The sequence below is a fragment of the Enterobacter sp. K510 genome, from assembly GCF_055804875.1.
In genome coordinates, this window is record NZ_JBNRLQ010000006.1 from 57,672 (window position 1) to 115,342 (window position 57,671).

The following is a 57,671-nucleotide window of genomic DNA, read 5'->3' on the forward strand; positions in this document are numbered from 1 at the left end:
CCTGCACATTTTGTTTTGCTGCAGAAGGCGGTTCTGTCCCGTCAAATTTAATAAAGGTGTTACTGCTGTATTCCGGGTACATGCGGATCCCTACATTATTGGCAACACCGGTGGTTCCCAGAACTTCATCGTCATAACCTGCGATGCGATCGCCGGAGAACTTGATGTTAATAAAAGAGATGCTGGTATCGCAGTTGCGTACGGTAATCTTAAAAGGCTGGCTATCACCCACTTTTTTATCCTCGCCAAATGAAGTTTGCGTCAGGTTCCTGAACGTCACAATGCCGTTAGTTACTGCGCCATTCACGTTAACGTTGCAACTGTCGGCGACGATTTTCCCGTTAAAGCTAATAGTACCGGTATCGGTCGCCTGAACTGGCGAAACGGAGGTAGTAAACAGCACGCCAGCAAGCAGTGGCAGAAAATATTTTTTATACATAACGTGTTCCTTACATATGTCTATAAAAAAATTTACATCACAAAAATGATAAACCGGGGAGTTAATATTTTAACCAACCATAAGAATGAGCTTATGAAGTGAAAAGATATCCATATACACCTCACGCTCATTCGATCTTATTTACTAATATTACCTTCACCTAAAAATTAACGCAACTACCAGGAATTTCCTGAAGCCAGCAAATATTTAAGACCCAGACCAGTAAGACTCATATTAAAAATGCTTTTGATTAGTCTTATACAAGATTTAATTAATTATTAAATTTTATTCCATATATTCACCAGAAAAATAGTAATGTCCCACTACACCCGGGATCAAAGAGTTAATACATGAAAGCTATGGTTGAATGAATATAACTCCCGTTTAATCGCTGGGATCGTGACGTCATAAGGAAGTGGCATACATTAGAAAATGGAAAGCATGACCGGGAGGGATAAGCAGGGAACAATCTTAAAAAAAACGCCCCAGAGCGACGTTAATCGACTCTGAGGCGGTGATACAGGCGGGTAACGCTTAGTTACCGCCGAACATATCCTTGATCCAGCCCGCTACGCCGTCGCTTTTTTCTTCCTGCTGCGGCGGTTGTTGCTGCTGTTGCTGCGGCTGCTGTTGCGGCTGCTGCGGCGCAGACTGATCGAACGGATTATTCGACTGCTGCAACGCCTGGCTCTGCTGGCACAGGCTGTCCGGGTTGGTGGTCCACACCGGGATGGTACGGGAACTTCCGCCAGCGCACATGAAGTTGCCTGCGTCATCAATGCCCATATCGACGATGTCTTCCGGCGCGGTCAGCTCCAGCGGGAACGGCGACTGGTTCGCCAGATAGCGCTGATAGATGGCCATCGCCCCGCTCGCCCCGTAGAGTTTGGTCGGCTGGTTATTGTCGCGGCCTACCCAGGTGATGGTCACTTCACGCCCGTCGATCCCGGCAAACCAGGTGTCGACGTTATTGTTGGTGGTGCCGGTTTTACCCGCCAGATGCAGACCCGGATATTTCGCGCCAAGCTGACGCCCGGTGCCGCGCTGGATCACCTGCTGCATGGTCCACAGCGTCATGTACGCCGCCTGCGCAGGCACCGCACGCTCTGCCTGCGGGAAGCTCTGGTACAGCACAGTACCGTCTTCGGCAATCACCGAACGCAGCGCGGAGAGCGTCGCGCGGTTACCGCCGCTGGCGATGGTCTGGAACGCCTGCGCCACTTCCACCGGCGTCAGGTTCAGCGCCCCCAACAGCATGGACGGCACCGGGTGCAGCTGATCTTTCGGCGCGCCCAGCTTCAACCAGGTATCGGTGACCGCCGGCAGGCCGAGCGCCATCCCGAGGTTAACCGTCGGTACGTTCATTGAACGGGTCAGCGCATCCACCAACAGCACCTGGCCGCTGAAGCGTTTGTCATCGTTCTGCGGCGACCACACCTGGCCATTTGGCTGGCGCAGGGAGATAGGCGCATCGGCGATCACCGTATTCAGACGGTACTGATTCGGCTGGCTCAGCGCGGTCAGATAGGTCGCCGGTTTTGCCAGCGAGCCAATGGAACGACGCGCCTGCATCGCACGGTTATAACCGGCGAACTGCGGCGTCGCGCCGCCGACCATGGCGCGGACTTCGCCGCTGAAGCGGTCGACCACCACCATCGCGGTTTCCAGATCGCTCAGCTTACGCTGCTTGATCAGCGCCGGAATACCCTCCACCGCCGCTTTCTCGGCGGCATCCTGCGCCACCGAGTCAAAGGTGGTGAAGATCTTCACGCCGGAGAGATCTTTCACTTTATCGCCCAGCTTCGCCTGCAACTCCTGACGCACCATCTGCATAAAGGCTGGCTGCGGGGAAATCACGCCGCCGCGCGGCTGCACGCCCAGCGGACGGGCGCTCAGCATGTCGTAAAGCTCCTGATCGATAACCTGCTGCTGTTGCAGCAGACGCAGGACCAGGTTACGACGCTCCAGCGCCAGTTTCGGGTTACGCCACGGGTTATAAATGGACGCGCCTTTTACCATGCCCACCAGCAGCGCCTGCTGGTCAAGGCTCAGCTCTTCCACCGGACGCCCGAAGTAGTACAGGCTCGCCAGCGGGAAGCCGCGGATCTCGTTGTCGCCGCTCTGACCGAGGTACACCTCGTTCATATAGAGCTCAAGGATACGGTCTTTGCTGTAGCGCGCATCCATGATCAGCGCCATATAAGCTTCGTTCGCTTTACGGCCATATGAGCGTTCGCTGGAGAGGAACAGGTTTTTCACCAGCTGCTGGGTGAGCGTACTGGCCCCCTGCACCGTGCGCCCTGCCGTCAGGTTCGCCAGCACCGCACGCCCGATGGAGTAGAAGCTGATACCGTCATGCTCATAGAAATGGCGGTCTTCGGTCGCCAGCAGGGTATCCACCAGCAGATCCGGGAAACCACTGCGCGGCACAAACAGGCGCTGCTCGCCGTTCGGCGAGGAGAGCATGGTGATCAGCCGCGGATCGAGACGGAAGAAACCGAACTGGCGGTTGTTCTCCATGTTCTCAATGGTTTCCAGACGGTCGCCGCTGAAGGTCAGACGCGCGCGCACCTGCCCCTCTTTACTGTCCGGGAAATCGAACGGACGGCGGATCATCTCGATGCTGTTAGCCTGCACGGTAAACTCGCCGGGGCGGGTCATCGCCGTCACCTTGCGGTACTGCGTGGCTTCCAGCAGCTTCACCATCTCGTTTTTGCTGACCGCCATGTCCGGCTCAAGGTTAACCATGCGGCCATACACGGCGGCAGGCAATTGCCAGACTTTGCCGTCAATGCGGCTGCGGATCTTCTGGTCGAGATACAGGCCGTATATCGCCAGCAGTACAAGAATAACAATGCCGATTTTTACCAGCAGCCAGAACCAGCCGCGTTTGCCGCGAGGTTTTTTGCCTTTGCCTTTACCTTTACTCCGGCGCGGCATCGGTTCGTCGTCCTCATCATCATAATCATCCGCGTCTTCATCTCTGAGTCGACGACGGCTTACTTTTTCTTTTACCGGACGCGCTGGTCGGCCTTTGCGTCCAATAGGTTCGCGGTCATTCCCCGCCATGTTTACTCTCCGCTACATTTTTCAGGCGCAAGGCCCGATCCTCATTGCTTCCGCAAAATGGCGGAAGAAGAAATCTCTCAAAGTTCATTGCACTCGTGCCGGATGGCGCTGACGCTTATCCGGCCTACAGGATGTGATTATGCCTGCGAATACTTTTTAGTACGCCGGGTGGGCGCTGCCGTTGCCGGGTCATCCGGCCAGACATGTTTGGGATAGCGCCCTTTCATCTCTTTCTGCACTTCACGGTACGCGCCCTGCCAGAACGCGCTGAGATCGCGCGTGATCTGTAAGGGACGGCGGGCGGGAGACAGCAGCTCCAGCACCAGCGGCACGCGCCCGTCGGCAATGGCGGGGGTGGTCGCCTCGCCAAACATCTCCTGCATCCGCACCGCCAGCACCGGGTCGTTATCCTCGTGATAACGAATGGCTATCCGGCTTTCCGTCGGCACAGTGTAATGCGACGGCAGCGCACTATCCAGCCGTTGACGCATCGGCCAGCTCAGCAAATTTTCCAGCGCCCGGCACACATCCAGCGCTTTCAGGGCGCGCAAGGAGTGAACGCCCTGCATGCCGGGAAGTAACCATAGCTCAAGCGTTGCCAAAAGCGAGTCATCATCCACGGCGGGCCATGCGGTTTCCGGCAGCCATTTCGCAGCGCAGTGCAGCCGGAGTCGCAGCTGCTCCGCTTCCGGCGTCCAGTTCAGCACCTGCAAGCCCTTCTCGCGGATGCCGTTGAGCATCGCCAGATGCAGCTCTTCTTCCGACGGTTTCGCCAGCGGCCTGACGTTTAATGTTAGCTGTCCAATCTGACTGCGGCGAAAGGCTTTCAGCGTGCCCTGCACGTCATCCCACTCCACGGTATCAGACTGGCGTAATAATTCCGGGTGCGCGGCGACCAGCGCATTAATGTCCAGCGCCAGCGCCTGCAAAATGCGCGCGTCCGGCGTATGGCTGCCCTGCAACAGCAAGGGCGCGATCAGCCACTCATGACGCCCCAGCGCATCGTCGCTGTCGAGCATCACGCCCATCCCGTTTGCCAGCTGATAGCGTCCTTCCTGCCCGCGACGGCGGGCGATACGGTCAGCAAAACCACAGGCCAGCAGACCGGGGAGCAGATCGCTGTCCTCCGCGCCTGCCCGCGCGTTGAGGCGTTTAATCAACTGCTGGCTGCGGCGCTGCCAGTGCGGCTGACTGCGTGAGAAGGCGACGCTTAAATCGGTATTCCCGCCACGCGGCGGCTCTTCAAGAATGGCGACCAGTTTCGCGGCGGTGGCGATCTTATCCGGCGTGTTCGCGGCGATAAGCATCGCCCCGTGACGCGGATCGGTGCCGAGCTGCGCGATTTTCTGCCCGTGCGGGGTGAGGCGATCGTCCGCCAGCACCTGGAGCTGCGTCAGTAATGTTCTTGCTGCGGCCAGATTCGCGGCGGGCGGCGCATCCAGAAAACACAGCTGCGCCGGATCCGGGCATCCCCATTGCAGCAACTCCAGCAGCAGATCGGAGAGATCGCTTTGCAGGATCTCCGCCTCGCTCTGCCCGGCGGCGCGTTCCGCCTGATCTTTTGCCAGCAGATGCACGCAGATCCCCGCCTCCAGTCGCCCGGCGCGGCCTGCGCGCTGGGTCATCGACGCCTGGCTGATACGCTGGGTCACCAGCCGCGTCAGCCCGGTACGGGGATCGAAACGCGCCACCCGCTCCTGGGCGCTGTCCACCACTAAGCGAATGCCTTCGATGGTCAGACTGGTTTCCGCAATGTTGGTCGCCAGCACCACTTTGCGCAGCCCCTCCGGTGCGGGAAGAATGGCTTTACGCTGTTCGGCCAGCGGCAGCGCGCCGTATAACGGACAGAGCTGGACATCCGCACCCACGCGCGAGGCGAGGTGTTCCTGCACGCGCTGGATCTCGCCGACGCCCGGCAGAAACAGCAGCAGCGAGCCGCGCTCCGCCCGCAGCAGTTCGGCGGTGGCAATGGCGATAGCTTCATCGGTACGCTGATGCGCGGGCAGCGGCTGGTAGCGCCGTTCCACCGGGAAAGCGCGGCCTTCGGACGCAATCACCGGCGCATCGGGCAGTAGCCCGCGCAGCCGTTCGTTATCCAGCGTCGCCGACATAATCAATAATTTGAGATCGTCCCGCAGCCCTTGTTGCACATCCAGCAGCAGCGCCAGCGCCAGATCTGCCTGTACGCTGCGCTCATGGAATTCATCGAGGATCACCAGCCCCACGCCGGTCAGTTCCGGATCCTGCTGGATCATGCGCGTGAGGATCCCCTCGGTCACCACTTCGAGACGGGTCTGCGGCCCGACGCAGGTTTCGGCGCGCATGCGGTAGCCGACGGTTTCACCGGGCTTTTCATTCAGGCTTTCCGCCAGCCGCTGCGCGACGTTACGGGCCGCCAGTCGGCGCGGTTCAAGGAGTAAAATGCGGCCTGCAATCTCGCCCTGTTGCAGAATTTGCAGCGGCAGCCAGGTGGATTTCCCGGCCCCGGTGGGCGCATTAAGCAGCACGCAGGAGGCGCTTTTCAGCGCGGTAAGCAATTCAGGCAGTACGGCGGCAACCGGCAAAGAGAACACGCAGGGCTCCAGTGGGTTAACTTTCATTTCATCGGCGTGCATTGTAGCATCGCCGTAAATCATTACCGAGTATCCCTTATGCCAGATACCAGACGGCTGTTTTTCGGCCTTGAACTGCCCGCTGACGTTCAGCAGCAGGTGATCCACTGGCGCGCCGCGCACTTTGCGCCGGACGCCGGTCGCCCGATCGCGGCGGCTAATCTGCACCTGACGCTGGCGTTTTTAGGTGATGTGAGCGCTGACAAACAGCGGGCGTTGTGCGAGCTGGCCGGGCGTATCCGCCAGACAGGCTTTACGCTGACGCTGGATGATGCCGGACAGTGGCTGCGCTCGCGGGTCGTCTGGCTCGGCACCCGTCAGCCGCCGCGGGGCCTGCTGCAACTGGCGAGTATGCTGCGCGCGCAGGCCGCCCGTAGCGGCTGTTACCAAAGCCCGCAGCCGTTTCACCCGCACGTTACGCTGCTGCGCGACGCCAGCCATGCGGTCACTATCCCGCCGCCGGGCTTTCGCTGGTCGTTTATGGTGAATGAATTTGTGCTGTATGAATCGCAGTTTATTAAGGGACGTACGCGTTACACGGCGCTCAGCCGCTGGACGCTCAGCCAAAAGGAATGACCTATGCAGTTTTCTCCGCCGCTTCAGTCCGCCACCCTGATCCAGCGTTATAAACGCTTTCTGGCGGATGTGGTGACGCCCACAGGTGAAACCCTGACCCTGCACTGCCCGAATACCGGCGCGATGACCGGCTGCGCGACGCCTGGCGACACCGTCTGGTATTCCACTTCAGAAAATACTAAACGCAAATATGCGCACACCTGGGAATTAACGCAAACGCAGTCTGACGCCTGGATATGCGTTAATACTATGCGCGCCAATATGTTAGTGAAAGAAGCATTAATGGCGGATCGCCTGCCCACGCTAACGGGCTATAGCGTATTGAAAAGTGAAGTGAAATATGGTTCTGAGCAGAGCCGCATCGATTTTATGTTACAGGCAGAAGACCGCCGCAACTGCTATATTGAAGTGAAATCAGTCACGCTTGCTGATAAGGCGCAGGGCTATTTCCCCGACGCGGTAACGCTGCGGGGGCAGAAGCATCTGCGTGAGTTGATGAGCGTGGCGGCCGCAGGGGATCGGGCAGTGCTGTTGTTTGCCGTGCTGCATTCAGCCATTGACCGATTTTCACCGGCTCGCCACATTGATCCTAAATACGCACAGCTTCTCAGTGAAGCGCAGCGGCAGGGGGTAGAAATTCTGATTTATAAAGCGGAACTTTCTGCCGAAATTATGAGTCTGACAATGCCGCTATCTGCCGAATTTTAAAGGTATAGTGGCTGAGTAAATAGTGTGCTGGCCTACGTGCGCAAATACGCTTTTCCTCACAGGGTTGTCAAGCGTAACGTTTAGATAATTGCTATCCTGAAAAGCATCTGCTATTTATAGCGGCCTGATTTTTCCCCCAACACGGGGATCGATAGTGCGTGTTAAGGAGAAACAACATGCAAGAAGGGCAAAACCGTAAAACATCGTCCCTGAGTATTCTCGCCATCGCTGGGGTGGAGCCATACCAGGAGAAGCCGGGCGAAGAGTATATGAACGAAGCCCAGCTCACGCATTTCAAACGCATTCTGGAAGCGTGGCGTAATCAACTTAGGGACGAAGTCGATCGCACTGTCACACATATGCAGGACGAAGCCGCTAACTTCCCTGATCCGGTAGACCGTGCCGCACAGGAAGAAGAGTTCAGCCTTGAACTGCGTAACCGTGACCGCGAACGTAAACTGATCAAAAAGATCGAGAAAACGCTTAAGAAAGTGGAAGACGAAGACTTCGGCTTCTGCGAGTCCTGCGGTGTTGAAATTGGCATTCGTCGCCTGGAAGCCCGTCCTACGGCTGACCTGTGCATCGACTGCAAAACACTGGCAGAAATCCGCGAAAAACAAATGGCGGGTTAACCTGCGGCGCTTTCGTAATGTTCTCTCAGGCGGGAGTCTCTCCCGCCCTCTTAGCTTTACCCAACCATGCCTGACGCTGATTATATCGGGCGCTTTGCGCCATCCCCTTCTGGTGAACTCCATTTCGGTTCGCTGATCGCCGCCCTTGGCAGCTATTTACAGGCGCGTGCCCATGCCGGTCGCTGGCTGGTACGTATCGAAGATATTGATCCCCCGCGTGAAGTCCCCGGCGCTGCTGACACTATTCTGCGCCAGCTCGAACACTATGGTTTGCACTGGGATGGCGAGGTGCTGTGGCAGTCCCGGCGTCATGACGCCTACCGCGATATTCTGCAACAGCTGCACCAACAAGAGCGCTGCTATTACTGCACCTGCACCAGGGCGCGCATTCAGAGCATTGGCGGCGTCTATGACGGCTACTGCCGCACCCGGGGCAATGGCCCGGAAAACGCTGCGCTGCGGCTTATTCAGCATCAGCCGGTGACCCGTTTTCACGATCGGCTGCGCGGCGAGATCGTCGCCGATGCGGCGCTGGCGCATGAAGATTTTATTATTCATCGCCGTGATGGGTTATTTGCATATAATCTGGCGGTGGTGGTGGACGATCATTTCCAGGGCGTGACGGAAATTGTGCGCGGCGCGGATTTGATTGAACCGACGGTCCGCCAGATTTCGCTCTATCAACAGCTTGGCTGGGCGGTGCCGGAGTATATCCACCTGCCGCTGGCGCTCAATGCCGCCGGCGATAAGCTGTCGAAGCAGAATCACGCTCCGGCGCTGCCGCAGGGGGACCCGCGCCCCATACTTATCAGCGCGTTAGCGTTTTTAAATCAGGATGTAACAGAAGAATGGCAGGATCTGTCCGTGGACGCCCTGCTACAACGAGCGGTGCAAAACTGGTCCCTGTCACGGGTGCCAGAGCAAGCCTGCGTGAATCCGGCATTCTCAAATGCCCCACGCTGAGCTATGATAAGCCGCAATTTTTTTGTCCAGAAGACTGACACAACCGAGGTGCACTATTTTTACCCGAGTCGCTAATTTTTGCCGCAAGGTGCTAAGCCGCGAGGAGAGCATGGCCGAAGACGTCGCCATCGCCGAACCAAAGATGACGGTTATCCCGCGTGAGCAGCACACGATTTCCCGCAAAGATATCAGTGAAAATGCCCTCAAGGTCCTCTATCGCCTGAATAAAGCCGGCTATGAGTCATACCTGGTCGGCGGCGGGGTGCGTGACCTGTTGCTGGGCAAAAAGCCAAAAGATTTCGACGTCACCACCAACGCCACGCCGGATCAGGTGCGTAAGCTGTTCCGCAACTGCCGTCTGGTCGGTCGTCGTTTCCGTCTTGCGCACGTGATGTTTGGCCCCGAGATTATCGAGGTCGCGACTTTCCGCGGGCATCATGAAGAGCAGGCTGCCGATCGCACCACCTCCCAGCGTGGCCAGAACGGCATGCTGCTGCGCGATAACATTTTCGGCTCCATCGAAGATGATGCGCAGCGCCGCGATTTCACCATCAACAGCCTCTATTACAGCGTCGCCGATTTTACCGTGCGCGATTATGTGGGCGGGATGCGCGATCTGGAAGACGGCGTGATCCGTCTGATCGGCAATCCGGAAACCCGCTATCGGGAAGATCCGGTGCGTATGCTGCGCGCGGTGCGCTTTGCCGCCAAACTGCATATGCGTATCAGCGACGAAACCGCCGAGCCGATCCCGCGCCTGGCGACGCTCATCAACGACGTGCCGCCGGCGCGCCTGTTTGAAGAGTCCCTCAAGCTGTTGCAGGCGGGCTACGGTTACGAAACCTATAAGCTGCTGCGCGAATACAGCCTGTTCCAGCCGCTGTTCCCGACCATTACCCGCTACTTTACCGAGAGCGGCGATACGCCGATGGAACGCATCATCGATCAGGTGCTGAAGAATACCGATAACCGCATTCATAACGATATGCGCGTCAATCCGGCCTTCCTGTTCGCCGCCATGCTGTGGTATCCGCAGCTGGAAACCGCGCAGCGCATCGCCCAGGAAAGCGGGCTGACCTATCACGACGCCTTTGCGCTGGCGATGAACGATGTGCTCGACGAAGCCTGCCGCACGCTGGCTATTCCGAAACGCATTACCACGCTGGTGCGCGATATCTGGCAGCTACAGCTGCGCATGTCCCGTCGTCAGGGTAAACGCGCCTGGAAGCTGATGGAGCATCCGAAATTCCGCGCCGCCTACGATTTGATGGCGCTGCGTGCAGAAGCGGAAAACAACCACGAACTGCAACGTCTGACGCAGTGGTGGGGTGAATTCCAGGTATCCGCGCCACCGGCGCAAAAAGGCATGCTCGACGTGCTGGACGACGAACCGCAGGAACGTCGCCGTCACCGCCGTCCGCGCAAACGCGCGCCGCGCCGCGAAGGCAGCGCATGACGCTGGCGTATATCGCTATCGGCAGCAATCTGGCCTCACCTCTTGAGCAGGTGAATGCGGCCATCACGGCGCTGGGAGAGATCCCGCAAAGCCAGATTGTTGCGCTTTCACAGTTTTACCGCACGCCGCCGCTTGGCCCGCAGGATCAACCCGATTACCTGAACGCCGCCGTCGCGCTTGAAACCACGCTTGATGCCGAAACCCTGCTCGATCATACCCAGCGTATTGAGCTGGCGCAGGGTCGGGTACGCAAAGCCGAGCGCTGGGGGCCGCGCACCCTCGATCTGGACATCATGCTGTTTGGCGATGAGGTGATTAACACGTCCCGCCTGACGGTTCCCCATTACGACATGCATAACCGTGGCTTTATGCTGTGGCCGCTGTTTGAAATCGCCCCGGAAGCGCTCTTCCCGGACGGCACGCCCCTCGCCTGCGTACTGACGCAGTGCGGCGCGCCAAAACCCGCCCTCTGGTAAATCTTCCCCCGCTTTCGCCTGGCGAAAGCCTGGCTAAAATCATTGTTCGCATCAATGTTACTGATAGAATGCCGGAAGTCTGAAGGCTCCATCAGGAAACGTTATGAAACCAACCACCATCTCCTCGCTACTGAAATGTAAAGAGGAAAAAAAGCGCTTCGCCACCATCACTGCCTATGATTTCAGCTTCGCCAAACTCTTTGCCGAAGAAGGGATCAACGTCATGCTGGTGGGTGATTCGTTAGGGATGACGGTACAAGGACATGATTCCACGCTGCCGGTAACGGTAGAAGATATTGCCTACCACACGCGCGCCGTTCGCCGTGGCGCGCCGCATTGCCTGCTGCTCGCCGACCTGCCGTTTATGGCGTACGCCACGCCTGAGCAGGCGTTTGCCAGTTCCGCAGAAGTGATGCGCGCCGGGGCCAACATGGTCAAAATTGAAGGTGGACGCTGGCTGGCGGAGACGGTAAAAATGTTGACCGACCGCGCGGTGCCGGTGTGCGGTCATCTGGGCTTAACCCCGCAGTCGGTGAATATTTTCGGCGGCTATAAAGTGCAGGGCCGGGGCGATGCCGCGCAAACCCTGTTTGACGATGCGCTGGCGTTGGAAGCCGCAGGCGCGCAGCTGCTGGTGCTGGAGTGCGTGCCGGTTGAACTGGCAAAACGCATTACCGACGCGCTGCGCATTCCGGTCATCGGTATTGGCGCGGGCAATGTTACCGACGGGCAGATCCTGGTGATGCACGACGCCTTTGGCATTACCGGCGGACATATTCCAAAATTTGCTAAAAACTTCCTCACAGGTACCGGCGATATGCGCGCTGCGGTGCGTCAGTACGTGGAAGAGGTGGAAGCGGGAGTTTATCCCGGCGAAGAGCACAGTTTCCATTAAGGAGTCTTATTGTGTTGATTATCGAAACCCTGCCGCTGCTGCGCCAGCATATCCGCCGTCTGCGTCAGGAAGGTAAACGCATTGCGCTGGTTCCCACTATGGGTAACCTGCACGACGGCCATATGAAGCTGGTGGATGAAGCGCGAAACGCCGCCGATGTGGTGGTGGCGAGCATTTTTGTCAATCCGATGCAGTTTGACCGGGCCGACGATCTGGCGCGTTATCCGCGTACCCTGCAGGACGACTGTGAAAAGCTGAACAAGCGTAAAGTGGACATTGTGTTCGCCCCTGCGCCGGATCAGATTTACCCGCAGGGCACGGAGTCGCAAACCTGGGTGGAAGTGCCGGGCCTGTCGGCGATGCTGGAAGGCGCAAGCCGTCCGGGACATTTCCGTGGCGTCGCCACCATCGTCAGCAAACTCTTTAACCTGGTGCAGCCGGATGTCGCCTGCTTCGGGGAAAAGGATTATCAGCAGCTGGCGGTGATCCGCAAAATGGTCGCTGACATGGGTTATGACATTGAGATCATCGGCGTGCCGACGGTACGCGCGAAAGATGGACTCGCGCTGAGTTCCCGCAACGGCTATCTCACCAGCGATCAGCGCAAAATCGCGCCGGGTCTGAGCAAGGTAATGAACGCGATGGCGGAAAAACTGCTCGCGGGCGATAACGACATCCATGAGATCGTTGCCGTGGCGGAGCAGGAGCTGAATAACAGCGGTTTTCGCGCCGATGATATTCAGATCCGGGATGCCGATACGCTGCTGGAGGTTTCCCCCGCCAGTAAACGTGCGGTGATCCTGATGGCCGCCTGGCTTGGTCAGGCCCGCCTGATCGATAATAAAGTCGTGGAATTACCTCGCTAGTGCAGGTAAAACCCCCTATCAAACACAGCAACGAAGGTTAACTTTATGATCCGCACTATGCTGCAAGGCAAGCTCCACCGCGTCAAAGTGACGCAGGCTGACCTGCATTACGAAGGCTCCTGCGCCATCGACCAGGATTTCCTTGAGGCGGCTGGTATTCTGGAATACGAAGCCATTGATATTTACAACGTGACTAACGGTAAGCGCTTTTCCACCTATGCGATTGCCGGTGAGCGCGGTTCACGCATCATTTCCGTGAATGGCGCTGCGGCGCACTGCGCGGATGTGGGCGACATTCTGATCATCGCCAGCTACGTCACCATGCCTGATGAGCAGGCGCGCAGCTGGCAGCCGAAAGTGGCCTATTTTGACGGCGACAACGAGATGAAACGCACCGCGAAAGCCGTGCCGGTGCAGGTTGCCTGAGTTAACCCTGTGGCCGGTTAACAATTAACCGCGCCATGGTCTCCAGAGGATCCGTTCTTAGAATATAGAGTCGTTTTAATAAGAACGGATTATCCCCCGGTTTTACCTTTCCCTTCACCGTCGTCACCGCCAGATGAAAGCCCGCGTCCTGGGCCGCTTTCACCGCCTTGCTGTCATAGCCGCCAAACGGGTAGGACAGATACAGGGCATGGGGATTAAACTGCGCCAGCGCGCGGCGGGAGCGCTCAAAATCGAACAGCACTACGTGGTAGCTGCGGCTCAGTAAAATGGGATGGCGGCTATTATCCACCCGGTGCAGAAAATGCGTGTGCGACTGGAAATCAAACACATCGCGGATCTGCTGCATTTCTGAAATGCTCATAAACTGTAGCGATTTCGGATCCCACTTTTCTGGCTTACGCTTGATGCGCGAGGTGATGGTAAAGGAGGTGGCTTTAAAACCGTACTGCTTAAGGATCGGGTACGCATAGCGGCTCACCGACTTCAGGCCATCATCAAAGGTGATCACTACGGCCCGCGCCGGCAGGTTCATCCGGTTGTGCACGTAGCCTTCCAGCTGATACATGGTCAGCGTGGTGTATCCCTGATCGCGCAGCCACGTCATCTGGTTACTGAAGGCGCGAACGGACGTAGTGGTGGAGGTATGGCGGAAACGGGTATTTTCCTCGTCACGCAGAATGTGGTGATAGGTCAGGATCGGCAGCCCTTCATCCTGCTGGGCGTCCAGCGCGCTGACGTACGCCAGCCGGTTGCCAATGCGGATCTGGTACCAGGTCTGGTTCAGACCGTCTTTCAGCTTGCCGATTACCGGATAGCGCAGGTTTTCCACCAGCATGCCAAAGGGCGCGCTGCCGGTGTTGGGGCCGTTATAGACCGGCGTGGGTTTCCAGGTGATCAGGTTCTGATTGCTGAGCGGCTTGTTCAGATCGCCGAGGCTGTCCTCGACCCGCTGTTTTCCCTGCACAGCTTCCAGATGCTGTTTATCAATAAAGCCGGTGCCAAACCCGAAGCGAAATTCGTAATAGTCGGCGGCTGTGGGCGCTACGGCGATGATCTGCCCGGCATACAGATGACCAACGGTAATGACTTCATTGCCCACCTGCGCCCAGACGGCGGCATCTTCGGTGGTTTGCATATAACGTTCGGTGGCGGTCGGCTGGCCCAACAGGCTGGCGGAAGCGCTGCCGGAGAGCACAAGCAGCAGAGTAAAAGCAAAACGGATCAGCATGGCTTAATTGTGGTGAGGAAATTCTGCGCGCATTGTAACAAAAGCATTCGTAATACCAATGGATTTTAGCACCCCCTCTCCGTTAAGAGAGGGGGAACCGGTTAGCTGCGCAGACCGCGCCCGCGCTGGATCAGATACCAGCACAAGGCATAAAACGCCACGATAAACACCACCAGCACGGCAATGGTAGTGATGAGCGGCACATCACTGATACCGAGGAAACCGAAGCGGAAACCGCTGATCATGTAGACGATCGGGTTTAAATGCGACAGCGCCTGCCAGAACGGCGGCAGTAGCGTCAGGGAGTAGAACACCCCGCCAAGGTAGGTCAGCGGCGTCAGCACAAAGGTCGGGATCAGGCTGATGTCATCAAAGGTCTTGGCGAATACGGCGTTAAGCAGTCCGGCGAGCGAGAACAGCACCGCCGTCAGCAGCAGCGTCAGCCCGACGAACAGCCAGGAGTGCACCTGGAAGGGCACGAAGAACAGCGAAATCGCCGTCACCAGCACGCCGACGCACAGCCCACGCGCCACGCCGCCGCCCACATAGCCGACAATAATCACATGCGTCGGCACCGGCGCGACCAGCAGTTCTTCAATATTGCGCTGGAACTTGGCGCTGAAGAACGACGAGGCGACGTTGGCGTAAGCATTGGTGATCACCGCCATCATGATCAGACCCGGCACGATAAACTGCATGTAGGTAAAGCCGTGCATTTCGCCGATGCGCGAGCCGATCAGGTTACCGAAGATGATGAAATAGAGCGTCATGGTGATGACCGGCGGCACCAGTGTCTGGATCCAGATACGCATAAAACGCTGAATTTCTTTATGCCAGATGCTTTTCAGCGCGACCCAATAAAGCTGCATCATGCCTGGTCTCCTGTTTTTTCATTTACCAGCGTGACAAACAGCTCTTCAAGACGGTTCGCTTTGTTACGCATACTTAACACCTGAATACCCTGCGCGCTCAGCTGGCTGAACACGCTGTTGATGCCCTGCTCGCGCAGCACTTCGACCTCCAGCGTCGAGGTGTCCACCAGACGATACTGATAGCCTTCCAGCTTCGGCAACGGGCTTTTCGTCGCCAGATCGAGAATAAAGGTTTCGGATTTGAGCTTCGCCAGCAGGGATTTCATGGAGGTGTTTTCCACCAGTTGCCCGTGCTGAATAATGCCGATATTACGGCACAGCATCTCCGCTTCTTCCAGATAGTGGGTGGTCAGAATGATGGTGGTGCCTTTGTCATTCAGATCCTTCAGAAAGCCCCACATGGAGCGACGCAGTTCGATGTCAACGCCCGCAGTCGGCTCGTCAAGGATCAGCAGTTTAGGTTCGTGCATCAGGGCGCGGGCAATCATCAGACGACGCTTCATGCCGCCCGAGAGCATACGCGCACGTTCGCCGCGTTTTTCCCACAGATCCAGCTGCTTTAAATATTTTTCGCTGCGTGCTAGCGCTTCGGCACGCTCAACGCCGTAATAACCGGCCTGGTTCACCACGATCTGCTGCACGGTTTCAAACGGGTTAAAGTTGAACTCCTGCGGTACCAGACCGAGCTGGCGTTTGGCGTTGACGACATCTTTTTCAAGGTCGTAACCAAAGACGCTGACCCGTCCGGAAGATTTATTTACCAGCGAACTGATAATACCGATGGTGGTTGACTTACCGGCGCCGTTTGGCCCGAGTAGCGCATAGAAATCCCCTGCTTCTACTTGTAAATCAATACCCCGCAGCGCCTGAACGCCGCCCGGGTAGGTTTTTTTAAGCTGCTCAAGCTCCAGTGCAATGGTCATGACTGCTTTCTTACCTTTTTTCTTACACTCTATGTGTGGTTTAAAAAAAAATGGAGTTGACCTATATTAGCTCAACGCTATTACTTGGTTACAGGTCGTTAACCTCAATGAAAGACATAGATACTCTCATTAGTAACAATGCACTATGGTCAAAAATGCTGGTCGAAGAGGATCCGGGATTTTTTGAGACATTAGCACAGGCACAGAAACCGCGCTTTTTATGGATTGGCTGTTCAGACAGCCGCGTTCCGGCTGAGCGCCTGACCGGTCTTGAACCCGGTGAGTTATTTGTTCACCGAAACGTTGCCAACCTGGTGATCCACACCGATCTGAACTGCCTGTCGGTCGTCCAGTACGCGGTGGATGTGCTGGAAGTTGAGCACATCATCATCTGCGGTCACTACGGCTGCGGCGGTGTGCAGGCGGCGGTGGAAAACCCGGAACTGGGCCTGATCAACAACTGGCTGCTGCACATCCGTGACATCTGGTTTAAACATAGCGCACTGCTTAACGAAATGCCGGAAGAGCGTCGTCTGGATACCCTGTGTGAGCTGAACGTGATGGAGCAGGTGTATAACCTGGGCCACTCAACCATCATGCAGTCAGCGTGGAAGCGCGGCCAGAACGTGACCATTCACGGCTGGGCGTACGGTATTCACGACGGTCTGCTGCGCGATCTGGAAGTAACCGCCACCAACCGCGACACGCTGGAATCGCGTTACCGCCAGGGGCTGTCCAACATTAGCCAGAAGCACATTAATCACAAATAAGATTCGTTATGTTTTTATGCCGGGTGGCGGCTTCGCCTTACCCGGCCTACGTAACGACGAACTGACATGTAGGCCCGGTAAGCGTAGCGCCACCGGGCTTTTTTACGCTTACTCGTCCTGCATCACCACTTTGCCGATGTACGGCAGATGACGATAGCGCTGGGCGTAATCAATGCCGTAACCCACCACGAACTCATCCGGGATCGAGAAACCGACAAATTCCACCGGCACCGTCACTTCACGGCGGGACGGTTTATCCAGCAGGGTACAAATCGCCAGGGATTTTGGCTCGCGCAGGCTCAGGATCTCGCGCACTTTCGACAGCGTGTTGCCGGAGTCGATAATGTCTTCGACAATCAGCACGTCTTTACCGCGGATATCTTCATCCAGGTCTTTGAGAATTTTTACGTCGCGCGTGGTGGACATGCCGCTGCCGTAGCTGGAGGCGGTCATAAAATCGACTTCATGAGGCACCTGCACTTCACGACACAGATCCGCCATAAACATAAACGAGCCGCGTAACAGGCCCACCAGCACCATCTCGCTGCCGCTGTCCTTATAGTGCTCAGTGATTTGACGACCCAGTTCGGTAATGCGCGCTTTGATCTCGGCTTCCGGGATCATCACTTCAACAGTATGTTTCATTTCTCTAACCGTATGATTTAAAAAACAATCACTCAATGCGGATAGCGTATCGTCCGGCATCAATTCATAAGCGCGTCAGTATACCAGTAAATGCCCCCGGCCGGGGGACGAGATAATAAAAGCCAGAATTGTGATGACTGTCACACTTGTTAAATCCTATAATTAATTGCTTCCAAAATATTAACAAAATGAGATGAGTGTCTTTTATGGCAGAAAATAAACCGCATCCGTCACGCACACTCGTGACGATCACCGCGCTGTTCGCCGCTTTCTGCGGACTATACCTGCTTATCGGGGGCGCATGGCTGGTCGCGATTGGCGGCTCCTGGTACTACCCTGTCGCCGGGCTGGTGATGCTCGCCGTCACCTGGCTGCTGTGGCGCAGCAAGCGCTCAGCGCTGTGGGTCTACGCCGCACTGTTACTGGGTACGATGATTTGGGGCGTAGGGGAAGTCGGCTTTGACTTCTGGGCCTTAACCCCACGCAGCGATATTCTGGTCTTCTTCGGTATCTGGCTGATCCTGCCGTTCGTCTGGCGTCGTCTGCTGGTACCTTCCCGCGGCGCAGTAGCGGCGCTGGTTGTGGCGCTGCTGGTTAGCGGCGCGATGCTGACCTGGGCAGGCTTTAACGATCCGCAGGAAGTGAACGGCACCCTGAGCGCCGACGCCACGCCGGCAGAGCCGATTTCCCAGGTGGCCGACGCCGACTGGCCAGCCTATGGCCGTAATCAGGAAGGCCAGCGTTACTCCCCGCTGAAGCAGATCAACGTCGATAACGTTAAAGATCTGAAAGAAGCCTGGGTGTTCCGCACCGGCGATCTGAAACAGCCTAACGATCCGGGTGAACTGACCAACGAAGTGACGCCGATTAAAGTCGGCAACATGCTGTATCTCTGCACCGCGCACCAGCGTCTGTTTGCGCTGGACGCAGCGACCGGTAAAGAGAAGTGGCACTTTGATCCGCAGCTGAATACTAATACCTCGTTCCAGCACGTTACCTGCCGTGGTGTTTCTTACCACGAAGCGCGCGCCGACAATGCCAGCCCGGAAGTGATCGCTGACTGTCCGCGCCGCATCATGTTGCCGGTGAACGATGGCCGTCTGTTCGCCATCAACGCCGATAACGGTAAGCTGTGCGAAACCTTTGCCAACAAAGGTATTCTGAACCTGCAAACCAACATGCCGGATACCACGCCGGGTCTGTACGAGCCGACTTCGCCGCCGATCATTACCGATAAAACTATCGTGATTGCCGGTTCCGTCACCGATAACTTCTCCACCCGCGAAACCTCCGGCGTGATCCGTGGTTTTGATGTGAACACCGGTAAACTGCTGTGGGCCTTCGATCCGGGCGCGAAAGATCCGAACGCTATCCCGTCTGACGAACACAGCTTCACCTTTAACTCGCCGAACTCCTGGGCCCCGGCGGCCTATGACGCCAAGCTGGATCTGGTTTATCTGCCGATGGGCGTGAGCACCCCGGATATCTGGGGCGGCAACCGTACGCCGGAGCAGGAGCGTTATGCCAGTTCCGTGCTGGCGCTGAATGCCACCACCGGTAAACTGGCCTGGAGCTATCAGACCGTTCACCACGATCTGTGGGATATGGATTTACCGGCCCAGCCGACGCTGGCGGATATTACCGTTAACGGTAAAACCGTACCGGTGATCTACGCGCCGGCGAAAACCGGTAACATCTTCGTGCTGGATCGTCGTAATGGCGAGCCGGTTGTCCCGGCACCGGAAAAACCGGTTCCGCAGGGCGCGGCGAAAGGCGATTACGTTACCAAAACCCAGCCGTTCTCTGAGCTGAGCTTCCGTCCGAAGAAAGATCTGACCGGTGCGGATATGTGGGGCGCGACCATGTTTGACCAGCTGGTCTGTCGCGTTATGTTCCATCAGCTGCGCTATGAAGGCATCTTCACCCCGCCGTCCGAGCAGGGCACGCTGGTGTTCCCGGGTAACCTCGGTATGTTCGAGTGGGGCGGTATTTCCGTCGATCCGAACCGTCAGGTGGCGATTGCTAACCCGATGGCGCTGCCGTTTGTTTCCAAACTGATGCCGCGCGGTCCGGGCAATCCGATGGAACAGCCGAAAGACGCGAAAGGCAGCGGTACCGAAGCCGGGATCCAGCCGCAGTACGGCGTGCCGTATGGCGTGACGCTGAACCCGTTCCTGTCGCCGTTTGGTCTGCCGTGTAAACAGCCTGCCTGGGGTTATATCTCCGCGCTGGATCTGAAAACCAACGACGTAGTGTGGAAAAAACGTATTGGTACGCCGCAGGACAGCCTGCCGTTCCCGATGCCGATCCCGGTGCCGTTCAATATGGGTATGCCGATGCTGGGCGGTCCGATTTCCACCGCCGGTAACGTGCTGTTTATCGCCGCTACCGCCGATAACTACCTGCGCGCTTACAACATGAGCAACGGTGAGAAACTGTGGCAGGGCCGTCTGCCGGCGGGTGGTCAGGCGACGCCGATGACCTATGAAGTGAATGGCAAGCAGTATGTGGTCATTTCCGCCGGTGGTCACGGTTCGTTTGGCACCAAAATGGGCGACTATATTGTTGCCTATGCGCTGCCGGATGAGGCGAAGTAAGCGTTAGCTGATTTTCCCCTCACCCTAACCCTCTCCCCATGGGAGAGGGGACTTCCCACCCTCTCCCTCAGGGAGAGGGCCGGGGTGAGGGTGAAACTATACCGTAAACCCAAGCATCATCCCGGTATCTTCATGCTCGAGCAGATGACAGTGCGCCATATAGGCCTGCGCTTTCGGAGCGTCATAGTCAAACTTCACCAGCACTTCGCTGCGCGCGCCAAATACGTTGACGATGTCTTTCCAGCCTGCGCGATGCGCCGCGGGCGGCTTGCCGTTCTCTGACAGAATACGGAACTGCGTGCCGTGGATATGGAACGGATGCAGCATCATGTCCCCTTCCCCGGAAATCACCCAGCGCTCGTACTGCCCTTTCGCCGCGGCAAAGGCCGGGGTGTTCATGTCGAAGGCTTTACCGTTGATCATATTGCCATGGCGGAAATCAACGCCCTGCCCGCCATGGTTCATGCCGCCGTGATCCATACTGCCGTGATCCATCCCGCCATGACTCATGTGCCCCGCCATGCCGGTCATCGCCTGATCGCCATATTTTTTCTGCAGCGCCTGCATTCCCATCATATCGAGCATTGGATCCATCGACAGCTGGAGCGTGCGCTGCGTCAGGCCATCCAGCGGCGGCAGCGATGGCATGGTCGCGAGGGTATCCGGCAGCTCGCCGGACGCCACAACGGTCAGCGGCTGAATATGCAGCACCGGCTGCGGCTTGTCGAAAGGCGCGACCGCCATGCCCATCTGACTCACCGGCAGGGTGATCAGGTCGAAGTCTTTCCCGTCGCGCGTCTCCACCAGCACTTCAAAACGCTCCCCCGGCAGCATCGGCAGTTCGGCAACTTTTACCGGCTCCGCCAGCAGGCCGCCATCACTGGCAATCACATAAAGCGGGCGCTTATCGCTGGTGGCGAAGTTGAGCGAACGGGCGTTGCAGCCGTTCAGCAGACGCAGACGCAGCCAGCCGCGTGGGGCGGCATGCCGGGGATAGATCGCGCCATTGGCGAGCAGCGTATCGCCAAACCAGCCGACGGCCGCGCTCATGATGTCCAGCTGATAGTCGATCTGCCCGTCGGCGTTAAAACGCTTGTCCTGTACGATCACCGGAACGTCATCAATACCCCACTGTTGCGGCAGACGCAGCATGCGGCTCTCGTCATCTTCGATCAGCACCAGCCCGGCCAGCCCCATCGCCACCTGATGACCGGTTTTTGCGTGCTGATGAGGATGGAACCAGCAGGTGGCCGCGCGCTGGCTGGGGGTAAAGCTGACGGTACGCTGGCCGCCGGGCTTGATAATGCCCTGCGGTCCGCCATCCACCTCGCCCGGCACTTCCAGGCCATGCCAGTGAACCGTCGTTTCTTCCGCCAGCCGGTTGTTGATCTCAATGGTCACCGCCTTACCCTGGCGCAGTTTGATCGCCGGACCAAGCAGATTGCCGTTGTAGCCCCAGGTGGCGGCGTTTTTCCCGGCGAAGGCGGTGGTGCCAGCCTGCGCCCGTAACTGAATGCGGCTCTGCGCGTCCGGCGTCAGCAGCGCCGGGATTGGCAGAGCTTGCGGCGCGGCGGCAAAGGCCGCTTTCGACCATCCCGATAGCACGCTCATCGCGCCCAGCGCAGCGGAGTATTTTATAAAATCACGACGTTGCATCTTTATTCCCTTTTTAAAGCCTGGCGAGCTTTTGAGCATAAACCCTGCCCTTGCGGTAAGGTCAAGCGAACCTCTAATAATAAAGATCGTCGCCCTGCCCCCAAGTATGCTAACGTTAAATTTCCTCGATGTTCCGGTAGAAATAATGAAGACGTTTTTCAGAACAATTACGTTCGCCAGCCTGCTGGCTGTATCAGCAAATAGTTATGCACTCAGTGAGTCAGAAGCCGAAGACATGGCCGATTTAACGGCGGTGTTTGTATTCCTGAAAAACGACTGTGGCTACCAGAATTTACCGAACGGTCAGATCCGTCGCGCGCTGGTCTTTTTCGCCCAGCAGAATCAGTGGGATCTGAGCAACTACGAGAGCTTTGACATGAAAGCGCTGGGGGAAGACAGCTACCGCGACCTCAGCGGCATTGGCATCGCCACGGATAAAAAATGCAAAGCGCTGGCGCGTGATTCCCTGAGCCTGCTTGCCTACGTGAAATAACCCTTCCTCTGCCCCTTCTGCGGGGCAGGGATTTATAGCCGTGCATCCCCGTCACTAGTTAGCTATCATGTTACGCCCGTTTTATATGGGTGTTAACGAAGGAGCGAGCAATGACTGATAGCAAACTGTGGCACGAAACGCTGCATGACCAGTTCGGGCAGTACTTCGCCGTGGACAAGGTGCTGTACCACGAAAAAACCGATCATCAGGATCTGATTATCTTTGAAAACGCCGCATTCGGGCGCGTAATGGCGCTGGATGGCGTGGTGCAAACCACCGAGCGGGATGAGTTCATTTATCATGAAATGATGACCCACGTACCGCTGCTGGCGCACGGTCATGCGAAGCATGTGCTGATCATCGGCGGCGGCGACGGCGCGATGCTGCGCGAGGTAAGCCGTCATAAGAGTATCGAAACCATCACCATGGTGGAGATCGACGCTGGCGTCGTGTCATTCTGCCGCCAGTATTTGCCGAATCATAATGCCGGTGCATATGACGATCCGCGCTTTACGCTGGTGATTGACGACGGCGTCAATTTTGTTAACCAGACCGCGCAAACCTTTGATGTGATCATCTCTGACTGCACCGATCCCATCGGGCCGGGCGAAAGTCTGTTTACCTCGGCATTTTACGAAGGCTGCAAGCGTTGCCTGAATCCTGGCGGTATTTTCGTCGCGCAAAACGGCGTGAGCTTTTTGCAGCAGGATGAAGCCATCGACAGCCACCGTAAACTCAGCCATTACTTTGACGATGTGAGTTTTTATCAGGCCGCCATTCCCACCTATTACGGTGGTGTGATGACCTTCGCCTGGGCGACGGACAACGGCGCGCTGCGTCATCTTTCTACCGGCATTATTCAGGCGCGTTTCCATAGCGCAAACCTGATGTGTCGTTATTACAATCCGGCAGTACACACGGCGGCGTTCGCGTTACCACAATATTTGCACGATGCACTGTTTGCGCAGTGATCCTAAGGGGGTGATAAAAATTGAAAAAGCTTAAACTACATGGCTTTAATAACCTGACCAAAAGCCTGAGTTTTTGTATTTACGATATCTGTTATGCCAATACGGCTGAAGAGCGCGATGGTTATATCGCCTATATCGATGAACTCTATAACGCCAATCGACTGACGGAGATCCTGACGGAAACCTGTTCGATTATTGGCGCGAATATCCTGAATATCGCCCGTCAGGATTATGAGCCGCAGGGCGCCAGCGTGACGATCCTCGTCAGCGAAGAGCCCGTTGAACCGCATCTGATCGACAACACTGAACATCCCGGCCCGCTGCCGGAAACCGTGGTAGCTCACCTCGACAAGAGCCATATCTGCGTTCACACCTACCCGGAAAGCCATCCGGAGGGCGGACTGTGCACCTTCCGCGCGGATATTGAAGTCTCGACCTGTGGGGTGATTTCACCGCTGAAAGCCCTGAATTATTTAATCCACCAGCTTGAGTCCGATATTGTGACCGTTGACTATCGCGTGCGCGGCTTTACCCGCGACGTGTCGGGTAAAAAACACTTTATCGATCATGAAATCAATTCGATTCAGAACTTCCTGTCCGATGACATGAAAGCGCTGTATGACATGGTGGATGTGAACGTTTATCAGGAAAATATCTTCCACACCAAGATGTTGCTGAAAGAATTCGACCTGAAACACTATATGTTCCACACCCGCCCGGAAGATCTCACCGCCGACGAGCGTAAAGTGATCACCGAAGCGCTGTGGAAAGAGATGCGCGAAATCTATTACGGCCGCAATATTCCCGCCGTGTAAGACTGGTTTACGGAGCAGGGACGCTCCGTAATGATTATTTCTGCTGCAGGAATTCGCGGTACGCTTTCACCACTTGCAGGAAATCCTCCACGCCGCACAGCGACAGGCTCTCCTCGTCGTAGTAATTCATCCCCTCTTCCATCTCGTCGCCGGAAAACTCCAGCTGGTTGGCGCGCACGATGATCTCTTCGCCGTCCATCCACAGGGTGTATTCGTGTCCGACGCGCTGCCACTGACGCTCGCTGCCTTTCACTGTCCGCGCCGCCGCTTCCACTTCATCAAGCAGGGCGAGGTTCTCTTTCACTTCTTCATTAAACCAGTGACCGACCACCTCGTGGCCCATCGACATGCGTACCTTCACCACGCCGGTGATATCACGCAAAAATTCGTAATCCATGATGCATTCCTCTGATCCAGCAATGGGGTAATTATCGCAGCAGCGGGAAAGAAAAACAGCGGGACGGGCGGAGGATATAGAAATAAAAAGGGTGAGCGCGGATCACCGCCCTCACCCTTGTTTTCTCACCAGTGGAGAATGCTCACTTACACGGCAGTCTGGAAGATCACCGCGTCAGCTTTTTCGGTGTACTGACCGAGTTTGTCGAAGTTCAGATAGCGATAGGTGTCTACTGCGGTCTTATCGACCTGCGCCATATAGGTCTGGTACTCCTCCGGCGTCGGCAGTTTGCCGAGCAGGGAAGAGACCGCCGCCAGCTCTGCGGACGCCAGGAACACGTTCGCGCCGGTGCCCAGACGGTTCGGGAAGTTACGCGTCGAAGTGGACACTACCGTTGAGCCGTCTGCCACACGCGCCTGGTTACCCATGCACAGTGAACAGCCCGGGATCTCAACGCGCGCGCCGCTCTTACCAAACACGCTGTAGTAGCCCTCTTCGGTGAGCTGCGCGGCATCCATACGGGTTGGCGGCGCGACCCACAGACGGGTCGGCAGCTGGCCTTTATGGTTGTCCAGCAGCTTACCGGCCGCGCGGAAGTGACCGATGTTGGTCATGCACGAACCGATAAACACTTCGTCAATCTTCTCACCCGCCACGTCAGACAGCAGACGCGCATCATCCGGATCGTTCGGTGCACACAGGATCGGCTCTTTGATATCTGCCAGATCGATGTCGATCACTGCCGCGTATTCGGCGTCAGCATCGGCTTCCATCAGCTGCGGATCCGCCAGCCATTTTTCCATGCCCTGAATACGACGCTCCAGCGTACGGCGGTCGCCGTAGCCTTCCGCAATCATCCACTTCAGCAGGACGATGTTGGAGGTCAGGTATTCTTCAATCGGCGCTTTATCAAGCTTGATAGTACAGCCCGCCGCAGAACGTTCCGCTGACGCATCCGCCAGTTCAAACGCCTGCTCCACTTTCAGCTCCGGCAGCCCTTCGATTTCCAGGATGCGACCAGAGAAGATGTTTTTCTTCCCTTTCTTCTCAACGGTCAGCAGACCCTGGCGAATGGCATACAGCGGGATGGCGTGCACCAGATCGCGCAAGGTGATACCCGGCTGCATCTGGCCTTTAAAGCGCACCAGCACCGATTCCGGCATATCCAGCGGCATCACGCCGGTCGCGGCGGCGAAGGCCACCAGACCAGAGCCTGCCGGGAAGGAGATGCCAATCGGGAAACGGGTATGGGAGTCACCGCCGGTACCCACGGTATCCGGCAGCAGCATACGGTTCAGCCATGAGTGGATGATGCCGTCGCCCGGACGCAGCGAGACGCCGCCGCGGTTCATAATAAAGTCCGGCAGTGTGTGGTGCGTGGTGACGTCCACTGGCTTCGGATAGGCCGCGGTGTGGCAGAAGGACTGCATCACCAGATCGGCAGAGAAGCCCAGACAGGCCAGGTCTTTCAGTTCATCACGGGTCATCGGCCCGGTGGTGTCCTGCGAGCCCACCGAGGTCATTTTCGGTTCGCAGTATTCGCCAGGACGCACGCCCTTCACGCCACAGGCGCGGCCCACCATTTTCTGCGCCAGTGAGAAACCTTTATCGCTCGCCGCCACCGGCTTGGCAATACGGAAGACTTCACTGTGCGGCAGACCCAGCGCTTCACGCGCTTTGGTGGTCAGGCCACGACCGATAATCAGCGGAATACGGCCACCGGCGCGCACTTCGTCGATCAGCACGTCGGTTTTCAGTTCAAAGTTCGCCAGCAGTTCGCCAGTTTCGTGGTTACGCACTTCGCCTTTGAACGGGTAGACGTCAATCACGTCGCCCATGTTCAGCGCGTTCACGTCCACTTCAATCGGCAGCGCGCCGGCATCTTCCATGGTGTTGAAGAAGATTGGCGCGATTTTGCCGCCCAGCACCAGACCGCCGCCGCGCTTGTTCGGCACGTTCGGAATGTCGTCGCCCATAAACCAGAGTACGGAGTTGGTGGCGGATTTACGGGATGAACCGGTACCGACCACGTCGCCCACGTAGGCCAGCGGGAAGCCTTTTTTGTTCAGCTCTTCGATCTGTTTGATCGGGCCAACGCTACCCGGCTGATCCGGCACAATGCCTTCACGGGCGTTTTTCAGCATCGCCAGCGCGTGCAGCGGAATATCCGGGCGCGACCAGGCATCCGGCGCCGGAGAGAGATCGTCGGTGTTGGTTTCGCCGGTCACTTTAAAGACGGTGACGGTAATTTTTTCAGCCAGCGGTGGACGGCTCAGGAACCATTCGGCCTCGGCCCAGGAGTGCATCACCTGCTGTGCGTAAGCGTTGCCCGCTTTGGCTTTCTCTTCCACGTCGTAGAAGTTGTCGAACATCAGCAGCGTGTGGGACAGCGCTTTGGCGGCACCCGGCGCCAGCTTAGCATCGTCCAGCGCGTCGATCAGCGGATGGATGTTGTAACCACCCTGCATGGTGCCCAGCAGTTCAATGGCTTTTTCCGGAGTGACCAGCGGAGAGGCGGTTTCGCCTTTGGCGACGGCTGCAAGGAAACCGGCTTTAACGTAGGCGGCTTCATCAACGCCCGGCGGGACACGGTTGGCTAACAGATCTAACAGGAATTCTTCTTCGCCCACTGGCGGGGACTTCAGCAGCTCGACCAGCGCAGCCATTTGCGTGGCATCTAAGGGTTTTGGTGCAATCCCTTCAGCGGCACGTTCAGCTACGTGCTTACGGTATTCTTCTAGCACGACGGTTCTCCTCGCTCTCATTGTCATAGTGCGGCCGGCAGTTTCTTCACGCTCCTGTGAGACAGCAGTTTGTAGGGTAAAAGCCCGGTACCGCGACGGGCAGCATAGCAGGATTTAAAGGGGGTGTTAATCTGTTTACAAAAAAGCAACATTAAAAATTAGCTGAATCGTTACGGGCGATACACCTCTCTTTCACAGGGCTTCTCCGGCAGACGAAAATACCTTTTTATCCCCCACGGCTGACTCTGCAAAAGGGCTTATCCCTACGCTTTGCAATGTTTACTAACACTCTTGTTGTCCGGTTATGGACGGGCCAGAGCGCGATGCCTGTTTTAATCAAAAAATAAACAATCAGCGCTTTATACTCGCGGGCATTTACCGCCATCTGGCCTGTGTTTAATCGCGTGTATCCCACCGGATACCGGGAGAACCTCATGAAGTTGCCATTCAAACCTCAACTCCTGATGCTGCTGTGCAGCGTCGGGATTTTAGCCGCCTCGGGCGTGCTGTATGTCAAAAGCAGGACGCCTGAAACACCGCCGCCTGCCGTTGTCGCCCAGCCGGTTAGGCCCGCCCCGCCGCCCGCTCCGCCGGTCGCCACCCCAACCTTTACCACGGCGCAAATCGATCAGTGGGTGGCACCAATCGCGCTCTACCCGGACGCGCTGCTTTCGCAGGTGCTGATGGCCGCCACCTACCCCGCGAACGTCGTGCAGGCGGCGCAGTGGTCGCAGGATAATCCCACGCTCCAGGGCGACGCGGCGATCCAGGCGGTGATTAACCAGCCCTGGGATCCGAGCGTCAGATCGCTGGTGGCCTTTCCGTCGCTGATGGCATTGATGGGGGAAAATCCGCAGTGGGTGCAAAGCCTCGGCGATGCCTTTCTGGCGCAGCCGAAAGAGGTAATGGATTCAGTGCAGAAGCTGCGCGCGCTGGCGCAGCAGACGGGCGCGCTCACCTCCACGCCGCAGCAGAAAGTCAGCACCGTACCGGCGAAAAGCAGTACCGCGCCGCAATCCGCGTCCGGCAGCACTACCGTGGTGAGTACGCCAGCCCCGACGGTGATCAAAATCGAACCCGCCGATCCGGAGGTGGTGTATGTCCCGAGCTATAACCCGACCGTAGTGTACGGCAGCTGGCCGACGCCCGCCTATCCGCCGGTGTATCTGCCGCCGCCTCCCGGCCAGCAGTTCACCGACAGCCTGGTGCGGGGCTTAGGTTTCAGCCTCGGCGTCGCCACCACTTATGCGCTGTTCAGCGATATTGACTGGGATGACGATGACGATCATTACCATCGAGGCTACGACCACAACGGCGATAACATCAATATCAACGTCAATAACTTCAACCGCATTTCCGGTGGCAGGCTGGTCACCCAAAATGACACTGTGGTGTGGCAGCACAATCCTGCCTTCCGTAATAACCTGCCCTCCCGCGATGCGCAGCGTCAGACGGCAGCAAAGCAGTTAAACCAGATCGCGCAGCGCAATAATTATCGCGGTTACGATACCCCCACCATCATCGCCCGTCGCGAGGCGGCAAAAACTCAGTTCAACCAGTCCACGGCGCAGCAGAAACGCGAGGCGATACAGGCCCGCCGGGACAATCCCACCGCGCAGCAGCAACAGCGCCGTGAAGCCATCAAAGCCCGCCACGATAACCCGACGCCGCAACAGCAACAGCGGCGGGAAAAGCTGCAACAGCGCCAGAGCGCTTCCCGTGCCACGGCGTTGAGTGGCAATGACAGCCGTTCCCCCTCCTGGCAGGCGCAGCGTCAGCGCGGCGAGCAGAGCCGCCAGCGTCTGAACCGCGAACAGCGCAGCTCGTTACGTGAACATGCGGCCGAACGCCGTGAACTTAACCGTCGTTAATCAGGCAGGGATCATGAAACTACAGAAAATTATCGCCGGATTGCTGCTGATGTTACCGGTGATGGGTCAGGCGCAGCAGGCGTTCAGCACGCCGGAGCAGGCCGCCAGTACGCTAGTCAGCGCCATCCAGGATCAAAATGACAGCGTGCTGACGCAACTGCTCGGCGATGACTGGCAGCAGATCCTGCCGCCGGACGGGGCAGATGCGCAAGCCGTGGCGCGTTTTCTGCGCGACTGGCAGATAAGCCATCAGATTGATGAGCAGAACGGCGTGGCGCACCTGAGCGTCGGGCGCGGTCAGTGGCAGCTCCCCATCCCGATGGTGAAAACCGCCGCGGGCTGGCAGTTTGATACCGCACGCGCCGCCGACGAAATCCTCACCCGTACCCTCGGGCGCAATGAGCTGTCAGCTATTAACGCGCTCCAGGCTTATTTGGACGCGCAGCGGGATTACTTCGCCCTTAACCACCATTATGCGCAGAAGCTTATCAGCAGCGAGGGTAAAAAAGATGGCCTCTACTGGCCGGTGTCACCGGGGGAAGCGCCCAGCCCGCTTGGCCCGGCGTTCAGCCCGACCGCGCCCGGCGAGGGTTATCACGGCTATCGTTTCCGGTTGCTGACGGGTAAGGGGCAAGGTAATGATGCGCCTGCCGCGCTGCTGGCGTGGCCGCTGGACTACGGCAAAACCGGCGTCGCCACCTTTGTGATTGACGGTCAGGATCGGGTATATCAGCGGGATTTCGGCGCGCAGACGGCACAGCAGATTGCGGGGATAACGCAGTTTACGCCGGACGAGCAGTGGCAACCAGTGCAGCCCTGAAGGTAAAACGCAGGCATAAAAAAAGCGGCTTTTAAGCCGCTTTAATGTCCGGTCCTGTTTGCCCGGCGGCGCAAGCTTGCCGGGCCTACGTCTTTTAAATTCGCAGGCCGGGTAAGGCGAAGCCGCCACCCGGCAACACAAACTCAGACGCTTACTTCTTTTTCGCTTTCGGGTTCGGCAGGTCGGTGATGCTACCTTCGAACACTTCAGCAGCCAGGCCCACGGACTCATGCAGAGTCGGGTGCGCATGGATAGTCAGCGCCAGATCTTCCGCGTCACAGCCCATTTCGATAGCCAGACCGATTTCGCCCAACAGCTCGCCGCCGTTGGTACCGACAATAGCGCCACCGATCACACGGTGAGTCTCTTTGTCGAAAATCAGTTTGGTCATACCGTCTGCGCAGTCGGACGCGATAGCACGGCCAGAAGCAGCCCACGGGAAGGTGGCGGTTTCGTAGCTGATGCCTTTCTCTTTCGCTTCTTTCTCGGTCAGACCAACCCAGGCAACTTCCGGCTCGGTGTACGCGATGGACGGGATCACTTTCGGATCGAAGTAGTGCTTCATGCCGGCGATAACTTCAGCGGCAACGTGACCTTCGTGAACGCCTTTGTGCGCCAGCATCGGCTGACCGACGATATCGCCGATAGCGAAGATGTGCGGTACGTTGGTACGCAGCTGTTTGTCGACACGGATAAAGCCACGGTCGTCCACTTCCACGCCAGCTTTGCCTGCGTCGAGGTTTTTACCGTTCGGCACACGGCCGATAGCCACCAGCACGGCGTCATAACGCTGCGCTTCAGCAGGGGCTTTTTTGCCTTCCATGGAAACGTAAATACCGTCTTCTTTAGCTTCAACGGCAGTCACTTTGGTTTCCAGCATCAGATTAAATTTCTTGCTGATGCGCTTGGTGAAGACTTTAACGATATCTTTGTCAGCCGCCGGGATCACCTGGTCGAACATTTCAACCACGTCGATCTCTGAACCCAGCGCATGGTATACGGTGCCCATTTCCAGACCAATGATACCGCCACCCATAACCAGCAGGCGCTTAGGTACTTCTTTCAGCTCCAGGGCGTCGGTGGAATCCCATACGCGCGGATCTTCATGCGGAATGAACGGCAGTTCGATCGGACGGGAACCCGCCGCGATGATCGCGTTGTCGAAGTTGATTACGGTTTTGCCGTTTTCGCCTTCCACTTCCAGGGTGTTAGCCCCGGTGAATTTACCCAGACCGTTCACCACTTTCACTTTACGGCCTTTTGCCATACCGGCCAGACCGCCAGTCAGTTGGGTGATGACTTTTTCTTTCCAGGTACGAATCTTGTCGATATCGGTTTTCGGTTCGCCGAAGACGATACCGTGCTCAGCCAGCGCTTTGGCTTCTTCGATAACTTTAGCAACGTGCAGCAGCGCTTTAGAAGGGATACAGCCGACGTTCAGACAAACACCGCCGAGGGTGTTGTAACGTTCAACAATGACGGTTTCCAGACCTAAATCAGCGCAACGGAAGGCAGCAGAGTAACCTGCCGGGCCTGCCCCAAGTACCACGACCTGAGTTTTGATTTCAGTACTCATCATGACCTCTTATTGATTTCCGGCAGTCCAGGGACGTATCGCCCTTCATCGCCGGGACGTTCTATCCGCCCGCATAGTACAAAATTGTTAACAATTTTGAAACAACAAACGGTAAACGAGTTGTCCTTTGTCCCAATAACCCCAATAACATAACGAGATTACCAGAAAAAAGCCGACCGTCAGGCCGGCTTTCTTATTTACATCACCAGACGGCGAATATCAGACAGCATGTTATTGATGATGGTGATGAAACGCGCACCATCAGCACCGTCGATCACGCGGTGGTCGAAGGACAGAGAGATCGGCATCATCAGACGCGGCACGAACTCTTTACCATTCCAGACCGGCTCCATCGCGGATTTGGACACACCGAGGATAGCCACTTCCGGCGCGTTAACGATCGGCGCGAAGTGCGTGGTACCCAGGCCACCGATGCTGGAGATGGTGAAGCAACCGCCCTGCATTTCGCCAGCCGTCAGCTTACCGTCACGTGCTTTTTTGGAGATCACGGTCAGTTCGCGGGACAGCTCGGTGATGCTCTTCTTGTTCACGTCTTTGAACACTGGAACCACCAGGCCATTCGGGGTATCAACGGCCACACCGATGTTGATGTATTTCTTCAGCGTCAGACGCTGTGCATCTTCAGACAGGGAGCTGTTGAAGCGAGGCATCTGCTCAAGTGCAGCGGCAACGGCTTTCATGATGAAGACAACCGGGGTGAATTTCACGTCCAGTTTGCGCTTCTCAGCTTCGGCGTTCTGCTGCTTACGGAACGCTTCCAGGTCAGTGATATCGGTTTTGTCGAAGTGCGTAACGTGCGGGATCATCACCCAGTTACGGCTCAGGTTAGCACCAGAGATTTTCTGGATACGGCCCAGTTCAACTTCTTCCACTTCACCGAACTTGCTGAAGTCCACTTTCGGCCATGGCAGCATGCCAGGCAGACCGCCGCCGGTGGCAGCAGCAGGTGCCGCTTCAGCGCGTTTCACCGCGTCTTTCACGTAAGCCTGAACGTCTTCGCGCAGGATACGGCCTTTACGACCCGTGCCTTTCACTTTCGCCAGGTTCACGCCGAATTCGCGCGCCAGGCGGCGGATCAGCGGCGTTGCGTGGACGTAAGCGTCATTTTCAGCAAACTCAGATTTGCCTTCCGCTTTCGCCGGTGCAGCGGCGGCCGGTGCTTTTGCCGCCGGTGCTGGTGCTGCATCCTGTTTGGCCGCAGCCGGAGCCGCAGCCGGGGCTGCGCCTTCCACTTCGAAGACCATGATCAGGGAGCCGGTAGACACTTTGTCGCCGGTGCTGATTTTGATTTCTTTCACGGTGCCCGCGAACGGTGCCGGAACTTCCATGGAGGCTTTGTCGCCTTCCACAGTGATCAGTGACTGCTCAGCGGCAACTTTGTCGCCCACTTTCACCATCACTTCGGTCACTTCAACTTCATCACCGCCGATGTCCGGTACGTTTACGTCTTTCGCGCCCGCCGCTGCTGCCGGAGCAGAAGCCGCTTCTTCTTTCACCTGCGGTTTCGCGTCGCTGGCAGCCGGAGCGGCGCCTTCCACTTCGAAGACCATGATCAAGGAGCCGGTGGACACTTTGTCGCCGGTGCTGATTTTAATTTCTTTCACGGTGCCCGCGAACGGTGCCGGGACTTCCATAGAGGCTTTGTCGCCTTCCACAGTGATCAGCGACTGCTCAGCAGCCACTTTGTCGCCGACTTTAACCATGATCTCGGTGACTTCAACTTCGTCGCCGCCGATATCCGGTACGTTGACGTCTTTGGCAGCCGCCGCAGCCGGTGCAGAGGCTGCTGCCGGTGCTGCTTCTTTCTTCTCTTCTGCTTTCGCAGGTGCTGCATCAGCAGCACCGTCAGCGGAATCGAAAATCATGATCAGTTTGCCAGTCTCGGTTTTGTCGCCAACAGAGACTTTGATCTCTTTAACAACGCCAGCCTGAGGTGACGGGACTTCCATAGAGGCTTTGTCGCCTTCTACGGTGATCAGCGACTGTTCAGCTTCAACTTTGTCGCCCACTTTGACCAGGATCTCGGTGATTTCAACTTCATCAGCCCCGATGTCCGGTACATTGATTTCGATAGCCATTCTTCTTTTACCTCTTACGCCAGACGCGGGTTAACTTTATCTGCATCGATGTTGAATTTGGTAATTGCTTCTGCAACTACTTTCTTGTCGATGTCGCCACGTTTAGCCAGTTCGCCCAGTGCTGCAACAACCACATAAGAAGCATCAACTTCGAAGTGGTGACGCAGGTTTTCACGGCTGTCAGAGCGACCGAAGCCATCAGTACCCAGTACGCGGTAATCGCTTGCCGGGATGAAGTTACGGATCTGCTCAGCGAACAGTTTCATATAGTCAGTTGATGCCACTGCCGGTGCGTCGCTCAGAACCTGTGCAACGTACGGTACGCGCGGCTCGTCGGTCGGGTGCAGCATGTTCCAGCGCTCACAATCCTGGCCATCGCGCGCCAGTTCGGTGAAGGAGGTCACGCTGAACACGTCAGAACCGATACCGTAGTCTTTCGCCAGGATCTGCGCTGCTTCACGTACGTGACGCAGGATAGAACCGGAGCCCAGCAGCTGAACTTTACCTTTCGCGCCTTCGACAGTTTCGAGTTTGTAGATACCTTTACGGATCCCTTCCTCGGCGCCTTCCGGCATCGCTGGCATATGGTAGTTTTCGTTCAGCGTGGTGATGTAGTAGTACACGTTCTCTTGCGCTTCACCGTACATACGATGCAGACCGTCATGCATGATGACAGCAACTTCGTAGGCGTAAGCCGGATCGTAAGAGATACAGTTCGGGATGGTCAGCGACTGAATGTGGCTGTGACCATCTTCGTGCTGCAGACCTTCGCCGTTCAGCGTAGTACGACCAGAAGTCCCGCCGATCAGGAAGCCACGTGCCTGCTGATCGCCTGCTGCCCAGCACAGGTCGCCGATACGCTGGAAACCGAACATGGAGTAGTAGATGTAGAACGGGATCATCGGCAGATCGTTGGTGCTGTAAGAGGTCGCAGCGGCCAGCCAGGAAGAACCTGCGCCCAGCTCGTTGATACCTTCCTGCAGGATCTGACCTTTCTCGTCTTCTTTGTAGTACGCAACCTGCTCACGGTCCTGCGGGGTGTACTGCTGGCCGTTCGGGCTGTAAATACCAATCTGACGGAACAGACCTTCCATACCGAAAGTACGCGCTTCGTCGGCGATGATCGGCACCAGGCGATCTTTGATCGACTTGTTCTTCAGCATCACGTTCAGGGCACGCACGAAGGCGATAGTGGTGGAGATCTCTTTGTTCTGTTCTTCCAGCAGCTGGTTGAAGTCAGCCAGGGTCGGCAGCTCAAGCTTCTCAGAGAATTTCGGCTGGCGAGACGGCAGATAACCGTTCAGCTTCTGACGCTGGGCGTGCAGATAAGTGTGCTCTTCAGAACCTTCCGGGAAGGTAATGTAGGACAGCTTCTCAACCTGCTCATCGGTCACCGGCACATTGAAACGATCACGGATGTAACGTACACCGTCCATGTTCATTTTCTTCACCTGGTGGGCGATGTTTTTACCTTCAGCGGTGTCGCCCATGCCGTAACCTTTGATGGTATGGGCCAGGATGACTGTTGCTTTGCCTTTGGTTTCCTGCGCTTTCTTGAATGCAGCGTAGACTTTCTTCGGATCGTGGCCACCGCGGTTCAGTGCCCAGATCTCATCGTCAGACCAGTCGGCAACCAGCGCGGCAGTTTCCGGGTATTTACCGAAGAAGTGCTCACGAACGTACGCGCCGTTTTTGGATTTGAAGGTCTGATAGTCGCCGTCAACGGTTTCGTTCATCAGCTGGATCAGTTTACCGCTGGTGTCTTTACGCAGCAGCTCATCCCAACGACCGCCCCACATCACCTTGATCACGTTCCAGCCAGCGCCTTCGAAGATGCCTTCCAGTTCGTTGATGATTTTGCCGTTACCGGTTACCGGGCCGTCCAGACGTTGCAGGTTACAGTTGATAACGAAGACCAGGTTATCCAGTTTTTCACGGGTCGCGATGGTGATCGCGCCTTTGGATTCCGGCTCATCCATCTCGCCGTCGCCAAGGAAGGCGTAAACGGTTTGCTGGGAAGTATCTTTCAGACCACGGTGTTCCAGATATTTCAGGAATTTAGCCTGGTAGATCGCACCAATCGGACCCAGACCCATAGAGACGGTCGGGAACTGCCAGAATTCCGGCATCAGTTTCGGGTGCGGGTAGGAAGACAGGCCATTGCCGTGTACTTCCTGACGGAAGTTGTTCATCTGCTCTTCAGTCAGACGACCTTCCAGGAATGCGCGAGCGTAAACGCCCGGAGAGATGTGGCCCTGGAAGTACACCAGATCGCCACCGTCTTTCTCGCTGCGTGCGCGGAAGAAGTGGTTGAAGCAAACTTCATACACAGTCGCAGAAGACTGGAAAGACGCCATGTGGCCGCCCAGCTCGAGGTCTTTTTTAGACGCACGCAGCACGGTCATGATGGCGTTCCAGCGGATAGCAGAACGAATGCGACGTTCCAGCTCCAGATTACCCGGGTATTCCGGCTCATCTTCAACGGCAATAGTATTTACATAGTTGCGAGCGTTTGAACCAGCTGCCACGTTAACGCCGCCTTTGCGGGCCTGAGACAGTAACTGGTCAATCAGATACTGAGCGCGCTCAACACCTTCTTCACGGATGACCGATTCGATCGCCTGTTGCCAGTCGCGAGTTTCGATCGGATCCACGTCATTGATTAAACGATCTGACATGGGTTTTTCCTTATCTATCTAATTTTCGTTGATTAATCTGGAACCTGTCCCATTGTATTTTCGGCAGAAAACACAATAAGACAGGTTCTGCGTTTAGTTGCCGCGCTCTAAATTATGGCGCTTAATCCTTTCTTTGCTGTAGGCGGCGCATTGAGCGTTCACGACGGCTCTGCTCACGGCTGCGGTCCAGCAATATTTCCTCAATAAACGCCAGATGCCGGTGAGACGCTTCACGCGCCTGCTCCGGCTCTCTGGCGATAATCGCCTCAAAAATTCTGGAGCGATGGTTGCTTACCAGCGGGAGCATTTCCCGGCGGGCATACAGCAATTCAAAATTCTGACGAACGTTCTGCGCCATCATTGGTTCCATGCAGCGTAGCAAATGCAGCAAAACCACATTGTGCGCCGCTTCGGTGACGGCAATCTGATACAGGACGACGGCATCGGCTTCGGCATCGAGATCCCCGGACTCCTGCGCGCGCTCGATCGCCTGATGCAGCTCGCGGATGCGCGCGCGATCGTCGTCGGTGCCACGCAAGGCCGCGTAATAGGCGGCAATGCCTTCCAGCGCGTGGCGCGTCTCGAGGAGGTCAAACTGGGATTCGGGGTGATCGGACAAAAGCTCTACCAGCGGATCGCTGAAGCTCTGCCACAGGTTACTCTGGACAAAGGTACCACCGCCCTGGCGACGCAGTAGCAGGCCCTTGGCTTCAAGGCGTTGGATCGCCTCGCGCAGCGAAGGACGGGAAACGTCGAACTGTTTAGCCAGCTCACGTTCCGGAGGAAGTTTTTCACCGGGGCGCAATGTCCCTTCAAGGATCAAAAACTCCAGTTGCTGCTCTATCACATCGGATAATTTAGGTTGGCGGATTTTACTGTAGGCCATTGTTCCCTGTCCTAAGCCGTTTTCCCGGAGTGCCATTTAACCGGAGTCAATTGGTCTGACCAATTTCATGTTCTTGACGCTAAAGTAACAAAGTATTCACCTTCTGTCCATACAGGTTTTGATTGAAATCAGGGAACCACGCACATTTTAACAACATTACAGAAATAACGTTTCAGAAATGTAACTTCGCACAAATGAACCTGCTACTCATAAAGAGGCATATTTAACTTATGTGAAACGCCTGACCGGTAAAGTGAACCGATTCAGTCGCACGAAAAACGAGTAAATACCCATTTCTGGAGTGGAATTATGCATTTGAGGTAATGAAGAGGAGGAATGGCTACTATTTACAATTGGTTTCTTTTTATTCAGTCGTCATGCGCCCCTAATAAAGCAGGTGCATTCGCATGCGCTTACCACTATTCTGATGCAGACGAAAGACTCAGCGCCATATTTAAGAAAGACCTTTCGTAAACATATAAATACAACAAATGGAATTTCATCCGTACACGCACACAACAGCGTACTAATAATAACCACACACGAGGTTTCATGATGGAAGGTCAACAGCACGGTGAACTGCTGAAGCGCGGGCTTAAAAACCGCCACATTCAGCTTATTGCGCTGGGTGGAGCTATCGGGACTGGCCTGTTTCTGGGCAGCGCGTCAGTCATCCAGTCCGCCGGGCCGGGAATTATTCTCGGCTATGCGATTGCAGGTTTTATCGCTTTTCTGATCATGCGCCAGTTGGGCGAGATGGTGGTTGAAGAGCCGGTAGCCGGTTCGTTCAGCCATTTTGCCTATAAATACTGGGGCGGTTTCGCGGGCTTCGCGTCCGGCTGGAACTACTGGGTGCTGTACGTACTGGTTGCCATGGCGGAACTGACCGCCGTCGGTAAATACATCCAGTTCTGGTGGCCGGAGATCCCGACCTGGGCGTCGGCCGCCGTGTTCTTCGTTTTAATCAACGCCATTAACCTCACCAACGTGAAAGTGTTTGGCGAGATGGAGTTCTGGTTTGCCATTATCAAAGTGATCGCGGTCGTGGCGATGATCCTGTTCGGCGGCTGGCTGCTGTTCAGCGACAGCGCCGGTCCACAGGCTACCGTGCGCAACCTCTGGGAACAGGGCGGATTCCTGCCTAACGGCTTTACCGGGCTGGTGATGATGATGGCGATCATCATGTTCTCCTTCGGCGGGCTGGAGCTGGTGGGCATTACCGCCGCCGAAGCCGATAACCCGCAGGTCAGCATCCCGAAAGCCACCAACCAGGTGATCTACCGCATTCTGATCTTCTATGTGGGCTCGCTGGCGGTGCTGCTGTCACTGCTGCCGTGGACGCGCGTGACCGCCGACACCAGCCCCTTCGTGTTGATCTTCCATGAGCTGGGCGACACCTTCGTGGCTAACGCCCTGAACATTGTAGTGCTGACCGCCGCGCTGTCGGTGTACAACAGCTGCGTGTACTGCAACAGCCGTATGCTGTTCGGTCTGGCGCAACAGGGCAACGCGCCGAAAGTGCTGGCGAAAGTGGATAAACGCGGCGTGCCGGTGGGCACCATTCTCATCTCTGCGCTCTTTACCGCGCTGTGCGTGCTGATCAACTACCTGGCACCGGGCGAAGCCTTCGGCCTGCTGATGGCGCTGGTGGTTTCGGCGCTGGTGATCAACTGGGCGATGATAAGCCTGGCGCACATGAAGTTCCGCCGCGCAAAGGATCTACAGGGTGTGAAAACCCGCTTCCCTGCCCTGTTCTATCCGCTGGGTAACTGGATCTGCCTGCTCTTTATGGCGGCAGTGCTGGTGATTATGGCGATGACCCCGGGCATGGCGATCTCCGTCTGGCTGATCCCGGTGTGGATGCTCATCCTTGCCGTCGGTTACTTCTTCAAACAGAAGAACCTGAAAACCGCAAAAGCGCATTAATCTTGTTGCTTTCCCCCCTCTCCTTCGGGCGAGGGGGACCCGCCCCTGTTACCTGGTTCACACTTTCCCCTGCATAGCCATTTTGTCCATCTCTTTAACTTAAACCTGCTACGCAAAAAAGTCATAGCGTGCGAATAATTCTCTCCATATCTCAACGGGAGAATTGTCGATGGACAACGCTAAACTGTCAGTCAAAGAAAAGATCGGCTACGGAATGGGAGACGCCGGATGTAATATTATCTTTGGCGCTATCATGTTGTTTGTGAATTATTTCTATACGGACATATTTGGTCTGGCTCCGGCGCTGGTGGGCGTATTACTGCTTTCCATCCGCGTAATTGACGCCGTAACCGACCCGATTATGGGCGCGCTGGCAGACAGAACGAAGAGCAAATATGGGCGATTTCGTCCATGGCTGTTATGGATTGCGGTGCCTTACGCGGTGTTCAGCGTGCTGATGTTTACCACGCCGGACTGGACCTATAACAGCAAGGTTATCTATGCGTTTGTCACCTATTTTCTGCTGTCGCTGACCTATACCGCCATCAACATTCCTTACTGCTCGCTGGGCAGCGTGATCACCAACGATCCCAAAGAGCGCGTTGCCTGTCAGTCTTACCGTTTTGTGATGGTGGGGATCGCCACCCTGCTGCTGTCGCTGACGCTGCTGCCGATGGCGGAGTGGTTTGGCGGCGAAGATAAAGCCAAAGGCTACCAGATGGCGATGACGGTGCTGGCGTTTATCGGCATGTGCATGTTCCTCTACTGCTTTGCGACGGTGCGCGAGCGCGTCAAACCCGCCGTCCCGACCAATGACGATCTGAAAAAAGACTTCAAAGACGTCTGGAAAAACGACCAGTGGGTTCGCATTCTGCTGCTGACGCTGTGTAACGTCTGCCCCGGCTTCATCCGCATGGCGGCCACCATGTACTACGTCACCTGGGTCATGGGACAAAGCACCCATTTCGCCACCCTGTTTATCAGCCTCGGCGTGGTGGGCATGATGATTGGCAGTATGCTGGCGAAAGTGCTGACCGACCGCTGGTGTAAATTGCAGGTCTTCTTCTGGACCAACATTGTGCTGGCGATTTTCTCCGGCGGCTTTTACTTCCTGGATCCGCAGGCGACGACGCTTATCGTGGTGCTCTATTTCCTGCTTAACGTTATTCATCAAATCCCCTCCCCGCTGCACTGGTCGCTGATGGCGGACGTGGATGACTACGGCGAGTGGAAAACCGGTAAACGCATCACCGGCATCAGCTTCTCCGGCAACCTGTTCTTCCTGAAAGTGGGTCTGGCGGTTGCCGGGGCGATGGTAGGCTTCCTGCTCTCCTGGTATGGTTACGACGCGGGCGCGAAAGCGCAAAGCGCAAGCGCCATTAACGGTATCGTACTGCTGTTCAGCGTCATTCCGGGCGTGGGCTATTTGATCACCGCGGGCGTGGTACGCCTGTTGAAAGTCGACCGTGAAACCATGAAACAGATCCAGAGCGATCTGGAGAAACGTCGCACTAATTATCGCGAGCTGAATGAGACTGCTTCCCATCAGCCGGTTAAACCATAAGGAAAGCCTGATGAACCCGTGGCCCAATCCCTTTATCGAACAACGCGCCGATCCCTTTATTCTGCGCCACGACAACGCCTACTATTTTGTCGCCTCGGTGCCGGAATACGATCGGCTGGAGATCCGCCGCGCCGCCACTATCGAAGGATTGCGCGAGGCGCCTGCAAGCGTGGTCTGGCGTAAACCCGCCAGCGGCCCGATGAGCCAGCTTATCTGGGCGCCGGAGCTGCATCATCTTAACGGCAAGTGGTATCTCTATTTTGCCGCCACGCACACCCACGATCTGGATGCGCTGAATATGTTCCAGCACCGTATGTTTGTGCTGGAGTGCGCCGACGCCGATCCGCTGACCGGTCGCTGGACGGAAAAAGGGCAGATCAAAACACAGTTCGACTCTTTCTGCCTGGATGCCACTACCTTTAAGCATCAGGGTAAACAGTGGTACCTGTGGGCGCAAAAAGATCCGGCCATTGAAGGCAACTCAAACTTGTACCTGGCAGAGCTGGAAAATCCCTGGACGATTAAGGGTCAGCCGGTGATGTTAAGCAAACCCGAATTTGACTGGGAGTGCCGGGGCTTTAAGGTCAATGAAGGTCCGGCGGTGCTGTTCCATGGCGATCGGTTATTTATCAGCTATTCCGCCAGCGCCACCGATGAAAATTACTGCCTGGGCCTGCTGTGGATCGCTATTGACGCCGACCCGCAGCAGCCGGAAAACTGGCATAAATCCCCGCAGCCGGTCTTTGTGACCAGCTATGAGAATCGCCAGTACGGGCCGGGTCATAACAGCTTTACGCAAACGCCGGACGGCCAGGACGTGCTGGTTTACCACGCCCGCAACTACACCGAGATCGAAGGCGATCCGCTGTACGATCCGAACCGTCATACGCGGCTGAAAGTGATCCACTGGAAAGAGGACGGGATGCCGGACTTTGGGGTGCCACCGGCGGATAACAATTAAGAAGATTGCCCGGCGGCGCTTCGCTTGCCGGGCCTACATATGCTTGTAAGCGCAGGATCTGTAGGCCGGATAAGCGCAGGATCTTGTAGGCCGGGTAAGCGCAGCGCCACCCGGCATCGTCTCAAAAGTTACACCAGCGTCCCGTAAATCGTCAGCAGCGCCACCACAACCACCACCACAAAGGACGTTTTCTTCGCCATTGAAACCGCCACTTTTGGCGTCTCGACGCGGTCCAGATGCGGCTCACGCGCCAGCGAATACTGCGCCAGCCGCGTCAACACCTGATACTGCGACGTATGACGATCGTAAAGTGAGGCAAACCAGGCCGGAAGCGCCTTTTCACCGTGACCAATCAGCGCATACACCACGCCCACCAGCCGTACCGGGATCCAGTCCAGCACATGCAGAATGGCATCAATCCCGGACTGATGGCGCTGCGGCGGCGTCATATAACGCGCCAGCCACGACTGCCAGGCGCGTAAAAACGCATAGCCTACCAGCGTCACCGGTCCCCATGTCCCGCCGACGATAAACCAGAACAGCGGCGCGAGGTAAAAGCGGAAGTTAATCCACAACAGCGCATTTTGCAGCTCGCGTAAAAACTCACGCTCATCGCAGTCCGGCGGCACGCCGTGGATCATCGTCAGTTCACTGGCCATTGCGCCGCGCGCATGGGCATCATCCCGCGCTGCGGCCTTCAGGTAAGCGTGATAGTGCAGCCGTACTTTGCCCGCGCCGATACATAACAGCCCAAGCAGGATCCACACCACCAGCAGCGGCACGTTGTAAAACAGGCCATAAAGCGCGCGTAACACGAGAAAGGTCGCCAGCATCGCCAGCGCGGTCATACCCAGCGTATGGAACATCGAAAAATGGCGGATGCGGCGGAACAGCACTTCAAGGCGGTGATCGAGCTGCCAGTGCTCGCCGAGTTTAAACAGGCGCTCGGCAATCAGAACTAACAGCATAGTAAACAACGTCATGTCATCTCCTTATCTGACGAGGGGGTGACCAGAGCACGAAATGTCGCCCAGTCAAAAGCCGGGCCGGGATCGGTTTTACGCTCAGGTGCGATATCGCTGTGCCCGGTTATATTGTCAGCAATTGCCGGATAAAGCCCGATCAATGTTTGCGTCACCGCGGCTAACTGCTGATATTGCGCCGGGGTGTAGGGCGTGGTGTCCGTTCCCTCAAGCTCTATGCCGATGGAAAAATCATTGCACCGCTGGCGGCCCGCATAACAAGACACACCCGCATGCCAGGCGCGTTTATCGAAAGGAACGTACTGCACGATTTCGCCATCGCGACGGATCAGGCAATGCGCTGATACGCGCAGATGGGCAATCTCAGCGAAGAAGGGATCGGCTTGCGGATCCAGCGTACCGGTGAACAGCGCATCAATCCACGGCCCGCCAAATTGTCCGGGCGGCAGGCTTATATTATGCACAACCAGTAACGAGGGGGTCTCATCGTCCGGGCGGCAGTCATGGTGCGGCGAAGGCACATGGCGCGCATCCACCAACCAGCCCTTGTTTAACAGCATGCAGGATCTCCTAAGATATGGTGCTGATACACGGTTCAGAGTAGCATGTTTCAATCTTTTGATTCGTTACCCTTTTTGGAGTTTATCATGCCGCCTCGCCGCTATAACCCCGACCATCGACGTGACGCGCTTTTAGAACGTATTAACCTCGACATTCCTGCCGCTGTGGCGCGCGCGCTGCAGGAAGATCTCGGTGGAGAGGTTGATGCGAACAATGATATTACCGCCCAATTATTGCCCGCAGACGACCGCGCACACGCCGTGGTGATCACCCGCGAAGACGGCATTTTCTGCGGTAAACGCTGGGTGGAAGAAGTCTTTATTCAGTTGGCTGGCGACGCTGTCGCCCTGACGTGGCATGTCGCCGACGGCGATGCCATCACCGCGAATCAAACGCTGTTTGAGCTGGACGGCCCGTCCCGCGTGCTGCTGACCGGCGAGCGCACGGCGCTTAACTTTGTGCAAACGCTCTCCGGCGTCGCCAGCGTGGTCAGCCGCTACGTCGCGCTGCTGGCGGGCACCAAAACGCAGCTGCTGGATACGCGCAAAACCCTGCCGGGGCTGCGTACCGCGCTGAAATATGCCGTGCTGTGCGGCGGCGGGGCGAACCATCGCCTCGGGCTGTCGGATGCCTTCCTGATCAAAGAGAACCACATTATCGCCGCGGGCAGCGTCCGTCAGGCAGTGGAAAAAGCCTTCTGGCTGCACCCCGACGTGCCGGTGGAGGTGGAAGTGGAAACCCTGGATGAGCTGGATGATGCGCTGAAAGCCGGGGCCGACATCATCATGCTCGACAACTTCGACACTGACCAAATGCGCGAAGCGGTGAAGCGCGCCAGCGGCCAGGCGCGGCTGGAAGTGTCCGGCAACGTCACCGCAGAAACGATCCGCGAATTTGCCGACACCGGCGTGGATTACATTTCCGTGGGCGCGCTGACCAAGCATGTGCAGGCGCTGGATCTGTCGATGCGTTTCCGCTGATAGCGTGCGTTGCCCGGCGGGAGGCGTCGGGCAATTTTTCGTAGCCGCTCGCAATAATCGTGCTGAATATTGCAACACGCGTAAAATCTTCTGAAGCCGCCTTCGCGGATACGTTTTATCCCCTCGCACCGCCCCGCCATAAATGCCAGAGTCGCTCCAGGTCAACAAGGAGCACATTATGGACACGCAAAAAGGATTTACCTTAATTGAGTTGATGGTGGTTATCGGCATTATTTCGATCCTCAGCGCCATCAGCATACCCGCCTACCAGAATTACCTGCGCAAAGCGGCGCTGACGGACATGCTGCAAACCTTCATCCCCTACCGGACAGCAATCGAACTGTGCGCCCTCGATCATGGCGGCGTGTCGGCCTGCGATGCGGGCAGTAACGGCATTCCGTCGCCTACCACCACCCGCTATGTCTCCGCCATGAGCGTAGTGAAAGGCGTCGTGGCGCTTACCGGACAGGAAAGCCTGACCGGGCTTGGCGTTACCCTCACGCCGCAGTGGAATAACAGCAATGGCATGACGGGCTGGGATCGGCTGTGCACGGTGCAGGACGATGGCGCGCTGAAACAGGCCTGTGAAGAGGTGTTTCGCTTCAGCGGTCAACAGGAGGCGAAATGAAACAGGAACAGTTGATCGCGTTATGTCAGCGTCATAACGCCCTGCTGCTGGAGAGTAACGATCGGCGCATCGCTATCGCGGTTATAAACGAACCGTCTGACGATCTGATGGCTGCGCTGCGCTTTGCTACCCAAAAGCGTATCGACATTGAGTGCTGGACGGCGGAGGAGATGGAAAAACACCGGCAGCGTCTCTCTGCGCCGCAGCTATCTGTTGTGACGCAGGACAGCGCCACCACGACGGCGTTTCTCGATCATACCCTGCAACAGGCGCTGACGCTGCGGGCATCGGATATCCACTTTGAGCCGGGCGAGGCTGATTTTCGAATTCGTCTGCGGGTGGACGGCGTACTGCACACCTTGCCGCCGGTGGCGCCAGCCATGGCGAAAACCCTGGTGGCGCGTCTTAAGGTACTGGGCAATCTGGACATTGCCGAGCGCCGCCTGCCGCAGGACGGGCAGTTTACCGTAACGCTCAACGGTAAAGCCATTTCGTTTCGCATTGCCACCCTGCCCTGCCGCTACGGTGAAAAAGTTGTTCTGCGTCTGCTGCATCAGGTCAATCAGACGCTGGAGCTGACGCAACTGGGCATGCTGCCGGAACAGCTGGCGCAGTTTCAGACCGCGCTCAGCAAACCCCAGGGCCTGCTGCTGGTGACCGGGCCTACCGGCAGCGGTAAAACGGTGACGCTCTACAGCGCCTTACAGTCGCGTAACAGCGATGAGGTGAATATTTGCAGCGTGGAAGATCCTGTTGAAATCCCGCTGGCGGGACTTAATCAGACGCAAATCAATCCACGTGCGGGCCTGAGCTTTCAGAGCGTACTGCGCGCGCTGCTGCGTCAGGATCCGGATATCGTCATGGTCGGTGAGATCCGCGATGGCGAAACGGCGGAAATCGCCATCAAAGCCTCGCAGACCGGGCATCTGGTGCTGTCGACGCTGCACACCAACTCCACCAGCGAAACCCTGACGCGCATCCAGCAAATGGGCGTTGCGCCATGGATGCTCGCCTCGGCGCTTTCGCTGGTGGTGGCGCAACGGCTGGTGCGCAAACTCTGCCCGCACTGCCGGTCAAAAATCCAGAGCGACACGCTGATCCCGCCAGCGCTGTGGTCGCGCCCGTTACCACGATGGCAATCCACCGGCTGCGAGCAGTGCTATCACGGTTTTTACGGCAGGATCGCGCTGTTTGAGGTGCTGCCGGTAAACAAGCCGCTGCGGCATGCCATCGCCGCGGGGGATACGGCCAGCGACATTCATCGCAAAGCGCGGCAGGCCGGAATGACCACGCTGTTCGAGAGCGGCTGTCTGGCCGTCGAGCGCGGACTGACCACGCAGGAAGAGCTGCTGCGCGTACTGGGTATTCCCCATGCCGACTAATACCCTGTGGCAGTGGCGCGGGCTGGATCAGGCGGGACATCCACGCGAGGGGCTGCTGTGGGGTGAGGACCGGGTCAGCGTGGCGATGGCCTTACAGCACCGCGCTGTGCACCTCTTACAGCTTAAACGCTGTCCGGTGCATGCGCGCGCCTGGCGGGGAACGCACAGCGAGGAGGTGATCCGCCAGCTGGCGACCCTGTTGCAGGCGGGGCTGCCGTTGCCGGATGGGTTACGGCTTTTAGCCGGACAGCATCCGCGCGCCCAGTGGCAGGCGCTGCTGCAACACCTGGCGGAGGAGCTGGAACAGGGCACGCCGTTTTCGGCGGCGATCCAGCAGTGGCCGCAGGCCTTTCCACCGCTGTATATTGCCCTGATCCACACCGGTGAACTGACGGGTAAACTCGATACTTGTTGTTTTGAGCTGGCGGCCCGGCAAAAGGCGCAGCGGCTGCTGGCGGCGAAGGTTAAAAAGGCACTGCGCTATCCGCTGATCGTGTTATCGCTGGCGGTGCTGATTGTGCTGGCAATGGTTTACCTGGTGCTGCCGGAGTTCGCCGCCATCTACCGCACCTTTAACGCGCCGCTGCCAGCGTTAACGCGCGGCGTGATGGCGCTGGCGGACGGTATACACCAGTGGGGCGCGGCGGTGCTGGTACTGTTTATCGCGCTGATTCTTACCCTGTATAAGCTGCGTAAAAAGCCGCGCTGGTTGCGCTATCGTCAGCGCCTGTTGCTGCGGTGTCCGGTGGTGGGCGCACTCCTGCGCGGGCAAAAGCTCAGCCAGATTTTTACCGTGCTGATGCTTACGCAAAACGCCGGTATCGCCTTTTTGCAGGGGCTGGAGAGTGTGGAAAATACGCTGCCCTGCCCGTACTGGCGTGACCTGCTGCATCAGGCGCATCATGAGATCACCCAGGGAGCACCGATCTGGCAGGCGCTGAAGAACAGCGGCGAATTTACCCCGCTCTGCGTACAGCTGGTCAGAACCGGCGAGGCGTCAGGGGCGCTGGATACCATGCTCGGAGATCTGGCTCGCTATCACAGCGAAAAGACGCAGCAGCTGGCAGATAACCTGGCCGCACTGCTGGAGCCGATCATGCTGATCGTCACGGGATTAATTATTGGTACGCTGGTGGTGGCCATGTATCTGCCGGTGTTTCATCTGGGGGATGCAATGAGCGGAATGGGATAGATAAGGCTGGCGCAGCGAACCGCGCCAGCAAAGGCATCAGAGACTGTTGAACACGCGGTTCTCTTGCTCCGCCACGCGAATGAAAGTGGTACGCTTGGTCAGCTCTTTCAGACGGGACGCGCCCACATAGGTGCAGGCAGAACGCAGGCCGCCGAGGATATCGCGCGCCGTGTTTTCAACCGGGCCACGCAGCGGCAGCTTCACGGTTTTACCTTCGGCTGCACGGTAACCCGCTACGCCGCCGACATGACGATTCATCGCGGATTCAGAGCTCATGCCGTAGAACAGCATGAATTTCTCACCGTCTTCTTCCACAACGGTGCCGCCGCTTTCATCGTGACCCGCCAGCATACCGCCGAGCATCACGAAATCTGCGCCGCCGCCGAAAGCTTTCGCCACATCGCCCGGTACGGTGCAGCCGCCATCGCTGACGATTTGCCCGCCCAGACCGTGCGCCGCATCGGCACATTCGATCACCGCGGAAAGCTGCGGGTAGCCAACGCCGGTTTTCACTCGGGTGGTACACACGGAGCCGGGGCCAATGCCCACTTTGACGATATCCGCGCCGCAAAGGATCAGCTCTTCACACATTTCGCCGGTCACCACATTGCCCGCGCAGATGGTTTTATTCGGCCAGGCTTCGCGCGCTTTGGTCACAAACTGCGAGAAGTGTTCGGAGTAACCATTTGCCACGTCAATGCAAATAAAGTTCAGCGCCGGATTCAGGGCAAGGATCTGGCGGGTTTTGTCGAAATCCGCATCAGAGGTGCCGGTGGACACCATCACGTGTTTTAACACCGCGTCGGATTCACGCGCAACGAACGCCTGCCAGTCGGCTACGGAATAGTGTTTATGTACTGCCGTCAGGATGTCGAATGAAGCCAGTGCTTTTGCCATCGCGAAGGTGCCGACGGTATCCATATTGGCGGCAATAATCGGCACCCCTGACCAGGCCATACCTGAATGCTTAAAGGTGAATTCGCGTCCCAGTTCAACGTCGGAACGGCTTTTGAGGGTAGAACGTTTAGGGCGGATAAGGACGTCTTTGAAACCTAACTTCAAATCTTCTTCGATACGCATGTAGGGGTCCTGGGGTTAATGGCGATAAAAGCATACTGTCAAACACACAACTCCAGTGACGCTATCATACGCACTAAATAGGTCTGCGCAAGACTGCGAAATTCTCTTTTTTTACGCTACAATCCTATAAATTTACCTGGAAAACGGCTCAGTTTCGCCGCATCTGACGCCCCGTTTTCTGTACGAATTATAACCGATTGATTTACGAAACAAATAAATTGACCGGTCGTCGTCTGGCTGACCATTTTGGGATTTTGTTTTATGGGGTATACGGTCGCCTTAACCGGGGGTATTGGCAGTGGCAAAACCACTGTCGCAAACGCTTTCTCCCGCTGTGGGGTTAACGTAGTAGACGCTGATGTTATCGCCCGCCAGGTGGTGGAACCGGGTACGCCCGCGCTGGCTGCCATCGGCGAGCACTTCGGCGATACGGTGATTAACGCAGACGGGACGTTAAATCGTCGCGTGCTGCGCGAACGCATTTTTTCCTCCCCGGCAGAAAAAGCCTGGCTTAACGCCTTACTGCATCCGTTAATTCACCAGGAAACCCAGCGCCAGATTGCCCAGGCGACATCTCCTTATGTCTTATGGGTCGTTCCGTTACTGGTGGAAAACCAGTTACATACCAAAGCCGATCGGGTGCTGGTGGTGGACGTCTCGCCTGAAATACAACTCTCTCGCACCATGCAGCGCGATGGCGTAACACGCGAACATGCCGAACATATACTCGCCGCGCAAGCGACGCGGGAAGCTCGCCTGGCCATCGCTGACGATGTTATTGACAATAATGGCGCACCAGATGCCGTGGCATCGGATGTTGCCCGCCTGCATGCCGCGTACCTTAGCTACGCCGCCCGGGCCGTTTCACAGGAAAAAGCGTAATGCACACCCATGTCCTCTTTGAACATCCGCTTAATGAAAAAATGCGCACCTGGTTGCGCATTGAATTTTTGATCCAGCAGCTGTCATGCCGTTTACCCATTGCTGATTCCACCGACGCGCTGCATTTTTTCCGTAATATCGGCGACCTGCTGGATGTGTTCGAACGCGGGGAAGTACGCACAGAATTGTTAAAAGAGCTGGAGCGCCAGCAGCGTAAACTTAAAGCCTGGGTCGAAGTGCCGGGCGTGGATCAGGAGCGGATCGCCGCCCTCAGCGATCAGCTCAGACAGTGCAGCACGACGCTGATGTCGGCCCCGCGCATCGGCCAGTTATTGCGTGAAGATAAACTCATTGGCCTGGTTCGCCAGCGTCTGAGCATTCCCGGCGGCTGCTGTAGCTTTGATTTGCCGACGCTGCACCTGTGGCTGCATTTACCCCAGGCGCAACGGGATGAGCAGGTCAGCGTCTGGCTTAACAGCCTGCAGCCCCTGACCCAGACGTTAACCCTGATCCTCGAATTAGTGCGTAATTCCGCGCCGTTCCGTAAGCAGACCAGCCTGCATGGTTTTTACCAGGATAACGGCGAGGATGCCGATTTACTGCGTCTGCAACTTGCGCTGTCGGATGCGCTCTATCCGCAAATTTCCGGCCATAAAAGCCGCTTCGCCATTCGCTTCCTGCCGCTGGACAGTGAAAATGGCGTGATCCCTGAGCGTCTGGATTTTGAACTGGCCTGCTGTTAAGGAACTGATATGTCTGAAGTTATGATCGTAAACTGCCCGACCTGCGGGAAAAAAGTTGTCTGGGGCGACGTCAGCCCGTTTCGCCCGTTTTGCTCTAAACGCTGCCAGCTGATCGATCTCGGCGAGTGGGCGGCGGAAGAAAAGCGCATCCCGAGTTCCGGCGAGCTTAATGACAGCGACGACTGGAGCGAAGAGAAGCCCTAAAGTTCCTGGTGTAACCGGGTGACGATAGGCGCGTTCGCGGGCGGGAAATCGTCCGCATTCAGCGCCTGCTGCGCTATCCAGCCACCCGGCTGACCTTCCCTGCCCCAGGGTTCGCCCTCCCAGCTTTCCACCAGATAGAACCACAGTGTGATATGCAGTTCCGGGTAGCTGTACTCCAGCCGCTCGTACAGCTGCGCGCTGGTGACGACAATCCCCACTTCTTCTTCCAGCTCGCGCACCAGCGCCTGCTCCGGGGTTTCACCCGCTTCGATTTTGCCGCCGGGAAACTCTTTTTTGTTTGCCATATGCGCGTCGGCAGCGCGCTGGGTAATAAAGATTTCGCCCTGCGCATTGCGGATGATGCCGGCAGAAATATGCAGTACTTTCATTCATTTCGCTCCATAAAAAAGGCGCAGATATCTGCGCCTTTTGTGGTGGTCATGACAGGATCAATTCAGACGGCCATGACACTGTTTGAATTTCTTACCGGAACCGCACGGGCAGGGATCGTTACGACCCACTTTGCGTTCGCCGGTCTGTGCGGCCAGCGCTTCTGCGGCTTGTGCTTCGTCGGTCTGGTGGCTGAGCTGTTGCATCTGCGCCAGACGTTCAGCTTCCTGACGACGCTGCTGCTCCATCTCTTCCACTTCTTCCGGTTCGCGCACCTGCACCTTGCTCAGGGTGCTGATCACTTCGTACTTCAGGGATTCGAGCATCGCCGCGAACATGGCGAAGGATTCACGCTTGTACTCCTGCTTCGGATCTTTCTGCGCATAACCGCGCAGGTGAATACCCTGACGCAGATAATCCATGGCCGCAAGGTGCTCTTTCCACAGGGAATCCAGCGTTTGCAGCATCACGCCTTTTTCGAAGTGGCGCATCATCTCCGCGCCTACGATCTCTTCTTTGCGTTTATAGACTTCCACCGCCTGGCTCAGAATACGTTCACGCAGGGTTTCTTCGTGCAGCTCTGGCTCTTTATCCAGCCACTCAGCAATCGGCAGTTCCAGATCGAAATCATTTTTCAGACGTTCCTGCAGGCCAGGGATATCCCACATTTCTTCCAGCGACTGCGGCGGAATGTGCGCATCAATGGTCGCCTTAAAGACATCTTCACGGATGCTGTTGATGGTTTCGCTTACGTCGGACACGTCCAGCAATTCGTTACGCTGGGTATAAATCGCACGGCGCTGATCGTTCGCCACATCATCATATTCCAGCAGTTGCTTACGAATATCGAAGTTACGGCTTTCCACTTTGCGCTGGGCGTTAGCAATGGCTTTGGTCACCCACGGGTGTTCGATAGCTTCGCCTGGCTTCATACCCAGTTTACGCATCATGCCCGACACACGGTCAGAGGCAAAAATACGCATCAGGGCATCTTCCATCGACAGGTAGAAGCGTGAAGAACCCGCATCGCCCTGACGGCCAGAACGGCCACGCAGCTGGTTATCGATACGACGGGATTCGTGACGTTCGGTACCGATGATGTGCAGACCGCCGGACGCCAGCACGGCATCGTGACGCGCCTGCCAGTCGGCTTTAATCTGCGCGATCTGCTCCGGGGTTGGATCTTCAAGTTCAGCAAGCTCTGCCTGCCAGCTACCGCCCAGCACGATATCCGTACCACGACCCGCCATGTTGGTGGCGATGGTCACAGCTGACGGATAACCCGCCTGTGCGACGATGGCCGCTTCGTTGGCGTGGAACTTGGCGTTCAGCACGTTGTGCTTGATACCCGCTTTTTCCAGTTCCTGAGACACCACTTCTGATTTCTCAATGGAGATAGTACCCACCAGCACCGGCTGGCCTTTGGCGGTACGCTCTTTAATATCTTCGATAATGGCCTGAATTTTTTCCGCTTCGGTCATGTAGACCAGATCCGGCATATCTTTACGGATCATCGGACGGTTGGTCGGCACCACCACCGTATCCAGCTTATAGATAGAGCTGAATTCAAAGGCTTCGGTGTCCGCGGTACCGGTCATACCGGCCAGTTTTTCATACAGGCGGAAATAGTTCTGGAAGGTGATGGACGCCAGCGTCTGGTTCTCGTTCTGGATTTGCACGCCTTCTTTGGCTTCAACCGCCTGGTGCAGACCATCAGACCAGCGACGGCCCTGCATGGTACGACCGGTGTGCTCATCAACGATGATGACTTCGCCGTCTTTCACGATGTAGTCAACGTCACGGGTAAAGAGCACGTGCGCACGCAGCGCAGCGGTAACGTGGTGCATCAGCATGATGTTGGCCGGAGAGTACAGTGACTCGCCCTCTTCCATAATGCCTTCTTTGACCAGCAGCTCTTCCACCAGCACCAGACCACGCTCGGTGATGTTCACCTGGCGGGATTTTTCGTCCACCGAGAAGTGACCTTCACCCTGGAAGGTGTCGGAGTCTTCTTTTTCCTGACGGATCAGGTTAGGAATGATTTTGTTGACGCGCATGTACATTTCGGAGCTGTCTTCAGCCGGGCCGGAAATGATCAGCGGCGTACGGGCTTCATCGATAAGGATGGAGTCCACCTCATCCACCAGCGCGTAGTGAAGTTTACGCTGCACGCGCTCTTCAGGGCTGAAGGCCATGTTATCGCGCAGGTAGTCAAAGCCGTATTCGTTGTTGGTGCCGTAGGTGATGTCAGCGGCATAAGCTTCGCGCTTCGCCGGAGCGGGCATATTGGGCAGGTTGATGCCTACCGTCAGGCCGAGGAACTCAAACAGCGGACGGTTGTTTTCGGCGTCACGCTGCGCCAGATAGTCGTTGACGGTAACCACGTGCACACCTTTACCGCTCAGGGCGTTCAGGTAAGCGGGCAGGGTTGCGGTCAGAGTTTTACCTTCACCGGTACGCATCTCGGCGATGCAACGTTCGTTCAGCACCATGCCGCCCAGCAGCTGCACGTCAAAGTGACGCATACCGAATACGCGTTTACTGGCTTCACGGACCACCGCAAAGGCTTCCGGGATCAGACTTTCAACGGTTTCGCCCTTTTCCAGACGCGCTCGGAATTCACCGGTTTTCGCTTTCAGCTCATCGTCGGTGAGCTTTTCCATTGCCGGTTCCATGCTGTTAATGACGCCCACCACTTTACGCATACGGCGCAGGGTACGGTCGTTACGACTACCAAAAACTTTTGTTAATAATTTGATTAGCATAATAAAAATCTCAAACGCCCCGCTTCGCGGAGTCTAATAAAAAAGGAAAAAACCAGAAAAGATCAGCTGAGGCGTTGAGGTCCGGCGCGGATCCCCTGCACCTGGCTCAGCCAGGCAGAGACGTTAAACGCCTTCGGGGAGAACGATGAAGCAGTGATGTACTGACGAACGATGACCGGAGGTTTTCTCTCCAGCGTCAGTAAGGCATTGAGCGTATCCAGCAGCGCGCGGTGGTGCGCTTCGCCAGGCAATGGCGCTTCCGCGACAGACAGCGTCTGCGGCGCCATAGCAAAAGAGAGATGGCGGATAACCGTGCGGATCGCGTGCTGATGCCAGTAATCCACCGTAAAACTGGGGCGGCGGTTTGCTTCCAGCAGCGCAAGGCTGGTGAAGTTAACCGGGGTGATGCGATCGTGATTACTGGCAGCGGTTCTGGCGGGTTGCGCGGCGTCAGCGTTGTTATTGAGCGTGGGGAGGCCGAGACTCGCCGCGACCATCCCTAACAAGAGATGCGGCCAGAAGTAGCGTCTGCCAAATTGTCGCCAGCGCGTCAGTAATCCGCTCACTTACCTCACCTGAATGATGCAAACCTGCACAGGTTTATTTGTGTATTCGTTTTTGTGCGCCCAAATATTACCACTAATGGCGTGACAGGACAGCAGTAATGAAGGCGTGGAAGAGGTAAAACTGCTTAAGAAAACACCGAACGCACCAGGAAAAATGCTGAAAACCGTAAGAGGAGTAACGGGCGGGCAGAAGAAGCGGAATACCGTGATTTAAAAACAAAAACGGCTGACACCCCTGACCGGAGAGAGTGCCAGGTTTGCCAGCCGAATTTTAATAATGGTATGGACTGTTACGCCAGAACCATTGTCGGTGCTTTGAACGCCAGCGGCATTTCTGCCTCGTCCTGGAACGTCACATATTCCCAGGCTTCCTGTTTTGCCAGGACTGCCTGCAACAGTTTGTTGTTCAGTGCGTGACCGGATTTGTACGCGGTAAATGCGCCGATGATATTGTGACCACACATAAACAGGTCGCCAATCGCATCCAGCATTTTGTGACGTACGAATTCGTCTTCAAAACGCAGACCGTCTTCGTTCAGTACGCGATAATCGTCAACGACGATGGCACAATCGAAACTACCGCCCAGGCACAAACCACGGGATTGCAGATATTCGATATCACGCATGAAGCCGAAAGTACGCGCACGGCTGATCTGACGCATGAACGCATCGGCAGAGAAGTTCATTGCATAGCGCTGGTTGCTGGAGTCAATCGCAGGATGGTTGAAGTCGATGGTAAAGTCCAACGAGAAACCATTGTACGGTTTGAATTCAGCCCATTTATCGCCATCTTCAACGCGAACTGTCTCTTTAATGCGAACGAATTTCTTCGCGCAGTTAAGCTCTTCGATACCGGCATCAAGCAGCAGGTAAACGAACGGCGCGGCACTACCGTCCATGATCGGGATTTCTGGCGCATCGACTTCAATCATGATGTTGTCGATACCCAGACCCGCCAGAGCGGCGTTAAGGTGCTCTACGGTAGAAATTCGTACGTCATGCTCATTGACCAGGCAAGTACAGAGCATGGTATCACGCACAGATTTGGCATCAGCCGGGAAATCTACCGGTGGATTCAAGTCGGTGCGACGATAGATGACCCCGGTGTTTGCCGGCGCAGGGCGTAGCGTCAGTGTGACTTTCTTGCCGGTATGTAAACCGACGCCAGTCGCCTGAACGATACGTTTAAGAGTCCTTTGTTTGATCATCGTATTATCTCGCCTAATTACCTATCCAACCAGATTGTACTACACAACCGGTGGGCCAGTTTAGCACAAAGAGCGGAGATGCCCAACTTCCAGCCAATTCTTAATCAGCCTGTTTACGCAAAAATGCCGGGATATCCAGATAATCCGGCTCTTTGGTGGTCTGCGGCGTGTTGTCGTTAACCACTTTTGCTGCCGGTTTTTGTTCCTGCGTCAGCGGCGCCATACCGTGCTGCTGGTAACGATCCAGAGCCGGTTGCTGCGTCTGCTTGTTGGTCACCAGCGTGATTTCCGGACGTTTGTCCATGCCGATACCGGTCGCCACCACAGTCACGCGCAGTTCGTCGTTCATTTCCGGATCCAGCGACGTACCAATTACCACGGTCGCGTTATCGGAAGCGAAGGCACGAATGGTGTTACCCACGGTTTCGAACTCATCCAGACGCAGGTCGAAGCCAGCGGTGATGTTAACCAGCACGCCGCGCGCACCGGACAGATCGATATCTTCCAGCAGCGGGCTGGAGATCGCCATTTCTGCCGCTTCTTCCGCACGGTCTTCACCGCTGGCCACGCCGGAGCCCATCATCGCATAGCCCATTTCGGACATTACGGTGCGCACGTCAGCAAAGTCGACGTTCATCAGGCCCGGACGGGTGATCAGTTCAGCGATACCCTGCACTGCGCCTTTTAACACGTCATTCGCCGCGCCAAACGCATCCAGCAGGGAGATACCGCGTCCCAGCACTTTCAGCAGTTTGTCGTTAGGAATGGTGATCAGCGAATCCACATGCTTGGACAGCTCAGTGATACCCTGCTCCGCAAACGCCATACGCTTCTTACCTTCGAAATTGAAAGGCTTGGTCACGACAGCAACGGTCAGAATACCTAAATCTTTTGCTACTTCAGCGACGACTGGCGCTGCACCGGTACCGGTACCGCCGCCCATGCCCGCTGCGATAAACACCATGTCTGCGCCATCCAGCGCCGCACGCAGTGCTTCACGATCTTCTTCTGCCGCATTGCGACCGACTTCCGGGTTAGCGCCTGCTCCCAGACCTTTGGTAATGCCGCCGCCAATCTGAATGGTTTGTCCCACCGCAGTTTTACGCAACGCCTGAGCGTCAGTATTCACCGCGAAGAATTCCACACCTTCGATGCGTTCGCGCACCATGTGTTCGACGGCGTTACCGCCGCCACCACCGACGCCGATGACTTTAATCACCGCGTCGTTGGTCAGTTCCATAGGTTCAAACATAATTTCTCTCCGTTTTGTGCCTGTCGCCTGAGACCGCTAATATTCTCCGGTCTCTGAAAAATTAAAACTCTTTTCGCAGCCAGCTGTTGAGTCGTTTGATCCACGAGCCGACTGACACACGTTTTTCCACTTCTGCTTCACCACTCAAATGGGACTCTTTCCCGTAGTGAAGCAACCCAACCGCCGTGGAATAATACGGCTCCTGGGCGTAATCCGTAAGTCCGGTAATATTGAGCGGCGCACCAATACGCACCTGCGTATGGAACACTCGCTGTGCGCAGGCGGCTAAGCCTTCAATCTGCGCGGCACCGCCTGTTAACACAATCCCCGCCGCCAGATGATGTTTCACACCCTGCTGACGAAGCTGCTCCTGCAACTGTAAAATCTCTTCGTTTACCAGATTGAGCAGTTCGGTATACCGCGGCTCAATCACTTCCGCCAGCGTCTGACGCTGGAGGCTGCGCGGCGGACGACCGCCCACGCTCGGCACTTCTACGCTCTCGTCTTTACCGACGATGGAGCCGAGTGCGCAGCCATGGCGCACTTTGATGGCTTCGGCATCGCTCGGCGGCGTACCGAAGGCATAGGCGATATCGCTGGTGACGACGTTCCCCGCATAAGGGATCACTTTTGTGTGACGTAACGCCCCACCGGTATAGACGGCAATATCCATTGTACCACCGCCGACGTCTACAACGCAGACACCCAGCTCACGTTCGTCTTCTGTCAGCACAGAATAACTGGACGCCAGTCCGGCAAAGATCAGTTGGTCAACTTTCAGGCCACAACGTTCAACGGCTTTGACAATGTTTTTCGCCATATCGTTATGACATGTGATCAAGTGCACTTTTGCCTGCATACGCACGCCCGACAGACCCACCGGGTTCTTGATCCCTTCCTGGTAATCAATGGCGTACTCCTGCGGAATCACATGCAGGACGCGATGCTCATCGCGAACGCGTACGGATTTAGCGGTATGCACCACGTTTTCAACGTCTTCCTGCGTCACTTCTTCTTCTGAAATCGGCACCATACCAATTTCATTCTGGCAGCTGATGTGTTTACCTGAAAGCGCCAGATACACTGACGAAATCTGGCAATCTGCCATTAATTCGGCCTGGTCAATGGCACGCTGTACGCATTTAACCACGGACTCCAGGTCATTAACCCCACCTTTATCCATACCACGGGACGGGCAGCTGCCCACGCCAATGATATTGATCA

General features: G+C 56.5%; 49 protein-coding genes (2 of these 49 cut by a window edge). 26 read left to right on the forward strand and 23 right to left on the reverse strand.

Features of this window, described 5'->3' with window-relative positions; all coding sequences use genetic code 11:
• The 3 genes from ACQUTD_RS11825 to hrpB form a co-directional block, all read right to left on the reverse strand.
• Nucleotides 1–439: the 5' portion of a fimbrial protein gene (locus tag ACQUTD_RS11825; RefSeq protein ID WP_473276187.1), read on the reverse strand. Its footprint begins 110 nt before the window's first position; the window shows 439 of its 549 coding nt (coding positions 1–439); the start codon lies at nucleotides 437–439; the stop codon falls past the left edge of the window.
• A 534-nt stretch (nucleotides 440–973) separates the two neighbouring features.
• On the reverse strand, nucleotides 974–3,508 hold the full coding sequence (mrcB, locus tag ACQUTD_RS11830; RefSeq protein WP_473276189.1) for a bifunctional glycosyl transferase/transpeptidase: 2,535 nt from the start codon (nucleotides 3,506–3,508) through the stop codon (nucleotides 974–976).
• Between the two features lie 137 nt (nucleotides 3,509–3,645).
• Nucleotides 3,646–6,081, reverse strand: coding sequence for an ATP-dependent helicase HrpB (hrpB, locus tag ACQUTD_RS11835; protein WP_473276520.1), 2,436 nt, complete (start codon nucleotides 6,079–6,081; stop codon nucleotides 3,646–3,648).
• A 78-nt stretch (nucleotides 6,082–6,159) separates the two neighbouring features.
• On the opposite strand from hrpB, the gene thpR reads away from it, so the two are divergent.
• From thpR to panD, 9 genes are all read left to right on the forward strand, one after another.
• Complete coding sequence (thpR, locus tag ACQUTD_RS11840) at nucleotides 6,160–6,696, forward strand: RNA 2',3'-cyclic phosphodiesterase (protein ID WP_473276193.1); 537 nt, start codon at nucleotides 6,160–6,162, stop codon at nucleotides 6,694–6,696.
• A gap of 3 nt (nucleotides 6,697–6,699) precedes the next feature.
• A complete protein-coding gene (gene sfsA / locus ACQUTD_RS11845; protein WP_473276197.1) occupies nucleotides 6,700–7,404 on the forward strand; it encodes a DNA/RNA nuclease SfsA in 705 nt (234 codons plus the stop codon).
• 176 nt (nucleotides 7,405–7,580) lie between these two features.
• Nucleotides 7,581–8,036 carry an RNA polymerase-binding protein DksA gene (gene dksA, locus ACQUTD_RS11850; protein WP_072570677.1) on the forward strand — a complete coding sequence of 152 codons (456 nt, stop codon included), beginning with the start codon at nucleotides 7,581–7,583 and terminating at the stop codon, nucleotides 8,034–8,036.
• A 66-nt stretch (nucleotides 8,037–8,102) separates the two neighbouring features.
• Nucleotides 8,103–8,999 carry a tRNA glutamyl-Q(34) synthetase GluQRS gene (gene gluQRS, locus ACQUTD_RS11855; RefSeq protein WP_473276200.1) on the forward strand — a complete coding sequence of 299 codons (897 nt, stop codon included), beginning with the start codon at nucleotides 8,103–8,105 and terminating at the stop codon, nucleotides 8,997–8,999.
• Between the two features lie 55 nt (nucleotides 9,000–9,054).
• A complete protein-coding gene (gene pcnB / locus ACQUTD_RS11860; RefSeq protein ID WP_099458817.1) occupies nucleotides 9,055–10,455 on the forward strand; it encodes a polynucleotide adenylyltransferase PcnB in 1,401 nt (466 codons plus the stop codon).
• A complete protein-coding gene (gene folK, locus ACQUTD_RS11865; protein WP_473276203.1) occupies nucleotides 10,452–10,931 on the forward strand; it encodes a 2-amino-4-hydroxy-6-hydroxymethyldihydropteridine diphosphokinase in 480 nt (159 codons plus the stop codon). The genes pcnB and folK overlap by 4 nt, the downstream gene beginning before the upstream one ends.
• A 103-nt stretch (nucleotides 10,932–11,034) precedes the next feature.
• The gene (gene panB / locus ACQUTD_RS11870; RefSeq protein WP_072570672.1) at nucleotides 11,035–11,826 is read left to right on the forward strand and encodes a 3-methyl-2-oxobutanoate hydroxymethyltransferase; all 792 of its coding nucleotides are present in this window, start codon (nucleotides 11,035–11,037) and stop codon (nucleotides 11,824–11,826) included.
• Between the two features lie 11 nt (nucleotides 11,827–11,837).
• The gene (panC, locus tag ACQUTD_RS11875; RefSeq protein WP_072570670.1) at nucleotides 11,838–12,692 is read left to right on the forward strand and encodes a pantoate--beta-alanine ligase; all 855 of its coding nucleotides are present in this window, start codon (nucleotides 11,838–11,840) and stop codon (nucleotides 12,690–12,692) included.
• 45 nt (nucleotides 12,693–12,737) lie between these two features.
• A complete protein-coding gene (gene panD, locus ACQUTD_RS11880; protein ID WP_039078406.1) occupies nucleotides 12,738–13,118 on the forward strand; it encodes an aspartate 1-decarboxylase in 381 nt (126 codons plus the stop codon).
• Nucleotide 13,119: 1 nt separating this feature from the next.
• Here the strand turns inward: panD and ACQUTD_RS11885 are convergent, their stop codons facing one another.
• The 3 genes from ACQUTD_RS11885 to ACQUTD_RS11895 all read right to left on the reverse strand — a co-directional run bounded on the left by ACQUTD_RS11885 (nucleotide 13,120) and on the right by ACQUTD_RS11895 (nucleotide 16,162).
• Nucleotides 13,120–14,367 (reverse strand): polysaccharide deacetylase family protein, encoded by a 1,248-nt coding sequence (locus ACQUTD_RS11885; RefSeq protein WP_473276207.1) that lies wholly within the window; start codon nucleotides 14,365–14,367, stop codon nucleotides 13,120–13,122.
• Between the two features lie 101 nt (nucleotides 14,368–14,468).
• Entirely contained in the window at nucleotides 14,469–15,239 is a 771-nt protein-coding gene (locus ACQUTD_RS11890) for an ABC transporter permease (protein ID WP_072570667.1), read from the reverse strand.
• Nucleotides 15,236–16,162 (reverse strand): ATP-binding cassette domain-containing protein, encoded by a 927-nt coding sequence (locus ACQUTD_RS11895; RefSeq protein WP_473276209.1) that lies wholly within the window; start codon nucleotides 16,160–16,162, stop codon nucleotides 15,236–15,238. The genes ACQUTD_RS11890 and ACQUTD_RS11895 overlap by 4 nt, the downstream gene beginning before the upstream one ends.
• Before the next feature lie 107 nt (nucleotides 16,163–16,269).
• Between ACQUTD_RS11895 and can the strand changes: the two genes are divergently transcribed.
• Nucleotides 16,270–16,932, forward strand: a complete 663-nt coding sequence (can, locus tag ACQUTD_RS11900; protein WP_072570664.1) for a carbonate dehydratase — start codon at nucleotides 16,270–16,272, stop codon at nucleotides 16,930–16,932.
• Nucleotides 16,933–17,040: 108 nt separating this feature from the next.
• On the opposite strand, the gene hpt is transcribed toward can, so the two are convergent.
• Nucleotides 17,041–17,577 (reverse strand): hypoxanthine phosphoribosyltransferase, encoded by a 537-nt coding sequence (hpt, locus tag ACQUTD_RS11905; RefSeq protein WP_072570662.1) that lies wholly within the window; start codon nucleotides 17,575–17,577, stop codon nucleotides 17,041–17,043.
• Nucleotides 17,578–17,783: 206 nt separating this feature from the next.
• Here hpt and ACQUTD_RS11910 point away from each other — a divergent pair, with 206 nt between their 5' ends.
• On the forward strand, nucleotides 17,784–20,174 hold the full coding sequence (locus ACQUTD_RS11910) for a membrane-bound PQQ-dependent dehydrogenase, glucose/quinate/shikimate family (RefSeq protein WP_473276213.1): 2,391 nt from the start codon (nucleotides 17,784–17,786) through the stop codon (nucleotides 20,172–20,174).
• Nucleotides 20,175–20,270: 96 nt separating this feature from the next.
• On the opposite strand, the gene cueO is transcribed toward ACQUTD_RS11910, so the two are convergent.
• The gene (gene cueO, locus ACQUTD_RS11915) at nucleotides 20,271–21,830 is read right to left on the reverse strand and encodes a multicopper oxidase CueO (RefSeq protein ID WP_473276216.1); all 1,560 of its coding nucleotides are present in this window, start codon (nucleotides 21,828–21,830) and stop codon (nucleotides 20,271–20,273) included.
• Nucleotides 21,831–21,975: 145 nt separating this feature from the next.
• Here cueO and ACQUTD_RS11920 point away from each other — a divergent pair, with 145 nt between their 5' ends.
• The 3 genes from ACQUTD_RS11920 to speD all read left to right on the forward strand — a co-directional run bounded on the left by ACQUTD_RS11920 (nucleotide 21,976) and on the right by speD (nucleotide 24,109).
• Nucleotides 21,976–22,323, forward strand: a complete 348-nt coding sequence (locus tag ACQUTD_RS11920; RefSeq protein WP_083580984.1) for a YacC family pilotin-like protein — start codon at nucleotides 21,976–21,978, stop codon at nucleotides 22,321–22,323.
• 110 nt (nucleotides 22,324–22,433) lie between these two features.
• Nucleotides 22,434–23,294, forward strand: coding sequence for a polyamine aminopropyltransferase (speE, locus tag ACQUTD_RS11925; protein ID WP_473276219.1), 861 nt, complete (start codon nucleotides 22,434–22,436; stop codon nucleotides 23,292–23,294).
• A gap of 20 nt (nucleotides 23,295–23,314) precedes the next feature.
• Complete coding sequence (gene speD / locus ACQUTD_RS11930) at nucleotides 23,315–24,109, forward strand: adenosylmethionine decarboxylase (protein WP_072570653.1); 795 nt, start codon at nucleotides 23,315–23,317, stop codon at nucleotides 24,107–24,109.
• Nucleotides 24,110–24,143: 34 nt separating this feature from the next.
• Here the strand turns inward: speD and yacL are convergent, their stop codons facing one another.
• Together yacL and acnB are read right to left on the reverse strand one after the other, a co-directional pair.
• Entirely contained in the window at nucleotides 24,144–24,506 is a 363-nt protein-coding gene (gene yacL / locus ACQUTD_RS11935; RefSeq protein ID WP_072570651.1) for a protein YacL, read from the reverse strand.
• 146 nt (nucleotides 24,507–24,652) lie between these two features.
• A complete protein-coding gene (gene acnB / locus ACQUTD_RS11940) occupies nucleotides 24,653–27,250 on the reverse strand; it encodes a bifunctional aconitate hydratase 2/2-methylisocitrate dehydratase (RefSeq protein WP_099458813.1) in 2,598 nt (865 codons plus the stop codon).
• A 434-nt stretch (nucleotides 27,251–27,684) separates the two neighbouring features.
• Between acnB and ACQUTD_RS11945 the strand changes: the two genes are divergently transcribed.
• On the forward strand, nucleotides 27,685–29,121 hold the full coding sequence (locus tag ACQUTD_RS11945) for a DUF3300 domain-containing protein (RefSeq protein WP_473276222.1): 1,437 nt from the start codon (nucleotides 27,685–27,687) through the stop codon (nucleotides 29,119–29,121).
• 13 nt (nucleotides 29,122–29,134) lie between these two features.
• Complete coding sequence (locus ACQUTD_RS11950; RefSeq protein ID WP_473276224.1) at nucleotides 29,135–29,941, forward strand: DUF2950 family protein; 807 nt, start codon at nucleotides 29,135–29,137, stop codon at nucleotides 29,939–29,941.
• Between the two features lie 151 nt (nucleotides 29,942–30,092).
• On the opposite strand, the gene lpdA is transcribed toward ACQUTD_RS11950, so the two are convergent.
• The 4 genes from lpdA to pdhR all read right to left on the reverse strand — a co-directional run bounded on the left by lpdA (nucleotide 30,093) and on the right by pdhR (nucleotide 37,180).
• Nucleotides 30,093–31,517 (reverse strand): dihydrolipoyl dehydrogenase, encoded by a 1,425-nt coding sequence (gene lpdA, locus ACQUTD_RS11955; RefSeq protein ID WP_072570823.1) that lies wholly within the window; start codon nucleotides 31,515–31,517, stop codon nucleotides 30,093–30,095.
• A 197-nt stretch (nucleotides 31,518–31,714) separates the two neighbouring features.
• Nucleotides 31,715–33,616, reverse strand: coding sequence for a pyruvate dehydrogenase complex dihydrolipoyllysine-residue acetyltransferase (aceF, locus tag ACQUTD_RS11960; protein ID WP_473276226.1), 1,902 nt, complete (start codon nucleotides 33,614–33,616; stop codon nucleotides 31,715–31,717).
• Nucleotides 33,617–33,630: 14 nt separating this feature from the next.
• On the reverse strand, nucleotides 33,631–36,294 hold the full coding sequence (gene aceE / locus ACQUTD_RS11965; RefSeq protein ID WP_072570645.1) for a pyruvate dehydrogenase (acetyl-transferring), homodimeric type: 2,664 nt from the start codon (nucleotides 36,292–36,294) through the stop codon (nucleotides 33,631–33,633).
• Nucleotides 36,295–36,415: 121 nt separating this feature from the next.
• Nucleotides 36,416–37,180 (reverse strand): pyruvate dehydrogenase complex transcriptional repressor PdhR, encoded by a 765-nt coding sequence (gene pdhR / locus ACQUTD_RS11970; RefSeq protein ID WP_072570643.1) that lies wholly within the window; start codon nucleotides 37,178–37,180, stop codon nucleotides 36,416–36,418.
• Nucleotides 37,181–37,732: 552 nt separating this feature from the next.
• Between pdhR and aroP the strand changes: the two genes are divergently transcribed.
• The 3 genes from aroP to ACQUTD_RS11985 all read left to right on the forward strand — a co-directional run bounded on the left by aroP (nucleotide 37,733) and on the right by ACQUTD_RS11985 (nucleotide 41,631).
• Complete coding sequence (aroP, locus tag ACQUTD_RS11975; RefSeq protein ID WP_318363875.1) at nucleotides 37,733–39,106, forward strand: aromatic amino acid transporter AroP; 1,374 nt, start codon at nucleotides 37,733–37,735, stop codon at nucleotides 39,104–39,106.
• Between the two features lie 169 nt (nucleotides 39,107–39,275).
• Nucleotides 39,276–40,670, forward strand: coding sequence for a glycoside-pentoside-hexuronide (GPH):cation symporter (locus ACQUTD_RS11980; protein WP_318377026.1), 1,395 nt, complete (start codon nucleotides 39,276–39,278; stop codon nucleotides 40,668–40,670).
• Nucleotides 40,671–40,680: 10 nt separating this feature from the next.
• On the forward strand, nucleotides 40,681–41,631 hold the full coding sequence (locus ACQUTD_RS11985; RefSeq protein ID WP_473276231.1) for a family 43 glycosylhydrolase: 951 nt from the start codon (nucleotides 40,681–40,683) through the stop codon (nucleotides 41,629–41,631).
• 128 nt (nucleotides 41,632–41,759) lie between these two features.
• On the opposite strand, the gene ampE is transcribed toward ACQUTD_RS11985, so the two are convergent.
• Together ampE and ampD are read right to left on the reverse strand one after the other, a co-directional pair.
• A complete protein-coding gene (gene ampE / locus ACQUTD_RS11990; protein WP_072570635.1) occupies nucleotides 41,760–42,614 on the reverse strand; it encodes a beta-lactamase regulator AmpE in 855 nt (284 codons plus the stop codon).
• A complete protein-coding gene (gene ampD / locus ACQUTD_RS11995; protein WP_072570633.1) occupies nucleotides 42,611–43,174 on the reverse strand; it encodes a 1,6-anhydro-N-acetylmuramyl-L-alanine amidase AmpD in 564 nt (187 codons plus the stop codon). Before ampD ends, ampE begins: the two co-directional genes overlap by 4 nt.
• An 87-nt stretch (nucleotides 43,175–43,261) precedes the next feature.
• Between ampD and nadC the strand changes: the two genes are divergently transcribed.
• The 4 genes from nadC to hofC all read left to right on the forward strand — a co-directional run bounded on the left by nadC (nucleotide 43,262) and on the right by hofC (nucleotide 47,357).
• Nucleotides 43,262–44,155 (forward strand): carboxylating nicotinate-nucleotide diphosphorylase, encoded by an 894-nt coding sequence (gene nadC / locus ACQUTD_RS12000; protein WP_318377030.1) that lies wholly within the window; start codon nucleotides 43,262–43,264, stop codon nucleotides 44,153–44,155.
• Between the two features lie 178 nt (nucleotides 44,156–44,333).
• Entirely contained in the window at nucleotides 44,334–44,783 is a 450-nt protein-coding gene (gene ppdD / locus ACQUTD_RS12005) for a prepilin peptidase-dependent pilin (RefSeq protein WP_318377031.1), read from the forward strand.
• The gene (gene gspE / locus ACQUTD_RS12010) at nucleotides 44,780–46,165 is read left to right on the forward strand and encodes a type II secretion system protein GspE (protein WP_473276234.1); all 1,386 of its coding nucleotides are present in this window, start codon (nucleotides 44,780–44,782) and stop codon (nucleotides 46,163–46,165) included. Before ppdD ends, gspE begins: the two co-directional genes overlap by 4 nt.
• Nucleotides 46,155–47,357 (forward strand): protein transport protein HofC, encoded by a 1,203-nt coding sequence (gene hofC / locus ACQUTD_RS12015; protein ID WP_473276236.1) that lies wholly within the window; start codon nucleotides 46,155–46,157, stop codon nucleotides 47,355–47,357. The genes gspE and hofC overlap by 11 nt, the downstream gene beginning before the upstream one ends.
• A gap of 36 nt (nucleotides 47,358–47,393) precedes the next feature.
• On the opposite strand, the gene ACQUTD_RS12020 is transcribed toward hofC, so the two are convergent.
• Nucleotides 47,394–48,437, reverse strand: a complete 1,044-nt coding sequence (locus ACQUTD_RS12020; protein ID WP_318373939.1) for a GMP reductase — start codon at nucleotides 48,435–48,437, stop codon at nucleotides 47,394–47,396.
• Between the two features lie 261 nt (nucleotides 48,438–48,698).
• Between ACQUTD_RS12020 and coaE the strand changes: the two genes are divergently transcribed.
• The 3 genes from coaE to yacG are packed head-to-tail and all read left to right on the forward strand — an operon-like array spanning nucleotide 48,699 to nucleotide 50,266.
• The gene (gene coaE / locus ACQUTD_RS12025; protein ID WP_318363870.1) at nucleotides 48,699–49,319 is read left to right on the forward strand and encodes a dephospho-CoA kinase; all 621 of its coding nucleotides are present in this window, start codon (nucleotides 48,699–48,701) and stop codon (nucleotides 49,317–49,319) included.
• A complete protein-coding gene (gene zapD, locus ACQUTD_RS12030; protein ID WP_473276239.1) occupies nucleotides 49,319–50,062 on the forward strand; it encodes a cell division protein ZapD in 744 nt (247 codons plus the stop codon). The genes coaE and zapD overlap by 1 nt, the downstream gene beginning before the upstream one ends.
• Nucleotides 50,063–50,071: 9 nt before the next feature.
• Entirely contained in the window at nucleotides 50,072–50,266 is a 195-nt protein-coding gene (gene yacG, locus ACQUTD_RS12035) for a DNA gyrase inhibitor YacG (protein WP_072570622.1), read from the forward strand.
• Here the strand turns inward: yacG and mutT are convergent.
• From mutT to ftsA, 6 genes are all read right to left on the reverse strand, one after another.
• On the reverse strand, nucleotides 50,263–50,655 hold the full coding sequence (gene mutT, locus ACQUTD_RS12040) for an 8-oxo-dGTP diphosphatase MutT (RefSeq protein WP_072570620.1): 393 nt from the start codon (nucleotides 50,653–50,655) through the stop codon (nucleotides 50,263–50,265). The genes yacG and mutT overlap by 4 nt on opposite strands.
• 60 nt (nucleotides 50,656–50,715) lie before the next feature.
• On the reverse strand, nucleotides 50,716–53,421 hold the full coding sequence (gene secA / locus ACQUTD_RS12045; RefSeq protein WP_473276242.1) for a preprotein translocase subunit SecA: 2,706 nt from the start codon (nucleotides 53,419–53,421) through the stop codon (nucleotides 50,716–50,718).
• A gap of 62 nt (nucleotides 53,422–53,483) precedes the next feature.
• Nucleotides 53,484–53,987 (reverse strand): secA translation cis-regulator SecM, encoded by a 504-nt coding sequence (secM, locus tag ACQUTD_RS12050; protein ID WP_318363868.1) that lies wholly within the window; start codon nucleotides 53,985–53,987, stop codon nucleotides 53,484–53,486.
• 290 nt (nucleotides 53,988–54,277) lie between these two features.
• Complete coding sequence (gene lpxC, locus ACQUTD_RS12055) at nucleotides 54,278–55,195, reverse strand: UDP-3-O-acyl-N-acetylglucosamine deacetylase (RefSeq protein ID WP_072570614.1); 918 nt, start codon at nucleotides 55,193–55,195, stop codon at nucleotides 54,278–54,280.
• A gap of 100 nt (nucleotides 55,196–55,295) precedes the next feature.
• Complete coding sequence (ftsZ, locus tag ACQUTD_RS12060) at nucleotides 55,296–56,447, reverse strand: cell division protein FtsZ (protein WP_072570612.1); 1,152 nt, start codon at nucleotides 56,445–56,447, stop codon at nucleotides 55,296–55,298.
• Nucleotides 56,448–56,508: 61 nt separating this feature from the next.
• A protein-coding gene (gene ftsA, locus ACQUTD_RS12065; protein ID WP_072570610.1) for a cell division protein FtsA crosses the window boundary here: on the reverse strand, nucleotides 56,509–57,671 show its 3' portion. Its footprint extends 94 nt past the window's final position; the window shows 1,163 of its 1,257 coding nt (coding positions 95–1,257); its start codon lies beyond the right edge, outside the window; its stop codon occupies nucleotides 56,509–56,511.

What these genes read in the sequence shown, in the direction of transcription:
- mrcB (WP_473276189.1), bottom strand. Translation starts at nt 3,508, where the DNA reads ATGGCGGGGAATGACCGCGAACCTATTGGACGCAAAGGCCGACCAGCG.
- thpR (WP_473276193.1), top strand. Translation starts at nt 6,160, where the DNA reads ATGCCAGATACCAGACGGCTGTTTTTCGGCCTTGAACTGCCCGCTGAC.
- sfsA (WP_473276197.1), top strand. Translation starts at nt 6,700, where the DNA reads ATGCAGTTTTCTCCGCCGCTTCAGTCCGCCACCCTGATCCAGCGTTAT.
- dksA (WP_072570677.1), top strand. Translation starts at nt 7,581, where the DNA reads ATGCAAGAAGGGCAAAACCGTAAAACATCGTCCCTGAGTATTCTCGCC.
- gluQRS (WP_473276200.1), top strand. Translation starts at nt 8,103, where the DNA reads ATGCCTGACGCTGATTATATCGGGCGCTTTGCGCCATCCCCTTCTGGT.
- folK (WP_473276203.1), top strand. Translation starts at nt 10,452, where the DNA reads ATGACGCTGGCGTATATCGCTATCGGCAGCAATCTGGCCTCACCTCTT.
- panB (WP_072570672.1), top strand. Translation starts at nt 11,035, where the DNA reads ATGAAACCAACCACCATCTCCTCGCTACTGAAATGTAAAGAGGAAAAA.
- panD (WP_039078406.1), top strand. Translation starts at nt 12,738, where the DNA reads ATGATCCGCACTATGCTGCAAGGCAAGCTCCACCGCGTCAAAGTGACG.
- ACQUTD_RS11885 (WP_473276207.1), bottom strand. Translation starts at nt 14,367, where the DNA reads ATGCTGATCCGTTTTGCTTTTACTCTGCTGCTTGTGCTCTCCGGCAGC.
- ACQUTD_RS11890 (WP_072570667.1), bottom strand. Translation starts at nt 15,239, where the DNA reads ATGATGCAGCTTTATTGGGTCGCGCTGAAAAGCATCTGGCATAAAGAA.
- ACQUTD_RS11895 (WP_473276209.1), bottom strand. Translation starts at nt 16,162, where the DNA reads ATGACCATTGCACTGGAGCTTGAGCAGCTTAAAAAAACCTACCCGGGC.
- can (WP_072570664.1), top strand. Translation starts at nt 16,270, where the DNA reads ATGAAAGACATAGATACTCTCATTAGTAACAATGCACTATGGTCAAAA.
- hpt (WP_072570662.1), bottom strand. Translation starts at nt 17,577, where the DNA reads ATGAAACATACTGTTGAAGTGATGATCCCGGAAGCCGAGATCAAAGCG.
- ACQUTD_RS11910 (WP_473276213.1), top strand. Translation starts at nt 17,784, where the DNA reads ATGGCAGAAAATAAACCGCATCCGTCACGCACACTCGTGACGATCACC.
- cueO (WP_473276216.1), bottom strand. Translation starts at nt 21,830, where the DNA reads ATGCAACGTCGTGATTTTATAAAATACTCCGCTGCGCTGGGCGCGATG.
- ACQUTD_RS11920 (WP_083580984.1), top strand. Translation starts at nt 21,976, where the DNA reads ATGAAGACGTTTTTCAGAACAATTACGTTCGCCAGCCTGCTGGCTGTA.
- speE (WP_473276219.1), top strand. Translation starts at nt 22,434, where the DNA reads ATGACTGATAGCAAACTGTGGCACGAAACGCTGCATGACCAGTTCGGG.
- yacL (WP_072570651.1), bottom strand. Translation starts at nt 24,506, where the DNA reads ATGGATTACGAATTTTTGCGTGATATCACCGGCGTGGTGAAGGTACGC.
- ACQUTD_RS11945 (WP_473276222.1), top strand. Translation starts at nt 27,685, where the DNA reads ATGAAGTTGCCATTCAAACCTCAACTCCTGATGCTGCTGTGCAGCGTC.
- ACQUTD_RS11950 (WP_473276224.1), top strand. Translation starts at nt 29,135, where the DNA reads ATGAAACTACAGAAAATTATCGCCGGATTGCTGCTGATGTTACCGGTG.
- lpdA (WP_072570823.1), bottom strand. Translation starts at nt 31,517, where the DNA reads ATGAGTACTGAAATCAAAACTCAGGTCGTGGTACTTGGGGCAGGCCCG.
- aceF (WP_473276226.1), bottom strand. Translation starts at nt 33,616, where the DNA reads ATGGCTATCGAAATCAATGTACCGGACATCGGGGCTGATGAAGTTGAA.
- aceE (WP_072570645.1), bottom strand. Translation starts at nt 36,294, where the DNA reads ATGTCAGATCGTTTAATCAATGACGTGGATCCGATCGAAACTCGCGAC.
- pdhR (WP_072570643.1), bottom strand. Translation starts at nt 37,180, where the DNA reads ATGGCCTACAGTAAAATCCGCCAACCTAAATTATCCGATGTGATAGAG.
- aroP (WP_318363875.1), top strand. Translation starts at nt 37,733, where the DNA reads ATGATGGAAGGTCAACAGCACGGTGAACTGCTGAAGCGCGGGCTTAAA.
- ACQUTD_RS11980 (WP_318377026.1), top strand. Translation starts at nt 39,276, where the DNA reads ATGGACAACGCTAAACTGTCAGTCAAAGAAAAGATCGGCTACGGAATG.
- ACQUTD_RS11985 (WP_473276231.1), top strand. Translation starts at nt 40,681, where the DNA reads ATGAACCCGTGGCCCAATCCCTTTATCGAACAACGCGCCGATCCCTTT.
- ampE (WP_072570635.1), bottom strand. Translation starts at nt 42,614, where the DNA reads ATGACGTTGTTTACTATGCTGTTAGTTCTGATTGCCGAGCGCCTGTTT.
- ampD (WP_072570633.1), bottom strand. Translation starts at nt 43,174, where the DNA reads ATGCTGTTAAACAAGGGCTGGTTGGTGGATGCGCGCCATGTGCCTTCG.
- nadC (WP_318377030.1), top strand. Translation starts at nt 43,262, where the DNA reads ATGCCGCCTCGCCGCTATAACCCCGACCATCGACGTGACGCGCTTTTA.
- ppdD (WP_318377031.1), top strand. Translation starts at nt 44,334, where the DNA reads ATGGACACGCAAAAAGGATTTACCTTAATTGAGTTGATGGTGGTTATC.
- gspE (WP_473276234.1), top strand. Translation starts at nt 44,780, where the DNA reads ATGAAACAGGAACAGTTGATCGCGTTATGTCAGCGTCATAACGCCCTG.
- hofC (WP_473276236.1), top strand. Translation starts at nt 46,155, where the DNA reads ATGCCGACTAATACCCTGTGGCAGTGGCGCGGGCTGGATCAGGCGGGA.
- ACQUTD_RS12020 (WP_318373939.1), bottom strand. Translation starts at nt 48,437, where the DNA reads ATGCGTATCGAAGAAGATTTGAAGTTAGGTTTCAAAGACGTCCTTATC.
- coaE (WP_318363870.1), top strand. Translation starts at nt 48,699, where the DNA reads ATGGGGTATACGGTCGCCTTAACCGGGGGTATTGGCAGTGGCAAAACC.
- zapD (WP_473276239.1), top strand. Translation starts at nt 49,319, where the DNA reads ATGCACACCCATGTCCTCTTTGAACATCCGCTTAATGAAAAAATGCGC.
- yacG (WP_072570622.1), top strand. Translation starts at nt 50,072, where the DNA reads ATGTCTGAAGTTATGATCGTAAACTGCCCGACCTGCGGGAAAAAAGTT.
- mutT (WP_072570620.1), bottom strand. Translation starts at nt 50,655, where the DNA reads ATGAAAGTACTGCATATTTCTGCCGGCATCATCCGCAATGCGCAGGGC.
- secA (WP_473276242.1), bottom strand. Translation starts at nt 53,421, where the DNA reads ATGCTAATCAAATTATTAACAAAAGTTTTTGGTAGTCGTAACGACCGT.
- lpxC (WP_072570614.1), bottom strand. Translation starts at nt 55,195, where the DNA reads ATGATCAAACAAAGGACTCTTAAACGTATCGTTCAGGCGACTGGCGTC.
- ftsZ (WP_072570612.1), bottom strand. Translation starts at nt 56,447, where the DNA reads ATGTTTGAACCTATGGAACTGACCAACGACGCGGTGATTAAAGTCATC.